50 protein-coding genes (1 of these 50 running past the window's edge) are annotated in these 57,671 nt (G+C 62.9%); 28 read left to right on the top strand and 22 right to left on the bottom strand.

Annotated features, from left to right (window positions below; translation table 11 throughout):
* Together hemF and aroE are read left to right on the top strand one after the other, a co-directional pair.
* Nucleotides 1-178 carry the final stretch of an oxygen-dependent coproporphyrinogen oxidase gene (hemF, locus tag FV139_RS08640; protein WP_148068045.1) on the top strand. It extends 731 nt beyond the left edge of the window, so 178 of the gene's 909 nt are visible here — the last part of the coding sequence; its start codon lies beyond the left edge, outside the window; the stop codon is at nt 176-178.
* A 14-nt stretch (nt 179-192) separates the two neighbouring features.
* Nucleotides 193-1,029 (top strand): shikimate dehydrogenase, encoded by an 837-nt coding sequence (gene aroE, locus FV139_RS08635; protein ID WP_148068044.1) that lies wholly within the window; start codon nt 193-195, stop codon nt 1,027-1,029.
* A 2-nt stretch (nt 1,030-1,031) separates the two neighbouring features.
* Here the strand turns inward: aroE and FV139_RS08630 are convergent, their stop codons facing one another.
* Nucleotides 1,032-1,589, bottom strand: coding sequence for a gamma carbonic anhydrase family protein (locus tag FV139_RS08630; RefSeq protein WP_148068043.1), 558 nt, complete (start codon nt 1,587-1,589; stop codon nt 1,032-1,034).
* A gap of 79 nt (nt 1,590-1,668) precedes the next feature.
* Between FV139_RS08630 and FV139_RS08625 the strand changes: the two genes are divergently transcribed.
* Nucleotides 1,669-1,962 (top strand): YheV family putative zinc ribbon protein, encoded by a 294-nt coding sequence (locus FV139_RS08625; RefSeq protein WP_148068042.1) that lies wholly within the window; start codon nt 1,669-1,671, stop codon nt 1,960-1,962.
* Here FV139_RS08625 and FV139_RS08620 read toward each other — a convergent pair.
* The gene (locus tag FV139_RS08620) at nt 1,956-3,281 is read right to left on the bottom strand and encodes an MATE family efflux transporter (RefSeq protein WP_148068041.1); all 1,326 of its coding nucleotides are present in this window, start codon (nt 3,279-3,281) and stop codon (nt 1,956-1,958) included. The genes FV139_RS08625 and FV139_RS08620 overlap by 7 nt on opposite strands.
* 329 nt (nt 3,282-3,610) lie before the next feature.
* Here FV139_RS08620 and coxB point away from each other — a divergent pair, with 329 nt between their 5' ends.
* Genes coxB through FV139_RS08600 form a run of 4 tightly spaced genes read left to right on the top strand, consistent with a single transcriptional unit; the run spans nt 3,611 to nt 7,948 of the window.
* Nucleotides 3,611-4,765, top strand: a complete 1,155-nt coding sequence (gene coxB, locus FV139_RS08615; RefSeq protein WP_148068040.1) for a cytochrome c oxidase subunit II — start codon at nt 3,611-3,613, stop codon at nt 4,763-4,765.
* 15 nt (nt 4,766-4,780) lie between these two features.
* Complete coding sequence (gene ctaD, locus FV139_RS08610) at nt 4,781-6,361, top strand: cytochrome c oxidase subunit I (RefSeq protein ID WP_148068039.1); 1,581 nt, start codon at nt 4,781-4,783, stop codon at nt 6,359-6,361.
* A 14-nt stretch (nt 6,362-6,375) separates the two neighbouring features.
* Nucleotides 6,376-6,936, top strand: coding sequence for a cytochrome c oxidase assembly protein (locus FV139_RS08605; RefSeq protein WP_148068038.1), 561 nt, complete (start codon nt 6,376-6,378; stop codon nt 6,934-6,936).
* A gap of 43 nt (nt 6,937-6,979) precedes the next feature.
* The gene (locus FV139_RS08600; protein ID WP_148068037.1) at nt 6,980-7,948 is read left to right on the top strand and encodes a cytochrome c oxidase subunit 3; all 969 of its coding nucleotides are present in this window, start codon (nt 6,980-6,982) and stop codon (nt 7,946-7,948) included.
* Here FV139_RS08600 and FV139_RS08595 read toward each other — a convergent pair whose 3' ends face one another.
* Entirely contained in the window at nt 7,949-8,251 is a 303-nt protein-coding gene (locus FV139_RS08595) for a DUF2909 domain-containing protein (RefSeq protein ID WP_213004072.1), read from the bottom strand.
* Nucleotides 8,252-8,321: 70 nt separating this feature from the next.
* On the opposite strand from FV139_RS08595, the gene FV139_RS08590 reads away from it, so the two are divergent.
* From FV139_RS08590 to FV139_RS08575, 4 genes are read left to right on the top strand one after another with little or no spacing between them, the layout of a single operon-like run.
* A complete protein-coding gene (locus tag FV139_RS08590) occupies nt 8,322-9,083 on the top strand; it encodes an SURF1 family protein (RefSeq protein ID WP_148068036.1) in 762 nt (253 codons plus the stop codon).
* 3 nt (nt 9,084-9,086) lie between these two features.
* Nucleotides 9,087-9,767, top strand: coding sequence for a hypothetical protein (locus FV139_RS08585; protein WP_148068035.1), 681 nt, complete (start codon nt 9,087-9,089; stop codon nt 9,765-9,767).
* A gap of 8 nt (nt 9,768-9,775) precedes the next feature.
* The gene (cyoE, locus tag FV139_RS08580) at nt 9,776-10,684 is read left to right on the top strand and encodes a heme o synthase (RefSeq protein ID WP_148068034.1); all 909 of its coding nucleotides are present in this window, start codon (nt 9,776-9,778) and stop codon (nt 10,682-10,684) included.
* Nucleotides 10,685-10,695: 11 nt separating this feature from the next.
* A complete protein-coding gene (locus tag FV139_RS08575) occupies nt 10,696-11,355 on the top strand; it encodes an SCO family protein (protein ID WP_148068033.1) in 660 nt (219 codons plus the stop codon).
* Between the two features lie 56 nt (nt 11,356-11,411).
* Here the strand turns inward: FV139_RS08575 and FV139_RS08570 are convergent, their stop codons facing one another.
* A complete protein-coding gene (locus FV139_RS08570; protein ID WP_148068032.1) occupies nt 11,412-11,693 on the bottom strand; it encodes a hypothetical protein in 282 nt (93 codons plus the stop codon).
* 396 nt (nt 11,694-12,089) lie between these two features.
* On the opposite strand from FV139_RS08570, the gene polA reads away from it, so the two are divergent.
* A complete protein-coding gene (polA, locus tag FV139_RS08565) occupies nt 12,090-14,807 on the top strand; it encodes a DNA polymerase I (protein WP_148068031.1) in 2,718 nt (905 codons plus the stop codon).
* A 597-nt stretch (nt 14,808-15,404) separates the two neighbouring features.
* Here the strand turns inward: polA and yihA are convergent.
* Nucleotides 15,405-16,067: a ribosome biogenesis GTP-binding protein YihA/YsxC gene (gene yihA, locus FV139_RS08560; protein WP_148068030.1), complete on the bottom strand. Its 663-nt coding sequence runs from the start codon at nt 16,065-16,067 to the stop codon at nt 15,405-15,407.
* Between the two features lie 129 nt (nt 16,068-16,196).
* On the opposite strand from yihA, the gene FV139_RS08555 reads away from it, so the two are divergent.
* The 3 genes from FV139_RS08555 (at nt 16,197) to FV139_RS08545 (ending at nt 18,049) form a co-directional block, all read left to right on the top strand.
* Nucleotides 16,197-16,505 carry a c-type cytochrome gene (locus FV139_RS08555; protein WP_148068029.1) on the top strand — a complete coding sequence of 103 codons (309 nt, stop codon included), beginning with the start codon at nt 16,197-16,199 and terminating at the stop codon, nt 16,503-16,505.
* A 38-nt stretch (nt 16,506-16,543) separates the two neighbouring features.
* Complete coding sequence (locus FV139_RS08550; protein WP_148068028.1) at nt 16,544-17,173, top strand: c-type cytochrome; 630 nt, start codon at nt 16,544-16,546, stop codon at nt 17,171-17,173.
* A 246-nt stretch (nt 17,174-17,419) separates the two neighbouring features.
* A complete protein-coding gene (locus FV139_RS08545) occupies nt 17,420-18,049 on the top strand; it encodes a thiol:disulfide interchange protein DsbA/DsbL (protein ID WP_148068027.1) in 630 nt (209 codons plus the stop codon).
* A gap of 72 nt (nt 18,050-18,121) precedes the next feature.
* Here the strand turns inward: FV139_RS08545 and FV139_RS08540 are convergent, their stop codons facing one another.
* Entirely contained in the window at nt 18,122-18,928 is an 807-nt protein-coding gene (locus tag FV139_RS08540) for a DODA-type extradiol aromatic ring-opening family dioxygenase (RefSeq protein WP_148068026.1), read from the bottom strand.
* Nucleotides 18,929-18,971: 43 nt separating this feature from the next.
* The gene (locus FV139_RS08535) at nt 18,972-19,463 is read right to left on the bottom strand and encodes a DoxX family protein (protein WP_148068025.1); all 492 of its coding nucleotides are present in this window, start codon (nt 19,461-19,463) and stop codon (nt 18,972-18,974) included.
* 138 nt (nt 19,464-19,601) lie between these two features.
* Here FV139_RS08535 and FV139_RS08530 point away from each other — a divergent pair, with 138 nt between their 5' ends.
* Nucleotides 19,602-20,501, top strand: coding sequence for a LysR family transcriptional regulator (locus FV139_RS08530; RefSeq protein WP_148068024.1), 900 nt, complete (start codon nt 19,602-19,604; stop codon nt 20,499-20,501).
* Nucleotides 20,502-20,524: 23 nt separating this feature from the next.
* On the opposite strand, the gene FV139_RS08525 is transcribed toward FV139_RS08530, so the two are convergent.
* The 6 genes from FV139_RS08525 to FV139_RS08500 form a co-directional block, all read right to left on the bottom strand.
* Entirely contained in the window at nt 20,525-27,322 is a 6,798-nt protein-coding gene (locus FV139_RS08525) for a DUF11 domain-containing protein (protein ID WP_187276457.1), read from the bottom strand.
* A 498-nt stretch (nt 27,323-27,820) separates the two neighbouring features.
* A complete protein-coding gene (locus FV139_RS08520) occupies nt 27,821-28,441 on the bottom strand; it encodes an NADPH-dependent FMN reductase (protein ID WP_148068022.1) in 621 nt (206 codons plus the stop codon).
* A 21-nt stretch (nt 28,442-28,462) separates the two neighbouring features.
* The gene (locus FV139_RS08515; RefSeq protein WP_148068021.1) at nt 28,463-29,470 is read right to left on the bottom strand and encodes a cysteine synthase A; all 1,008 of its coding nucleotides are present in this window, start codon (nt 29,468-29,470) and stop codon (nt 28,463-28,465) included.
* A gap of 57 nt (nt 29,471-29,527) precedes the next feature.
* Nucleotides 29,528-30,733, bottom strand: coding sequence for a multidrug effflux MFS transporter (locus FV139_RS08510; RefSeq protein WP_148068020.1), 1,206 nt, complete (start codon nt 30,731-30,733; stop codon nt 29,528-29,530).
* Nucleotides 30,734-30,787: 54 nt separating this feature from the next.
* Nucleotides 30,788-31,570 (bottom strand): SDR family NAD(P)-dependent oxidoreductase, encoded by a 783-nt coding sequence (locus FV139_RS08505; RefSeq protein ID WP_148068019.1) that lies wholly within the window; start codon nt 31,568-31,570, stop codon nt 30,788-30,790.
* Between the two features lie 149 nt (nt 31,571-31,719).
* Nucleotides 31,720-32,196: an Lrp/AsnC family transcriptional regulator gene (locus FV139_RS08500; RefSeq protein WP_148068018.1), complete on the bottom strand. Its 477-nt coding sequence runs from the start codon at nt 32,194-32,196 to the stop codon at nt 31,720-31,722.
* Nucleotides 32,197-32,478: 282 nt separating this feature from the next.
* Here FV139_RS08500 and leuA point away from each other — a divergent pair, with 282 nt between their 5' ends.
* Entirely contained in the window at nt 32,479-34,152 is a 1,674-nt protein-coding gene (leuA, locus tag FV139_RS08495; protein WP_148068017.1) for a 2-isopropylmalate synthase, read from the top strand.
* 18 nt (nt 34,153-34,170) lie between these two features.
* On the opposite strand, the gene FV139_RS08490 is transcribed toward leuA, so the two are convergent.
* Nucleotides 34,171-35,517, bottom strand: a complete 1,347-nt coding sequence (locus tag FV139_RS08490) for an alanine/glycine:cation symporter family protein (protein ID WP_148068016.1) — start codon at nt 35,515-35,517, stop codon at nt 34,171-34,173.
* Between the two features lie 139 nt (nt 35,518-35,656).
* On the opposite strand from FV139_RS08490, the gene FV139_RS08485 reads away from it, so the two are divergent.
* From FV139_RS08485 to FV139_RS08470, 4 genes are read left to right on the top strand one after another with little or no spacing between them, the layout of a single operon-like run.
* Nucleotides 35,657-36,391: a Frag1/DRAM/Sfk1 family protein gene (locus FV139_RS08485; protein ID WP_148068015.1), complete on the top strand. Its 735-nt coding sequence runs from the start codon at nt 35,657-35,659 to the stop codon at nt 36,389-36,391.
* 1 nt (nt 36,392) lies between these two features.
* Nucleotides 36,393-37,364 (top strand): pyridoxal-phosphate dependent enzyme, encoded by a 972-nt coding sequence (locus FV139_RS08480; RefSeq protein ID WP_148068014.1) that lies wholly within the window; start codon nt 36,393-36,395, stop codon nt 37,362-37,364.
* 9 nt (nt 37,365-37,373) lie between these two features.
* Nucleotides 37,374-37,817, top strand: a complete 444-nt coding sequence (locus tag FV139_RS08475) for a VOC family protein (RefSeq protein WP_148068013.1) — start codon at nt 37,374-37,376, stop codon at nt 37,815-37,817.
* 13 nt (nt 37,818-37,830) lie between these two features.
* Entirely contained in the window at nt 37,831-38,739 is a 909-nt protein-coding gene (locus tag FV139_RS08470) for a DUF6279 family lipoprotein (protein ID WP_148068012.1), read from the top strand.
* Nucleotides 38,740-38,743: 4 nt separating this feature from the next.
* Here the strand turns inward: FV139_RS08470 and ilvD are convergent, their stop codons facing one another.
* The 7 genes from ilvD to FV139_RS08435 all read right to left on the bottom strand — a co-directional run bounded on the left by ilvD (nt 38,744) and on the right by FV139_RS08435 (nt 47,083).
* Nucleotides 38,744-40,588 carry a dihydroxy-acid dehydratase gene (ilvD, locus tag FV139_RS08465; protein WP_148068011.1) on the bottom strand — a complete coding sequence of 615 codons (1,845 nt, stop codon included), beginning with the start codon at nt 40,586-40,588 and terminating at the stop codon, nt 38,744-38,746.
* Nucleotides 40,589-40,706: 118 nt separating this feature from the next.
* On the bottom strand, nt 40,707-41,240 hold the full coding sequence (thpR, locus tag FV139_RS08460; RefSeq protein ID WP_148068010.1) for an RNA 2',3'-cyclic phosphodiesterase: 534 nt from the start codon (nt 41,238-41,240) through the stop codon (nt 40,707-40,709).
* A 91-nt stretch (nt 41,241-41,331) separates the two neighbouring features.
* Entirely contained in the window at nt 41,332-41,889 is a 558-nt protein-coding gene (locus FV139_RS08455) for a DUF3833 domain-containing protein (RefSeq protein WP_148068009.1), read from the bottom strand.
* A gap of 85 nt (nt 41,890-41,974) precedes the next feature.
* Entirely contained in the window at nt 41,975-43,279 is a 1,305-nt protein-coding gene (argA, locus tag FV139_RS08450) for an amino-acid N-acetyltransferase (protein WP_148068008.1), read from the bottom strand.
* Nucleotides 43,280-43,396: 117 nt separating this feature from the next.
* The gene (gene argE / locus FV139_RS08445; RefSeq protein ID WP_148068007.1) at nt 43,397-44,548 is read right to left on the bottom strand and encodes an acetylornithine deacetylase; all 1,152 of its coding nucleotides are present in this window, start codon (nt 44,546-44,548) and stop codon (nt 43,397-43,399) included.
* A 563-nt stretch (nt 44,549-45,111) separates the two neighbouring features.
* Nucleotides 45,112-46,389, bottom strand: coding sequence for an inorganic phosphate transporter (locus FV139_RS08440; RefSeq protein ID WP_148068006.1), 1,278 nt, complete (start codon nt 46,387-46,389; stop codon nt 45,112-45,114).
* A 13-nt stretch (nt 46,390-46,402) separates the two neighbouring features.
* Nucleotides 46,403-47,083 (bottom strand): TIGR00153 family protein, encoded by a 681-nt coding sequence (locus FV139_RS08435; protein WP_148068005.1) that lies wholly within the window; start codon nt 47,081-47,083, stop codon nt 46,403-46,405.
* Nucleotides 47,084-47,227: 144 nt separating this feature from the next.
* On the opposite strand from FV139_RS08435, the gene FV139_RS08430 reads away from it, so the two are divergent.
* The 5 genes from FV139_RS08430 to FV139_RS08410 all read left to right on the top strand — a co-directional run bounded on the left by FV139_RS08430 (nt 47,228) and on the right by FV139_RS08410 (nt 54,299).
* Entirely contained in the window at nt 47,228-49,003 is a 1,776-nt protein-coding gene (locus FV139_RS08430) for a GspE/PulE family protein (protein ID WP_148068004.1), read from the top strand.
* A gap of 23 nt (nt 49,004-49,026) precedes the next feature.
* Nucleotides 49,027-51,945: a bifunctional [glutamate--ammonia ligase]-adenylyl-L-tyrosine phosphorylase/[glutamate--ammonia-ligase] adenylyltransferase gene (gene glnE / locus FV139_RS08425; RefSeq protein WP_235898598.1), complete on the top strand. Its 2,919-nt coding sequence runs from the start codon at nt 49,027-49,029 to the stop codon at nt 51,943-51,945.
* Nucleotides 51,946-52,147: 202 nt separating this feature from the next.
* Nucleotides 52,148-52,915: a lipopolysaccharide kinase InaA family protein gene (locus tag FV139_RS08420; RefSeq protein ID WP_187276456.1), complete on the top strand. Its 768-nt coding sequence runs from the start codon at nt 52,148-52,150 to the stop codon at nt 52,913-52,915.
* A 4-nt stretch (nt 52,916-52,919) separates the two neighbouring features.
* Nucleotides 52,920-53,771, top strand: coding sequence for an alpha/beta hydrolase (locus FV139_RS08415; RefSeq protein WP_148068002.1), 852 nt, complete (start codon nt 52,920-52,922; stop codon nt 53,769-53,771).
* Nucleotides 53,772-53,909: 138 nt separating this feature from the next.
* Complete coding sequence (locus FV139_RS08410; protein ID WP_148068001.1) at nt 53,910-54,299, top strand: VOC family protein; 390 nt, start codon at nt 53,910-53,912, stop codon at nt 54,297-54,299.
* On the opposite strand, the gene FV139_RS21225 is transcribed toward FV139_RS08410, so the two are convergent.
* Nucleotides 54,296-54,817: a lipopolysaccharide kinase InaA family protein gene (locus FV139_RS21225; RefSeq protein WP_268939939.1), complete on the bottom strand. Its 522-nt coding sequence runs from the start codon at nt 54,815-54,817 to the stop codon at nt 54,296-54,298. The two genes, FV139_RS08410 and FV139_RS21225, sit on opposite strands and share 4 nt — an antisense overlap.
* Before the next feature lie 479 nt (nt 54,818-55,296).
* On the opposite strand from FV139_RS21225, the gene rfbD reads away from it, so the two are divergent.
* Entirely contained in the window at nt 55,297-56,157 is an 861-nt protein-coding gene (rfbD, locus tag FV139_RS08400) for a dTDP-4-dehydrorhamnose reductase (RefSeq protein ID WP_328592275.1), read from the top strand.
* A gap of 51 nt (nt 56,158-56,208) precedes the next feature.
* A complete protein-coding gene (gene rfbB / locus FV139_RS08395; RefSeq protein ID WP_148067998.1) occupies nt 56,209-57,270 on the top strand; it encodes a dTDP-glucose 4,6-dehydratase in 1,062 nt (353 codons plus the stop codon).
* The last annotated feature ends 401 nt before the right edge of the window (nt 57,271-57,671 follow it).

Here is a 57,671-nt window from a genome sequence, read left to right as displayed (position 1 = left end):
GGTGTTTGACAGGGGAACACTGTTTGGTTTGCAATCCGACGGCCGCACCGAAGCTATTCTGATGTCGCTGCCACCCCTGGTGCGCTGGGAGTACAACTACCAGCCCGAGCCGGGTAGCCCGGAAGCGGAGTTGACCGAGTATTACCTGCAGTCACGAGACTGGCTGCAGCCGGCCTGAACCGGAAGAAGCAAATGAGTAACACCGACAAGTACGCCGTTTTCGGCAACCCCATCAAGCAGAGCAAGTCACCGGTCATTCACGCTGCGTTCGCCGAGCAGTGCGAACAGGACCTGCAGTACCGGGCGGTGCGGGTGGAACTGGATGCCTTCGAGCGCTCGGTGAAGAGTTTCTTTGACGGCGGCGGATGTGGTCTCAACGTCACCGTGCCGTTCAAGCAGCGGGCGTTCGAACTGGCCGACAAGTGCAGTATCCGTGCCCAGCGGGCCGGTGCCGTGAATACGCTACTGCTGGCCGAGGACGGTAGCCTGTTGGGCGACAACACTGACGGTGTCGGTCTGGTGCGCGACATGGTCGCCAATCTCGGCTGGTCCCTGCAGGGCCAGCGCATCCTGATTCTGGGTGCCGGGGGGGCGGTGCGCGGTGTGCTGGAGCCCCTGCTGCGCGAGAAACCCCGCTCGCTCACCATCGTCAATCGTACTGCCGACAAGGCCCGCGAGCTGGCCACAGAGTTCGGGGAGTTGGGCGCGATTGACGGCGGAGGCTACGAACTGCTCGCCGATCGCGAGTTCGATCTGGTCATCAATGCCACCAGCGCAAGTCTGCAGGGTGAGATGCCCGACCTGCCCGGCAGCCTGCTGACTGCCCGCAGCTGCTGCTATGACATGGTTTATGGCGCCGAGCCCACAGTCTTCATGCGCTGGGCGGCCCTGAACACCGCCTGGGCGGTAGCGGACGGCCTGGGCATGCTGGTGGAGCAGGCGGCGGAATCATTCTATCTCTGGCGCAAGGTGCGCCCCGCCACCGGTCCGGTGATCAACCAGCTCCGCAACAGCTTGGCCGCTGCCTGATCTCAGGCTTCCAGCTCTGCCAGGTGCTGCTCCTTGAGTTGTACATAGTTGTTCGCGCTGTAGCAGAAATAATCCCGCTCCCCATCTGACAGGGGGCGCATTTCCCGGGCCGGGCTGCCGGCGTAGAGATAGCCGCTGCGCAGCTGCTTGCCGGGGGTGACGAGGGCGCCTGCAGCAATGACGACTTCGTCCTCCACCACCGCGCCGTCCATGACGGTCGCACCCATCCCCACCAGTACCCGGTTACCTACGGTGCAGCCGTGTAGCGTGGCATTGTGGCCAATGGTGACGTCCTCGCCGATCAGCAGGGGCCAGCCTTCCGGGTTGTAGGGGCCGGAGTGAGTGATGTGCAGTACGCAGCCGTCCTGGATGCTGGTCCGGGCTCCTACCCGAATGCGGTGCATGTCGCCGCGCACCGATGCCTGGGGCCAGACGGAGACGTCATCCCCCAGCTCGACATCGCCCAGGACCACGGCGCTGGGGTCTATCAGCACGCGTTCTCCCAGCTTGGGCTGCTGGCCGCGAAAGCTGCGCAGGCTGGTTGTGGTGTAGTGTTTCATCGCGGTCTGCTCCGGCAAAACTGCTACAATAGCCCGCCTGAATTCACCCTGCCAGCTCCGCCCGCTCCGAGGTCCATCCATGTCCAACAGCCACCGTCGCCGATTCATTGCTGGAGCCGTGTGCCCGCGCTGTAGCGCCATGGACACCATTGTGGTCGATACCAGGACCGATCAGCGCGAATGTGTCAGTTGCGGTTTCAGCGAGGCGCGACCCGATGCCGGCCCCACCCGGTCCGATGCCGTGCCGCCGCAGGAACCCCGCACCCGGGTGAATCGTCCGGTCCGGCGCAGCGACGCCCCCACCGAGGCGGTGCGGCTGGTGGACCCGCGGCAGGACGACCGGGCTGACCCGGAGTCGGACAACCATCACTGAGCTTGCCGCCTTCCCCGTCCCCAGCGCCGGTACCAGGCTGGATAAAGGGTGGCCCCGCGGGCTGCGTTGAAGGCGACAAAAGCCAGCCACAGACCGTGATTGCCCCAACCGCGGGTAAGAAACCACAGAGGCAGGTAAACCAGCAGGGTGCTCAACAGCATGGATACCATCATCGGCCGAGTTTCGGCGGTACCGATAAATACCCCATCGAGCAGGTAGCTGGGACCGGCCGCCAGCGGCATCAGCAGCAGCCAGGGCCAGTGAGCAGTCATTGCAGCGCGCACCGCGGGCAGGCTGGTGAGCCACGCCGGTAAAACGCCCCAACCCGCCAGTAACATCAGGGTGAGCCCCACCGCGGTGAACCCGCACCAGCGGGCACAGCGCGCCACGGAAGCGCGAAAACCGGCGCTGTCGTCGGCCCCCAGCAACTGCCCCGACAGGCCCTCGGCAGCAAAGGCAAAGCCGTCGAGCGCGTGGGCGCAGAACATCAACAGCTGCAGCATCAGTGCGTTGGCCGCCAGAATGTCGGCGCCCAGTTTGTCGCCGGCGGCGGTGAAGAAAGCAAAGGCGGCGAGCAGGCAAATGGTGCGGATAAACAGGTGCCAGTTGCTACGCAGGAGTGCGCGGTAGCCTCCGACGCGCCGCAATTGCGCCCCCAACCTTCCCCAGGCCGGCGTCGGGTGAGCCCGCCACACCAGCCACAGGGCCAGTGCCAGGCCGCAGTATTCTGCGATGACGGTGGCGAGGGCCGCGCCATCACTGTTCATTCCCATGCCCAATACCAGCACGAAGTCGAGCAGGATGTTCAGGATGTTGGTGGTGACCACGATCAGCAGCGGCCGGCGGGTGTCCTGGCGGCCGATGCACCAGCCCACCACGGCGTAGGTGGTGAGAACCGCGGGTGCGCTGAACAGGCGGAGGCGGGCGTAACTCTCGGCCAGGGGCAGAATCTCCGGCGCCGGATTCATCAGTGCGAAGCCGACGCCGAGTAGCAGGGGGTGCAGGCAGATGATCAGGGCGGCAATCCCCAGTGCCAGTACGGTCGAGCGAGCCAGCACAACGACGCCCTCCTCCGTGTTTCCCGCCCCTTCGGCCCGGGCGACCAACCCCGTGGTGCCCATCCGCAGGAATCCGAAGCCCCAGTACAGGAAGGAAAGTAGCGCCCCGCCTATGGCCACCGCGCCGAGGTAAACATGACTGTCCAGGTGACCGAGAATGGCGGCGTCGGCAAGGCCCAACAGGGGGATAGAAATATTGGACAGCATTGCCGGTCCGGCAATTCCCCAGATTTTGCGGTCCAGTCGGGTCAGGATGGGCATATATGGTGGTCCGTGGGCCTCGCGAGACGCTCAGCGCACCCTCGCCCGGGGCTCGCGGCGGTGCTGTCTGCACCCTGAGGGGCTCGCACCGTGTAGGTTTTGCCGGATTGTTTGGTTATACTCGGGCGGTCTGCTCGCCGCGACAATTGGTCGCAGGGGCAGGCGTGTGTCAGCTGGTACGTTCATACGTTTCCTGATTAAACACTCTTTTTCATGACCGGTGGCCCGGTTTCGGCGGCTGCGGTATTGATTCAAGGGTGCCTTATCCGGGCGACGGGGCGGGCTGGCTGGGGGGACAATAACCGATATAAATAATGGAGACACGGTAAATGTTCTTGAGAGCGAAGCGGCTTGGTGCCCTGGCGCTTGGTCCCGTGCTGATGCTTGTCGGCCTGTTGTGCGCCGGAACCGCTGCCGCGGCTTCCAAGGTGAACGAAGTCAATATGTCACCGGGTGCCACCAGCGTGGGTCAGAGTATTTTTGACCTGCACATGACCATCTTCTGGATCTGCGTGATTATCGGCGTGCTGGTTTTCGGGGTAATGTTCTACTCCATCTACTACCACCGCAAATCCCGCGGCGTAACGCCAGCCACCTTCCACGAAAGCACCAAGGTCGAGATTGCCTGGACCGTTGTGCCCTTTTTCATCCTGGTTGCGATGGCCGTCCCCGCCACCTCCACTCTGCTGGAAATCTACGATTTCGAGGACGCCGAAATGGACGTCCTGATCACCGGGTACCAGTGGAAGTGGAAATACGAGTACCTGAACGAGACTGGCGACAACGTCCAGTTCTTCAGTAACCTTCGCACTCCCCAGGGTGAAATCTACAACACTGAGGAGAAAGGCGAGCACTACCTGCTGGAAGTGGATGAGCCCCTGGTGATCCCCGTGGATACCAAGGTGCGCTTCCTGGTCACCGCCAATGACGTGATCCACGCCTGGTGGGTGCCGGAACTTGCCGTCAAGAAAGATGCCATCCCCGGGTTTATCAACGAAACCTGGACTCACGCTACCGAAGAGGGCGTGTACCGCGGCCAGTGCGCCGAGCTCTGTGGTAAAGACCACGGCTTTATGCCCATCGTGGTGAACGTGGTGAGCAAGGAAGAATACGCCACCTGGATCGGCGAGAAGCAGGCCGAAGCGGCTGAAATCAAGAAGCTGATGGCCCAGTCCTTCACCCTGGATGAGCTGATGGAGCGCGGCAAGGGCGTTTACGACCGCTCCTGTGCGGCCTGTCACGGCGCCGGCGGCGAAGGCGGTCTCGGCAAGCCCATTGCCGGCAGCCCGATCGCCACCGGCGATCTGTCCGGCCACCTCGAGGTGGGTATCAACGGCGTACCCGGCACCGCAATGCAGGCCTTTGGCGGCCAGCTGAACGATGTCGATATGGCGGCCGTCATTACCTATCAACGCAACGCGTTCGGCAACAACATGGGTGACATGGTGCAGCCGATTGACGTGTTCAATCACAAGAAAGGCTAATTGGAGGAGATAACGATGGGAGATCATCATCACGGTCCTGCCAAGGGCCTTTCCCGGTGGCTCTTTACCACCAACCACAAAGACATCGGAACCATGTACCTGTGGTTCTCATTCGCCATGTTCATCCTGGGCGGATCTTTCGCCATGATCATCCGCGCCGAGCTGTTCCAGCCCGGCATGCAACTGGTTGACCCGCTGTTCTTCAACCAGATGACCACCCTGCACGGGCTGGTGATGGTATTCGGCGCGATCATGCCCTCCTTCGTGGGGCTGGCCAACTGGATGATCCCGATGATGATCGGGGCGCCGGACATGGCGCTGCCGCGGATGAACAACTGGAGCTTCTGGATTCTGCCGCCGGCCTTCCTGCTGCTGGCCAGCACCCTGTTCATGGAAGGCGGCGCTCCCCAGGCGGGTTGGACGTTCTACGCTCCCCTGTCCACCACCTACGCGCCGCCCTCGGTCACTATCTTCATCTTCTGTATCCACGTGCTGGGGATTTCCTCCATCATGGGCTCGATCAACATCATCGCCACGGTGATGAACCTGCGGGCCCCGGGTATGACCTACATGAAGATGCCGCTGTTCGTGTGGACCTGGCTGATTACCGCCTTCCTGCTGGTGGCGGTGATGCCGGTACTCGCCGGGGCGGTGACGATGATGCTGATGGACGTGCACTTCGGCACCAGTTTCTTCTCCGCCGCCGGCGGCGGTGACCCGGTGCTGTTCCAGCACGTGTTCTGGTTCTTCGGTCACCCGGAGGTGTACATCATCATCCTGCCGGCGTTCGGTGTGGTGTCGCAGATTATCCCGGCCTTCTCGCGCAAGCCGCTGTTTGGTTACGACTCCATGGTCTACGCCACCGCGTCCATCGCTTTCCTGTCGTTCATCGTGTGGGCTCACCACATGTACACGGTGGGTATGCCGATCGCCGGTGAGTTGTTCTTCATGTACGCCACCATGCTGATCGCGGTGCCCACCGGGGTGAAGGTGTTCAACTGGATCTCCACCATGTGGCGCGGCGCCCTGACCTTCGAAACCCCGATGCTGTTCTCCCTGGGTTTCCTGGTGCTGTTCACTATCGGCGGTTTCACCGGCCTGATGCTGTCCATCGCTCCCGCTGACTTCCAGTACCACGACAGCTACTTCGTGGTGGCTCACTTCCACTATGTGATGGTGGCCGGTGCGGTGTTCTCCATGACCGCGGCGGTGTACTACTGGCTGCCCAAGTGGTGTGGCCGTATGTACAACGAGACCATGGGCAAAACCCATTTCTGGATCTCTTTCATCGGCTTCAACCTGACCTTCTTCCCGCAGCACTTTGTGGGTCTGGCAGGTATGCCGCGGCGGATTCCGGATTACGCCCTGCAGTTCACGGACTTCAACATGATGTCCAGTATCGGCGCCTTCATCTACGGTTCCTCGCAGATCCTGTTCCTGTACAACGTGATCGCGACCATCGTGGCCGGCAAGCCCACCTCCGACGAAAAAGTCTGGGACGGCGCGGAAGGCCTGGAGTGGACGGTACCGACCCCGGCGCCCTACCACACCTTCGAGACGCCGCCGAAGATCGACCCGGTGCACGCACACTCCTGAGGAGATAGCAGGCTGTGATACGCATAAGTGCGAACCCCGCGATCGATACCGCCATCAAGCTGGTGGCGGTAGCGGCGTGCATGTTCGCCTTTGTGTTCGTGGTGATGGTGCCCCTGTACAACGTGCTCTGTGATGCCCTGGGCATCAACGGCAAGACGTCGGGGCAGGCCTACACCGCGGTGCAGTCCGGCGTGGATGAAGAGCGCACGGTCACCATCCAGTTTGTGGCGACCAACAACGAGGGCATGCCCTGGGAGTTCTCGCCCGGCAAGACGGTGATGAAAGTGCACCCGGGTGCCTCCAACGACACGGTGTTTTACGCCTTCAACCCCCTGCCGAAGGACATGGTGGCACAGGCGATTCCCAGTGTGTCGCCCAGCCGTGCCGCGGGGTATTTTCACAAAACCGAGTGCTTCTGTTTCAACCAGCAGCCTCTGGCGGGAGAGTCCAGCGCCGAAATGCCTCTGGTGTTTATCGTCGACCGGGATCTGCCGCGGGATATCCACACCATTACGCTCTCGTATACGATATTTGATGTGACTGATATGGCGGGGGCCGCAGTAGCGACCCGCTGAGATCACCGGTTGGGGCCGGTGTGAGTTCAATGGAGAACTAATAATGACTACAGAGACATCCACCACCGAGTACGAAAAGTACTACGTACCGGAGAAGAGCAAGCTGGCGGTGTTTGCCACCATCGGCCTGATTCTCAGCATTTTCGGGGCTTCGCACGGTCTGAACGAGATGACCTTCGGCGATGGTGAAGGTTCCTGGACCATCCTCTGGGTTGGCCTGTTGTTCTTTGCCGGAACCCTGTTCAGCTGGTTCCGCATTACCATCCGGGAAAATATCGCTGGCATGAACAGTGCCCAGCTCAAGAAGTCCTATGTGCTGGGGATGTTCTGGTTCATCTTTTCCGAGGTGATGTTCTTCTTTGCCTTCTTCGGCACCCTGTTTTACGTTCGCACCCTGGTCGGCCCCTGGTTGTCCGGCGAGGGCGAAGCCGGGCGCATGAACAGCCTGCTGTGGGAGGGCTTCCAGTACAGCTGGCCAATGGCCACCACCCCGCAGGAAGCCGTAGGCGGTGCCGGCAGCCAGTTGATTGCCAATAACGGCGAATTCCACAGCTACCACAAGAGCATGGCCTTTTCCGAGGCTTCAGCCTGGTACGCCTGGCTGCCTCTGTGGAACACCATCATCCTGCTGTCTTCCAGTGTTACCGTGCACATTGCCCACCTGGGCCTGCTGGATGGCAACAAGAAGAAATTCAATATCTGGCTGGGCCTGACGGTGCTGCTGGGCATCACCTTTGTCGGCCTGCAGGCGCTGGAATACTACGAGGCCTACGGTCACTACGGGCTGACCCTGAACTCCGGTATCTATGGTTCAACGTTCTTCATGCTCACCGGCTTCCACGGTTTCCACGTGATGATGGGCATGACGATGCTGTTGATCCAGTGGATTCGTTCGGTCAAGTACGGCCACTTTACTGCCGACGACCACTTCGGTTTCGAGGCGTCCAGCTGGTACTGGCACTTTGTGGACGTGGTGTGGGTGTTCCTGTTCCTGTTTGTTTACATTCTGTAATCAGTCTCTCGTGTCCCCGGATGCCGCCGGCTCCGGGGGCGCGGATTCAGATGCTGCCGGCGGCTGTTGGGCCGCGGCGGGCGCCGGGCCTGCATCCCAGGGGTTGCGGTGTCCCAGTTGCCCGGTGGCAACGCCGAAGACAATCAGGGTGGCGAGGCTTATCGCCAGTGCCAGCCGTACTCCCAGTGAGTGAAACAGCCGGCGTTTTCTGCGGTCACCCTGGTCCACCATCAGAAAATAAAAGCCGCTGCCCAGGCTTACTACCAGCGCCACCATCAGCAGCATAATCGCGATTTTCAGCAATGTTCCGTTCCTCTCAATTGGCCGTGCAGTATAAACCAGCCGCCACCTCACTGCTGGCGGGTGGCGCCTGATGGCGAGGCAGCCCCTGCGCCTGGATCTGGAGTGGCGCACCACGCTGTTTACGCTCGTGCTGTTGCCGGTGCTGGTCAGCCTGGGCTTCTGGCAACTGCAGCGGGCCGAGGAAAAGCGCGAACTGGCAGCGATGTTCGCCGAGCGCCAGGCCCAGGCCCCCGCGCCGCTGGAGCAGCTGTGGGGTCTGTCGCCCGACCAGCTGGCCTATCGGCCGGCACTGCTAACCGGCGAATTCGACCCGGATCACTACCTCCTGCTGGACAACCGGATACACCAGGGGCAGTTTGGCTACGAAGTTATCGCCCTGCTCCGCCTGCCGGATGGCGAGCGCGCGGTCTGGGTGAACCGCGGCTGGGTAGCGGGCGATCCGGCTCGCCGTTCCCTGCCCGGGGTCGTCCAGCCAGCGGGCACACAGCGAATTCACGGCGCCATCTATGTGGCGCCGGGCGAAGCCTATTTGCTGGGGGAGCAGCAACTGACGGGTGACTGGCCCATCGTTCTGCAATCCATGGAGGAAGAGGCGGCTGAGGTGCTGGGCCAGCGTCTGGGTGTCAGCCTTTTCCCCTGGACCGTGCGTATCGAGAGCACGGAACCGGCTGCGCTGATGGCCGACTGGCCGCTGGTCAATATCAGCCCGGCCAAGCATATCGGCTATGCGGTGCAGTGGTTCTGCATGGCGCTAGCCCTGTTGATACTGTTCGTCCTGCGCAGCTCCAACCTCTGGCAGTGGTTGCGCAGGCGCGAGCCAATGGAGAATTGATACGTGCAAAGTAGTGAGAGCAACCCGGAAGCAGGCGCCGGCAACAACAACAGCCGTCTTATCCTGCTGCTGATCGCCGGCTTGCCGGTGACCATGATCCTGGCGGCGACCTGGCTGTGGTTCTTTGTGGTCCGGGGAGACCTCGATATCGTGGGGGCACTGGGAACCGCCAATCGCGGCAGCCTGGTGCAGCCTCCCCGACAGCTGGCGGAAACCGGCCTGCTCACCCGGACGGGAGAGGAGTTCGAGTTTTTCGGTGAGGAGCCACAGTGGACCTTCGTCGTCGCCAACCCGGGCAATCGCTGTGACAGCGATTGTGAACACCTGCTTTACCTGACACGCCAGATACACCTGGCGCTGGGCAAGGAGTACAATCGCGTCCGCCGCTTCTATCTGGGTGATACCCCCCTGGCGGAGACCCGGCTGGCGGTGGAGCGCCTGAGTGACGACCACCCGCTGGCGGAGGACTTCCCCAGCTACATGGCACAGGAGCACGGCAAACTACTGCCCCTGCAGGGGAGCAGTGCAAACCTGCAGGCCCTGTTTCCGGAGCGCGCAGAGGCCCCGGATACCTGGTATCTGGTGGACCCGGCGGGCTGGATAATGATGTCCTATGACGACAGCGTCAGTTACAAGGATGTCATTGCCGACCTGAAATTCCTGCTGAAGAACTCCAGCAACTGACTTTTGATATGTCTCAAACCAGCGCAATAGCCACTCCCAAAGCCACCTGGCGGGACTACAAGGAGCTGACCAAGCCCAATGTGGTCCTGCTGATGATCCTGACCTCGGTGATCGGCATGTTCATGGCCGTGCCCGGCATGGTGCCCCTGCGGGTTCTTGTGTTGGGTAATCTCGGTATCGCCCTGTGCGCCGGTGCGGCGGCGGCGGTCAACCACCTCGTCGATCAGCGGGTTGACCAGCAGATGGCCCGGACCCGCAACCGGCCGGTGGCCAAGGGCCGGGTAAGCACTCGCGGTGCGGTGCTGTTCGCCACCCTGCTGGGCGGCGTCGGAATGGCCATCCTGATCATATGGATCAACCCGCTGACCGCCTGGCTGACGCTGGCTTCACTGGTGGGCTACGCCTTCGTTTATACGATGTTCCTGAAGCGGGCCACGCCCCAGAATATTGTGATTGGCGGCCTCGCCGGTGCGGCCCCTCCCCTGCTGGGCTGGACTGCGGTGACCGGTGAGATCCACGGTCACGCCCTGCTGCTGGTGCTGATCATCTTCGCCTGGACACCGCCGCATTTCTGGGCCCTGGCCATTCATCGCCGGGAGGAATACGCGGCGGTGGATATCCCCATGCTGCCGGTGACTCACGGCGTCAAATTCACCAAGGTACACATCCTGCTGTATACCCTGATGATGTTTGCCATCACCCTCCTCCCCTTCGTCACCCGGATGAGCGGCCCGCTGTATCTGCTCGGTGCGATCGTGCTCGGTGGCGGTTTCCTCTACTGGGCCATTGAGTTGCTGCGCGACCGCAACCCGAATGCGCCCATGGAAACCTTCAAATACTCAATTATTTACCTGATGGCCCTGTTTGTGGTGATGCTGGTAGACCACTACCTCTTTCCCGTTGCCACCCTCGCCTGAGTGAGAGACTTATGACCGATACCCGGCGCCGCCAGCGGCGCGGCATTCTCTGGACCGTCATCGTGGTGGTGGCTTTCATGGCGGTCGTGGTGGCGGGCTTTGTGCACCGTATCGGCCTGCCCAGGGTGATGACCGAAGCAGAAATGAAGGCCAACGGCGCCTGGATGTTTGAAACGCCCCGGGACATAGGCGAGTTTTCGCTGCTGGATCACCAGGGCCGTGCGTTTACTCCCGAACGGCTGGAAGGTCGCTGGTCACTGATCTTCTTCGGGTTTACCTACTGCCCGGATATCTGCCCCACCACCATGAGTTTCCTCAGTGATTTTGTGTCGGCGCTGGAGGGGACGGAGGCGGAAGACACCCAGGTGGTGATGGTGACGGTCGATCCGGCGCGGGACACGCCAGAGCAGTTAGCCCAGTACGTGCCCTACTTCAACCCGGAATTCGTCGGTGTGACCGGGGAATTTCTGGACATTCACCGCTTTGCAACGGCGTTGAACACCCCCTTCCGGAAGGTGCCCGGAGAGGGGGAGAACTACCAGGTTGATCACAGTGCCAATGTAGTGTTGATCAACCCCCGTGGCGATTACCACGGCTTCTTCAAAGCGCCCCTTGACCTCGCCAAGATGAAAGTCACCTATCGCTCGGCCCGCTACCTCTGGGATCGCTAAGACGAGTAAGGTACGCCCGGCGGGCGCGCCATTACGCGCGCTGAATCAGCGGCTGATCAGTTGCTGACCAGCAGGACTTCTGCGGGGCGCGGAATATCGCCGTCCCGATTGAAGCGTTGCTCGAGAACGCGATCGAGATCCCGGGCAACAAGTTCCATATTGACCTTGAGTTCCGCGACCTTTTCCTGGCTTGCGGCTTCATTTTCTGCAGCAGGCTGCAGCGCCTCCCCGTGGCCGGCGGCGGTCGCCGCGCGCACCAACACCCGGTCAACCGACTGGGCATTCGCCAGCGGTGCCAGAACCAATGTTACAAGTACTAAAACAGAACGTATTTTCATGATGTCATCCTCTAAAGTGTTACCTTTCTCTGTGTTCGGTAACACATTTGTTACTGTGCTGCGTATTGTGGCGTTATTTTGCGGTGTTTCAAGTATTGGCCCCAAATTTGTGCAAATTCACTAAAGCACATAACCGACTGATTTTATTTATAATTCAGTTTTATTGATCATAAAGTTCTGTTTTGGATAACAAAAATTTCATGTTTTGGGCAGTTTTGGTGCATGGGTAACACCTTGTCGCCGGCGGTTTCGTGCCGGCGCCGTCGCCATCGAACGCGGGCCCTGACGTGGTATTCTTGTTCGCTGTGGGCTTTACTTGGGCTTCAATCCCTTCGGGGAATAGCGCTGAAGTCGCACCCCGGACCAGCCTGAAAACCGTCGATATCGAGACTTTCTATGCCAAGCAGTAACATCCCTCCCCTCGTTCTGGTGGACGGGTCCTCTTACCTGTACCGGGCTTTTCACGCCCTGCCGCCGCTCACTAATTCCAAAGGGGAATCTACTGGCGCGGTGAAGGGCGTGATCAGCATGATCAAGCGCCTGATGAAGGATTACCCCCAGAGTCCGGTAGCGGTGGTGTTCGATGCCAAGGGCAAAACCTTCCGGGATGAGCTGTTTGCCGAGTACAAGGCGCAGCGCCCGCCAATGCCCGACGAGCTGCGGGAGCAGGTGGAGCCTATTCACTCGCTGGTGCGCGCTCTCGGTCTGCCGCTGCTCTGTGTTGAAGGGGTCGAGGCAGATGATGTCATCGGGACGCTGGCGCGACAGGCCAGCGCACAGGGCAGGGCGGTGATCATTTCCACCGGCGACAAGGACATGGCGCAGCTGGTCGATGCCAATACCACCCTGGTCAACACCATGACCGATACGGTGATGGACGTGGCCGGGGTGGGCGACAAGTTTGGCATACCCCCGGAGCTGATCATCGATTTTCTGGCCCTGATGGGTGACAAAGTCGACAACATTCCCGGCGTTCCCGGCGTGGGGGAGAAAACGGCACTGGCCCTGCTGCAGGGGCTGGGCGGCCTGGAAGCGATCTACGCCAACCTCGACAAGGTGTCAGGCCTGGGATTCCGGGGCTCCAAGTCCATGGGTGCCAAACTGGAGGCCGAGCGCGACAAGGCCTTCCTGTCGTACGAGCTGGCCACGATCAAAACCGACGTCGCCCTCGACGAGAAACCCGAGGACCTGAGTAACGGTCCGCCGGACAAGGACGCGCTGCTGGAGTGGTATACGCGGCTGGAGTTCAAGGCCTGGCTGGACGAGTTGCTGGGGGAGGGCGAGGTGGTCCAGGCCGAAGCGCTGGAAACGCACTATGTGACCGTTACCGAGCAGGCAGACCTGGACACCTGGCTGGAACGGCTGGCCGCGGCAGAGCTGTTCGCCTTCGACACCGAGACCACCAGCCTCAATTACATGGAAGCCCGGATTGTCGGCTTGTCTTTCGCTGTCACCGCCGGGGAGGCTGCCTATGTGCCCCTGGCCCACGATTACCCCGGTGCACCCGACCAGTTGGACAGGGACGCTGTGCTGGCGCAGTTCAAGCCGCTGCTGGAGGATGACGCCCGGGCCAAGGTCGGGCAGAACCTGAAATATGATGCCAGCGTGCTGGCCAATCACGGTATCACTCTGCGCGGCATCCGTTTCGATACGATGCTGGAATCCTATGTGCTGGATTCAGTGGCCACCCGTCATGATATGGACAGCCTGGCGCTCAAATACCTGGGCCACAAGACCATCCATTTCGAGGATATCGCCGGCAAGGGGGCCAAGCAGCTGACCTTCAACCAGATTCCGCTGGAGCAGGCGGGGCCCTATGCGGCAGAAGATGCCGACATCACCCTGCGCCTGCACCAACAGCTGTGGCCGAAGCTGGAGGCCGAATCCGGGCCCGCCAGTGTATTCCGCGACATCGAGCTGCCCCTGGTGCCGGTCCTGTCCCGCATCGAGCGCCAGGGGGCGCTGTTGTCCCGCGAGATGCTACAGCAACAGAGCGCCGATCTGGGCAAGCGGTTGCAGGCCCTCGAAGCGCAGGCCCATGACCTGGCGGGGCAGCCGTTCAACCTTGGCTCGCCCAAGCAGCTGGGGGAAATCCTGTTTGAAAAGCTCGAACTGCCTGTTATCCGCAAGACGCCGAAGGGCGCGCCGTCCACCGCGGAAGAAGTGCTGGTGGAACTGGCGCTGGACTACCCGCTGCCCAAGGTGCTGCTGGAGTACCGCAGTCTGAGCAAACTGAAGTCGACCTATACCGACAAGCTGCCGGAGATGATCAACCCGGTCACCGGGCGGGTGCACACGTCCTACCACCAGGCGGTCGCCGCCACCGGCCGGCTGTCCTCTTCCGATCCCAACCTGCAGAACATACCGATCCGCACGGAGGAGGGCCGGCGGGTTCGCCAGGCCTTCATCGCGCCGAAGGGTTACCGCATCGTGGCGGCGGACTATTCCCAGATCGAGCTGCGCATCATGGCTCACCTGTCCGGGGACGAGGGATTGTTGAGTGCCTTCCGCGATGGTCTCGATGTGCACCGGGCCACCGCTGCTGAAGTATTCGGTACGCCACTGGAATCGGTCACTGCGGAGCAGCGTCGCAAGGCCAAGGCGATCAACTTCGGCCTGATCTACGGCATGTCCGCCTTCGGCCTGGCGCGCCAGCTCCATCTGGGCCGCAACGAGGCGCAGGACTATATCGACCTGTACTTCGAGCGCTACCCCGGGGTCCAGCGCTACATGGACAGTACCCGCGAGCTGGCCCACGAGAAGGGCTATGTAGAAACCCTGTTTGGTCGCCGTCTGTACCTGCCGGAGATCAATGCCCGCAACAAGATGCGGGTGCAGGCAGCTGAGCGGACGGCTATCAATGCACCGATGCAGGGCACAGCCGCAGACATCATCAAGAAGGCGATGCTGTCGGTGGATGCCTGGTTGCAGGAGGAGGGCGCCGATGCCCGGTTGATCATGCAGGTCCACGATGAACTGGTGCTCGAAGTGGGTGCGAATTTGGTAGAGGCCGTCAGCGACAGGATCTGTGAACTGATGTCGGGCGCTGCCCAGCTCGAAGTGCCGCTGCTGGTGGAGGCCGGGGTGGGCGATAACTGGGATGAGGCGCACTGACGGGACGCCCCCGGGGAAAAATTTTTTGCTGCCGGCGGAACTAAGTCGTTTGCTCCCAGTCTCATTAATCGTAGCTTGCTGCTACACGCTCCGGCGGTCACTCTCCATGGGCCGCCACCAGAGCAAAGTCTCTTCCCCAGAGACCCAAGCTGCCCGGTCGCCTACCCCCCTATAGGCACCGGGCTTTTTTTATACGCCCCTTACTCCTGCGAACATTGCGTCAGCGTGAGGCACGCTGTAGGCCGGGCGTATGCTGGGTGTACGCCTCTATGGACACGCTAACAGCATGACATCCATGTCGCGCTCGACAGCGGCCGTCCATGGCCGCTGACGGTCCATAGTGGCGCACCCCCAGCACACGCCCTACATTGGCACCAGGTTCCAATGAGTCAGATTCGAAGTGGTGGGATCAAAAAGAGCACCAGTGGAGCGCGTGCGGCACCCGGGGCTTTTCCGGGACCTTCAGCGGCCCGGACGGCCGCTGAGGAGCCCCCATGGACGGGTTAACGGCGTGTCCCGGAAAAGCCCCGGGTGCCGCAGGCGCGGGTTCTAGGCTCAAAACTCTGAAACCGAACTACTAATGACCAGCCAACCGCTCTAAACCGACTCAATCTCCTCCTCGTCATACACCGAGTCATCCGTCAGCCACCCATCCAGCACCCTGATCAGCTCCTTGTGCCCCGTATGCTTGAGCGCGGAGAAAAGCTGGACGCTGACCAGGTCCTGGTGTGGTTTCAAATCCTTGCGCACCTGCAGCAGCGTATTTCCGGCAGGGCCCTTTTTCAGCTTGTCGGCCTTGGTCAGCAGAATATGTACCGGCATCTGGGCGGCCAGCGCCCAGCCGAGCATCTGCCGGTCGAAGGGCTGCAGCGGGTGGCGCACATCCATCAGCAGGATCAGGCCGCGGAGGCTCTGGCGCTGGGCCAGGTAGGCCTCGAGCTGTTTGGTCCACTCCAGCTTGATCTTCTGCGGTACCTTGGCGAAGCCGTAGCCCGGCAGGTCGACCAGGCGCTGCTCCGGGCTCAGGGAGAAGAAGTTGATGAGCTGGGTGCGGCCGGGGGTTTTGGAGGTGCGTGCGAGCTTGGTATTGGCCGTCAAACTATTGATTGCGCTTGATTTTCCCGCATTGGAGCGGCCGGCAAAGGCGACTTCCCAGCCGCTGTCCTCGGGGCACTGGCTGAATTTACCTGCGCTGGTGAGAAACTCGGCCTTGCGGTAGTCCGGGGCCGATGGGGCGGTCGGAGTGGGGGCGTCGGACATGGAGGGAACCTGCCTTTTTCTGCAGTAGATAACTCGTATATAATGCCACAGCTTTTTATGCCGGTTTCCCGGCAGGCGTGTTATTTGGCCCCGGGAAATGCAAAACCATTCGATGTACCGAGGTGGGAAATGAAGAAACTGATTGCTGCTGCCGCTGCTGTTGTCACCACGGCGACCTTCTCCGCGCTGGTTCAGGCCGAAGTGCCGATGGACAAGTACAACAAGAGCTGCGCCATCTGTCACGCCGCGGGCACCGCGGGTGCGCCGAAAACCCACGACGTCGCCGCCTGGAAGCCGCGTCTCGAGAAGGGTGATGCGAAGATGCTGGAGTCGATCCACAACGGCTTCAACGCGATGCCTCCGAAAGGCATGTGCTTCGATTGCAACGATGAGGACTACAAGGCCCTGATCGACTTCATGTCCACAGCGGCCAAGTAAGCCGACGATTTTTCAGCACGCCCAGACCTGGAAGAATGATGAAAAAAACCGTAGCTATTATCGGCCTGATGATGGGTCTGAGTCAGGCGGCGATTGCCGCTACCCCCGCAGGTAACGCAGACGCTGGCAAGGACCTGGTAGTGGCCTGTGGCGCCTGTCATGGTGCCGATGGCAACAGCCCTGCCCCCAGCTTCCCCAAACTGGCCCAGCAGAACGAGCGGTACCTGTTCAAACAGTTGCAGGACATTCGCGACGGAGCCCGCCCGGTGCCGACCATGGCCGGCCAGCTGGATGGTAAATCGGACCAGCAACTGGCGGATATGGCGGCTTACTTTGCCGCCCAGCCCCGCAGCGGCAGCCAGACCAACCCGGATCTGCTGGCCCTGGGGGCAAAAGTGTACCGTTCCGGTGTGGCTGAACGCGGTGTGCCGGCGTGCATGGCATGCCACTCTCCCAACGGCAAGGGCAACGCCCCGGCAGGGTTCCCCTCACTGGCGGGGCAGCATGCCGATTACATCGCGAGCCAGTTGCAGATGTACCGCAAGGGCTACGAGGATGAGACCGGTCGTACCAACGACGGTGACACGCGCATCATGCGCACCACGGCTTTCGGCCTCAGCGACAAGGAGATCGAAGCGGTGTCGAGTTACGCGGCAGGCCTGAAATAGGCCGGTAACCCGAGCGCACGCGACAGAGGCGGCCAAGGCCGCCTTTTTTATGCCCAGGGAAGGGCAGTATGCCGCGAGAGGGCAGGAAGCCCGTAGCGGCGAATGCCCAGGAAGGGCCGGGCCGCGTTCGGCAGTATGCCGCGAGAGGGCAAGACGCCCGAAGCGGCGAGCTTCAAAATTTTGCCCAGTGCTGAACAATCCCGTTAAATAGCGGTCTTACGCTGGAGCACAACTCAGGAGAAAAACATGCTGAAACACCTGGTACTGGCCTTTGCGATGTTAGCCCTGGCGCCGCTTGCTGCGCAGGCGCAGGATTTCAAGGAGGGTGAGGATTACGACCTGATCACCCCCCCCATCCGGACCACAACCGGCGATAAAGTCGAGGTAGTGGAATTTTTCTGGTATGGCTGTGGCCACTGCTACAGCTTCGAACCGCTGATCGGTCAGTGGAAGAAAGGCCTGGCGGAGGATGTCCAGTTTGTGGGTTCGCCTGCGGTGTGGAACAAGCCCATGGAGTTGCATGCCAAGGCCTTTTATACCGCGGAAGTCCTCGGTGTGGGCGAAGCCATGCACCCGGTGCTGTTTCAGGCGATGAATGTTGATCGCAAGCGCCTGCAGTCCGACAAGGAGATCAAGGCCCTGTTCACCGCCAATGGGGTATCCGCAGAAGACTTTGACAAGGCCTACAACTCCTTTGGCGTGAACAGCCAGGTGCGTCAGGCCAACAGCCGGGCACGCGCTGCGAAAATCACCGGCACCCCGGAGATGATGGTCAACGGCAAGTACCGAATTTCCACCCGCAAGGCTGGCAGCCAGGCCAACATGCTCAAGGTTGCTGACTTCCTCATCGAGAAGGAACGGGCGGCAGGCGAGTAACGCACTCCCCTCCGGGACAACCCGAGAGCAACTCCCGATGAGGGGGTTGCTCTTTTTTTTTGCCCGGCTGCTTTAGCGGCCGACCCAGTGATAGAAGCCCGAGCGGGTATCCATGATGTCGGCACTGATATGGCCATTGCTGGGTTTGCCCGCCATGCCATAGCAGACGTGCAGGGGCAGGAGGTGTTCCTCCCGGGGGTGACAGTAGCGTGCATGGGGTGCCTGCTCCCAGTCGACCAGCCGCTGTCGGCGTTCTGCCTCGGCTATGTTTCGGCTGGCGCAGGTGTTGAGCAGCCACTCCTCAAACGCTTCGTTGCGCGCGCGCTTGCCGGCGGCGGATGTGTCCAGCAGGGCGCGCAGGTTGTGAAAGGAAAACCCTGAACCCAGCACCAGCAGCCGACCGTGTTCCAGCGTCGCGAGGGCCTCACCCATGGCCAGGTGCGATTCAGCCTCCAGGCTGGACAGCAGGGACAGCTGGACTACCGGAATGTCGGCTTCCGGGTACATGATCTTCAGCGGCACGAAGGCGCCGTGGTCGAGGCCTCGGGTGCTGTCCGTTCGGGAGCGGATGCCCGCTTGCTGCAGGGCGACTGCTATCTTGCCCGCCAGCACTGGCTCCCCCGGACAGGGGTAGGTGATTGCATAGGATTCCGGTGGAAAGCCGTAGTAATCGTAGATAAGCGCGGGCTGTGGATGGGAGGTGACGGTAGCTACGCCGGCTTCCCAGTGGGCGCTGATCACCAGAAGGGCGTCTGGCCGGGGCAACTGGCCGGCCAGGGCCCGCAGGTGCTGGACCATCTCGCGGTGGCCGGGGTCTCCCAGCAGCGGCAGGGGGCCGCCGCCGTGGGAGATGTAAAGGATGTCCCTGTGTACACTCATCGGAAGTTCTCCGGTTAATAACCCTTGCGCGCTGTCAGTGGATTCAGGCTCTGGCCTGGGCGAGGTCGGCCACAGTTATCCGCCGGTCGCGGTTTGCCAGGCGCGATAGCAGGTTGTCCAGCGCAAAATGTCCGGCACCCTGAATGGCCAGGGACACACTGACCGCAAGCAGGGTCAGGGCATATTCGTAGCCATTGTTGGTCAAAAACAGTCCGCCCTGCCAGTGGGCGCTGAAAATCGCCACCAGCATGGTGAAAGCGGTGACGATGGCCGCCGGCCGGGTCAACAGACCGAGCAGCAGCGCGAGGCCGCCAAAGAATTCGGCGCTGCCCGCGAGCAGGGCCATCAGGTAGCCGGGCTCCAGGCCAATGCTGGCCATCCACTGGCCTGTCCCTTCCAGGCCGTAGCCGCCAAAGGCGCCGAACAGTTTCTGCGCGCCGTGGGCGGCAAGGACAATGCCTGTCGGTACGCGCAGTGCCAGGGCGGCGAAGCCGCCGTCAGAGTGCAGTAGTTTTTGAGCGATGTTGGTGTTCATTTTGCGTCTCCTCGGATGTGTGATCTGGTTGCCCTGCTCATTGCAGGGGATGGAGCTACTTTACTATCGCTAAAAACATCCAATAAGATGCCTTCCATTGCATAACTATCAACACATTGTTGATAAAAGGGGCAGGCAATGGATCGTATCGACGCCATGCGGGCGTTTGTGACCGTCAACGCCGAAGGCAGCTTTACCCGCGCCGCCGAACGTCTCGACACCTCGCCGCAACTGGTCAGCAAGTATGTGTCGAAGCTCGAGGATCACCTGGGCGTGCGACTGCTCAACCGCACCACCCGCAAGGTGCACCTCACCGAAGCCGGTGAGCGCTACCTGCAGCGGGCGAAGCAGGTGCTGGATGATATTGACGACATGGAAAACCAGCTGGGCGATTTGCAGTCCGGCGCCCGTGGCCTGTTGCGGATCAGCGCGCCGGTGTCCTTCGCCACCGGACACATGGGCAAGTTGCTCCACGACTTTCAGCGCGCCCATCCCGCGGTGGGTATTGACCTGCAGTTGAACGACCGCAAGGTGGATATCGTGGAAGAGGGCTTTGATGTCGCGCTGAGAATAGGGCAGTTGAAGAGCTCGTCACTCATCGCCCGCCGGATCGCGCCGGTTCGTCTGGTCAGCTGTGCCTCTCCCGACTATCTGGCGACCCACGGTACTCCCGCCAGGCCGGAAGATCTCGCTGGCCACCGCTACCTGCGTTACAGCCTGGCGGAGACTGTAGGTGGCCGATTTCTGGAAGACGGCCTGCGCGGGGGTGAGTCTACTTTGGTCGGCAATAATGGCGATGTGCTGGCACAGGCGGCCATCGCAGGGGCGGGCATCGTCGTGCAGCCTACCTTTATTGTCGGCCGCGCCATTGCCGAGGGGCGCCTGCGGGTCGTACTGGCAGACTTCGAGCCGGAGCCCCTCGGTCTGTACGCCGTCTATGCCCACCGCCAGCTGCTGGCGAGCAAGGTGCGCTGTTTTATCGATTTTCTCGACGGCTACTTCGGCGATCCGCCCACCTGGGACGAATGGTCCCGCTGATACGTCGTTTTACCGATTGCTGCTTACCGGAGATGTCGTCTCCCACTCTTCAGTTGCGGTGCAGCAAGAGCCAATAGAGCCAGCGCTAGCAGAATTACCAGCGCCGGGCTCATGACCGGTACTGGCGTTGGTGCCGGCGTTGGTGCGGCTACGGAGCTGACCCGTACACTGGCCTGCCCGGATATGGGCTGGGCCAGTCCATCGGTGGCGGTGACGCTGGTCGTCAGTAGCGTACCTCCCGCGAGTCCGGCATCCACATTCACCAGCAAGCTGATCGAAGCCTGTGGCCCGGGCGGAATGGCTCCCAGAGCCCAGAGTACAGTGTTGGTGGCGCTGTCGTAGACGCCGCCGCCGGTAGTGCCGGCGAAGGTGGTGCCCGCCGGCAGGGTCGCGGTTATCTGCGTGCCGGCGCTGCTCTGGTTGCCGATATTGCTGTAGGTGATGAGGAAGGCCACCTGGCCGCCCGCATCCACCGTGCCGGGTCCGCCACTCACGGCGAGATCCAGTTCAACATGGCTGCGCACCACGGTGCTGCCGCTGGCGGAAACGGGTTGCGCATTGTTGCCGCTGGCGGAGGCTGTGTTGAGCAGAAGGGAGCCATCCGCCAGGCCCAGATCGGCCTGGGCCTGCAGCGTTACGCTGCCGCTGGCTCCAGGCGCGATATCGCCGAGGATCCAGCGCACCGTGCCACCGCTCTCAGTTCCGCCATTGCTGGCAGAGACAAAACTGGTGCCGGATGGCAAAACGTCCTCCAGTGTTACTGCCAGGGCGGTGGTGTTGCCGGTGTTCGCGTATTGCAGGGAATAGCTGAGCGTGGCACCCGCTTCGACGCTGTTGGGCGCCACCTTGCTCAGGGTCAGCACCGGTGCGCTCTGCACTGGCAGGATCAGGTTATCCGATACCGTGGCGGCATTCTGGGCGGTGACATCCACCGAGTTGAGGAAGGGGCTGCCATTGGCCAGGCCCAGCGGGGCCTGCAGGTTATAGGTGAACTGCAGCGCTGTACCGGCATCCAGGGTCGGCAGGGTCCAGCTGATCTGGCTGCTGGCCGCGTTGTAGGTACCGGCAGGGGTGATGGCGGAAGGCGTGGACCCGGCCGGGAGGCGATCGACCACCACGACATTCTGCGCCTGGTCCGAGCCGGTGTTGCTCACGTCGATCACATAGCTGGCGCTGCCGCCGGCGGCGATGTTGGCCTGGGGTGAGGACTTGTTGACGGTGAGGATCGGGGCGCTGGTCACGGTGACGCTGGCCGTCGCGGTCTGCGGCGTCGCATTATCCGCACCGATGGCCGCAGCGTTGGCGATGGTCGTTCCATCGGGTAGCGGGCTCAGTACCTCCAGCGTCGCCTGCACCGAACCACTGGTGACTGGCGCCACATTACCCAGGTTCCAGATAACCGCATTGTTGCCGGCATCGTATTGCCCGCCGGCAGTGGCGGAGACGAACCGGGTATTCGGTGGCACCGTGTCGACCAGTACCGTGCCGGTGGCTGCGGCCGGGCCGCCGTTTTCATACACCAGGGTATAGGTCACCTGGCTGCCTGCAGCCACCAGTGGGGCAGACACCTGTTTACCCATGGTCAGTTCCGGCTGGCTGGTCACGGTCACATCGACGGGGCCAATGCTCTGGGGTTGGGTCAGGTCGCTGTCGATCGTTGCTGTATTGTGCAGCACCGTGCCGTCGGGCAGTGGTGTGTTGGCGTTCACAATCACCGTGAGGGACCCGGAAGCATTTGCGGGAACGGTCCCGAGATTCCAGGTCACCACGCCACCACTGTGGGTGCCGCCACCGGTGTTGGAAACGTAGGTCGCATCGGTGGGCAGGTGGTCCTCGATGACCACATTGGTGGCTTGATCCGTGCCGGTGTTGGCGTAGTCGATGGTGTAGGTTACCGCTAGCCCGGCGCCCACCTGCTGGCGGTCGGCTCGCTTGATAATGGTCAGTACCGGACTGCTGGTCACGGTGGTATTGGCCGGTCCGGCACCCAGGGGTTTGGTCTGCGCGCTGTTGACGCTGGCGTTGGCGCTGAGCAGGGTGCCATTGGCCAGTGGCGAATTGATGGTGAGTTCTACCAGGAACAAGCCGGTCGCACCGGCAGGAATGGAGTTGGGTGCCCAGCTAACGATGCCGCCCGACAGCGTGCCGCCGCCGGTCGCATTAACAAAGCCGGTATTGGGCGGCAGGGTGAACTGTAACCGGGGGCTGTTGGCGGCATCAGAACCGATGTTCCGGTACTGCAGCCGGTACAGCAGGGTGGCACCGGGGTTGGCGCTGGCCTTGTCGACAGTAAGGTCCAGGGTGAAGCGCGGGGCGCTGCTGACGACGGCGTCCGCCGAGGCGCTTTGCGGGCCCACGAGGTCACTGCGGATAGTGGCGCTGTTGTGCAGGGGTGTGCCGTTGGCCAGGGGTGAGTTCGCCTGGCCGGTCAGAATCACCGAACCGGAAGCCCCGGCGGCGAGACTGGCGAAGTTCCAGCTCACCGTACCGTTGGCGAAGGTGCCGCTATTGCTGGCCGAGATGAAGTTTACCGAGGCCGGCAGGGCATCCTCGATCACCACGTTGGTGGCGGCGTCGGTACCGGTATTGCGATAGTCGAGGGTGTAGACCAGTTGGCCACCGGCGGTGACGATGGGTTTGTCCACACTCTTTACGATGCTGAGCTGGGGCGCGCTGTTGACGGTGGTGGTACTGGCAGCAGTGGTTCCCTGAGCGTTGCCGGCGGTCAGGCTGGCATTGTTATTGAGGAGCGTGCCATTGGCGATGGGTGAGTCTACTTGTACGGTCAGGGTCACGCTGCCGGGACTGCCCACGTCCAGGCTGCCAAAGGCCCAGTTCACCACCCCGCTGTTGTGGGTGCCGCCGCCGCTGGCGCTGACGAAGGTGACGCCGGCGGGCAGCGTGTCCTGCAGCACGACACCGGAGGCATTGGCGGTTCCAATATTGGCGTAGTTCAGGGTGTACACCAGCTGTTGCCCGGCATTGGCAATCGTGGCGGATACCGTCTTGCTCAGGTCCAGTACTGGCGAGCTGGAGATGGTAACGGTGCCCTGGTTCGGGGGGCTGCTGACCGGTGGCGCATTACTGCCGCTGATCGTGGCGAAGTTGTAAATCTGGAGGCCATTGGGCAGGGGGGCATTGACCTCGGCTGTGACGATGACCGAGCCGCCGTCGTTGGCGTCGACCGTGCCGATATCCCAGCGCACAGTGCCACTGGCGGGATTGAAGACGGCACCGCTGTCGGCGCTGATAAAGGTCAGCTCGGGAGGCAGGTTGTCGGTGAGGGTCAGGTTGCTGGCGGTGTCAGTGCCGATGTTTTCATAGGTCAGGGTGTAGCTCACCCGTTGCCCGGGTGTGACCTGGCTGACGCTGGCTGCCTTGCTGATGGTCAGTGCCGGCGCGCTGTTGATGGTGACATTGGCCGGAGCAACCGGGCTGGCAACCGCGTTGGTCTCAATGCTGTCGATGGAGGCGCTGTTGTGAATGACGGTGCCATTGGGAATGGGCGAGTTCACCGTGGCGCTCAAGGTCACCGTATTGCTGGAATTGGCCGGCAGGTCCGGCAGATTCCAGATCACCAGCCCACTGCCGTTATGATTGCCGCCGCCGGTAGAACCGCTAAAGCTCAGTTCGGGGGGCAACTGGTCACTCAGCACCACCCCGGTGGCGATGTCGGTGCCCGTATTGCGGTAGGTGATGGTGTAGGTCAGGTTGTCGCCGGGCTGGGCATTGCTGCGGGAGACGGTTTTGTCCACCTGCAATACCGGGGCACTGCTCACCGTGACCGTGGCCGTGGCGCTGGTGCTGCTACTGGCAGACAACAATTGCGCGAGATTGATGAGGTCGGTGTTGTTGGGCAGCGGCGAGGCCACCTGGGCGGTCACCGTGACCTGGCCGCTGATCCAGGGTGGCAGGTCGCCCAGGTTCCAGTTCACGTTCTGGCCGGAGATAAGGCCGCCATTACTGGCGGACTGGGGAACCAGTCCCGGCGGAAGTGTGTCGCTGAGGGTGGCGTTTTGCGCATTGCCCGTGCCGGCGTTGACGTAACTCATGGTGAAGGTCACCGACTGCCCGGGCACTACGGTCGTGGCGGACGCCGTCTTGGTGAGTTGCAGGGCCGGGTTAGCGGACACGATGACCTGTGACGGCGTCGAGTCGGCGGTCAATGGCGGCGTCTGGTCGCTTTGAACGCTGACACTGTTGCGCAGTTTGTCCCCGTTGGCTGCCGCGAGTTCGACGGCGGTAACCAGGGTCAGGGAAGTCGTCTTGCCGGCCGCCAGTACCGGTATAGTCCACTCAACCCTGCCGTTGTTGTGCTGGCCGATGCTTGAGATATAGCGGACGAGCGCAGGCAACTGGTCCTCCACCACCACGTTGGTGGCCTGGTCGGTGCCGGTGTTGGTGATGTCAATGCGGTAGGTGAGGGTGTCCCCAGGAACCGCAGTGGTCTTGGAGACAGTCTTGTTGATGGTCAGCGCGGGCGCGCTGCTCACCGCCACAGTCACGGGATTGGCGGGTACGGTACCCGTGTCCACACTGCTGATGTTGGCGAAGTTGATGAGGTCGGTGCCGTCGGCGAGGGGGCTGTTCACCTGGACAGTGACGGTCTCCGAGCCAATGGCTCCCGCTGCCACGTCGCCTAGGTTCCAACTGACGGTCCCGTTGCTGTGGCTGCCATTGCTTGAGGCGCTGACAAAGGTGACATCCGGGGGCAGGAAGTCTTCCAGCACGGCCGCGGTGGCGGTATCGGTCCCGCTGTTTACGTACTGGATGGTGTAGGTGATGGAGTCTCCGGGCTTCGCGCTGGTGCGGGAAGCCTGCTTGGTCAGGTCGAAACGCGCTTCGCTGGCAATGGTGGTAGTGACGCTGTCCTTGATGGCCGACAGGCCAAATGCGCGAAGTAGCGCATTGTTTTGCAGCACGGTGCCGTCGACCGCTGGCGAGTCGACGGTGGCGGTGAAGGTAACGCTGCCAGTGGCCCCAGCGGGTACGCTGCCGACATTCCAGATCAGGGTATTGCCCACCACGGTTGCACCAAAGGTCTGGTCGAGGGTGATACCCGCGGGAATGGTATCCTCTATCACCACGTTGGTTGCCGGAACAGTACCGTTGTTGCTGAAGTCGATACGGTAGATGAGTTGATCGCCGGGCTGGGCGAGACTGGCAGAGACACTTTTATCCAGGCTCATCAGGGGGCTGCCCACCACCCGGACCTGTGCCGTGGTCGCTACCCCACCACCATTGGTGCTGCTGATGGCGGCCGTGTTATTGAGGAAAGTGCCGACGGGCGTACCGGCGTCAATTTCAACAACCACGTCGAACGAGCCGCTGGCTCCTCGCGCCAGTGTGCCGATATTCCAGCTCAGGGTGTCACCGGTTACTGATGGGCTGCCGGTGGCGGAAATCAGGTTGGTATTCGGGTGTAGCAGGTCCTCCAGCGTCACACCCGTTGCGTCGCCGGTACCGGTGTTGCTGAAACTGATGGTGTAGGTAACGGTGTCGCCCGGGTTGGCGGAGGTGACCGAGGGGGTTTTCGTGATGTTCAGCACCGGCGCACTGCGTACTGTGACGGCGTTCAGGGCATTCGCGGTGAGCGGCGTTGAGGGGCTGGTCATTACCACCGCATTTTCAATGCGGTCGCCATCCTGCACGCTGGAATCTACAGTGTAATTGACTTGGACGTTACGTTTATCGCCCGGGGGCAGTGCACCGATGACATCGAATGTTACGGTCTGGGCGTTCAGGTCAATATCCGGCTGGGTGCCGTTGTTCACCACGGAGTCGGGAATCAACTCATCGGGATAGGAATCCACGATTTCCACATTGTTCGCGTCGGCTGTGCCGATATTCTCGTAGGTAATCGTATAGGTAACTAGATCGCCGGGTTCGACTACCGCTCTGGACGAGGTCTTGGTCACACGCAGGATGGGAGCGGCATCTACGGTGACCGACCACAGGCTGGTGGCGACCAGGGCGCCGGTCTGGATGTCTGCCAGGTTGTCGAGTACGGTGCCGGCAACAGCGCCGGCGTCGACTTCCACGGTAAGCGTTTCGTTCCCGGTGGCGCCTGCGGATACCGTGCCGAGATCCCAGGTGATAGTACTGCCTGAAAGACTGCCGTTGCCGGATGCCGAAACGAAATTCAGTCCGGCGGGCAGCACGTCGGTGAGCGTCACATTGGCGGCGTCGAGGCTGCCGCTGTTTTCATAGCTTAGTGTGTAGGTGAACTGCTGACCCGGCAGCACATTGCCCAGCGGCCCGGTCTTGCTGAGAAGCAGCACGGGGGAGTTGATCAGGGTACTCGCTGTCGGTGAGTCCACCGGACTGGTCTGGTCGCTGTCGATGGTGGCGAAATTGCTCAGAGTGGTGCCATCGCTGACCCCCGGGTCCACGTTCACCGTGAAGACCACGGAGCCGCTGCTGCCGCCGGGCACGCTGCCCAATTGCCAGCTGACGGTGCCGCCACTTTCGCTGCCGCTCTGGGTTGCGCTGGCAAAGCTGGTGCCGGCGGGGAGGCTGTCGCTGATCACCACATTACTTGCCGGCTGGTTGCCGGTGTTGCGGTAGGTGAGGGTATAGGTGAGCTGGCTGCCGGGTGTTGCTGCCAACCGGTCGACGGACTTGTCGATATCCAGGTTTGCCGGCACGACAGGCGTACCCTGTATCGTCGCGGTGCCGACCCTTGCATTGTTCTGGCAGTTGCCTCCCGCGGGGCTACCATCGATGGCGAAAGACCATCCGAGCAAATCGCCCGTGGAAGCGCCGCCATCCACCACTACATCTACCCAGAATACGGTGGGCGCCGGGTTAGGTGTGGTCAAATTGGCCGGGAGGTTGCTCCAGGTGATAATACCGAAGGGGTTTAAACTCGGGTTGGATGGGGATGAGGAAAGTGTCGGGCTGGCTGAAAGCGGGCTTGTAGACAGCACCTGGCTATTGGGAGGAACCTCCATAATGATGGAGGCGCCGCGGCAATTTTCGGTGGTGAAAAAGTTGAATTCCGCTGAAAGGCGCACAGTGCTGCCAGGTGCAATCCCCCCGGTATTCGCGGGAATGGGCGTAGCTTGAGTCGTGATTATGGCGGCGTTGGCGAAGGTGGGGAGCAGCGCTGTCAGCAGCAACAGCAGTGCGCAGGACAGCCAGAGTCGGACCCAAAAGATGTAGTGGTGGTTGCTGGTATCTGGTGCTCGCACGTTTTGTTCCCCATCACTGAAAGGTTTGGGGGCGCGTGTGACGCCAACGCCCCCAACAGCCTAATCTTATAGGCTCGGTATAACAGCGTCACCTTTCCACAGGTGGGAAATGTGCTGTAAGCAGCCTTACATCCCGCTGCTGTAGGTGCTGAGTGTTGCCTTGCCACTGGCCCGAATCCCCCTGAACGCCAGCGCATACTCCCGCAACAATTCAAGGCAGTAGGTCAGCCGCGCCTCAAAATACTCCTGGGCGCTGGCCTTGTTGTCCTCGGGATTGTCGTTGAACACCGTATCGACGTAGCGAATGATGAGGTGTTCTGGCAGGTAGCAGATACGGCTGTTTTTGTAGCTGCTGGTGCGCAGTTCGGCAATCGGGAAGGAGCCGCCGTCCGCCACGGAGGTCGTCACGATCAGCGCGGGCTTATGGGAGATCTCTTCGCCGGCGGTCCACATCAGGAAGAAGTTTTTCAGTTTGGCGGGCACCATGCCGTGCCACTCGGGTGAAACAACGATGAATCCGTCGCAGCTGTGCAGTTGTTCACGCAGGGGGTTCAGATGCCCCTGCCACTCGGCATTTTCGCTGTCCCATACGCCTTCGTCCCAGAACGGCAGATCGGAGTGGGCCAGGTCCAGCAGCCAGGTTTCCTCACAGACTGACTGATCCTTGAGGGCGCGTTCAATGTAGCGGGCCACCTTGCCGCTCTGGGAATTCGGGCGGTGGCTGCCGCAGATGATGCCGAGTTTCATGTTTTGTCCTTGTTTACAGCGTCAGATATCGAGCCAGGCCGGGATGGGCAGGTCCTTGTTCTGGAGGAATACGGGATTGAAGAGCTTGCTCTGGTAGCGGTTGCCGTAGTCACAGAGGATGGTGACGATGGTATGCCCGGGTCCCAGTTCCTCGGCCAGCTTGACGGCGCCGGCGATATTGATCGCCGATGAGCCTCCCAGGCAGAGACCCTCGTGCTGTAGCAGGTCGTACAGGTAGGGCAGGGACTCGCGGTCGCTCAGCGTCCAGGCGTGGTCAACCTGCGCCTCGGCAATGTTGCCGGTCACGTGGTTGATGCCAATCCCCTCGACGATGGAACTGCCCTCGCTGGGTGCCAGTTCGCCGCCGCTGAAGTAGCTGGTCAGTGAGGCGCCGCAGGGGTCGGCCAGGCCGATTCGTACCTTCGGGTTGTGTGCCTTGAGCGCCTGGGAGACACCCGCGAGGGTGCCACCGGTGCCGACTGCGCAGATGAAGCCGTCGACCTTGCCATCCGTCTGGCGCCAGATCTCTTCGCCGGTGGTGTCGCGATGGATGTGCATGTTGGCAAGATTGTCGAACTGCCGCGCCCAGATGACGCCATTGGCTTCCTTGGCGGCGTAGTCCTGCGCCAGCCGCTCGGCGGTGTGGATATAGTGGCCGGGGTCGGCGTAGGACGCTGCAGGCACCAGATGGAGATCGGCCCCCAGTAGTTCCAGGGTGTCGATTTTCTCCTTGCTCTGGGTCATCGGCATGACCACCGTGCTTTTATAACCCAGGGCATTGGCCAGCAGGGTGAGTCCGATGCCGGTGTTGCCGGCGGTGCCCTCCACAATCCGCCCGCCGGGTTTGAGCTCGCCAGCGGCCTCCGCAGCGCGAATGATGCCGAGGGCGGTGCGGTCTTTCACTGAACCGCCCGGATTCAGGAATTCGGCTTTGCCCAGGATGGTACAGCCAGTTCGCTCCGACACCTGCCGCAGGTGCAGCAGGGGGGTGTTGCCAATAAGCTGGGTGACGTCTGCGGCGCTTTGCAAAGGCCTGTTCTCCGCGGTTTGCTGGGTGGCACAGTATGCCACAGCACCGGGGAGGGGTCAGTTGCTGGCCAGCCTGCGGCTGGCGCGGTAGATGATGGCGAGGGCCGTCAGGCTGAGCGCGGTCATTAGCCAGACCATCGGCGCCGGAGACTGATCCATCAACGAACCCACGCTGCCGCTGGCGATGGCGGAAACCCCCATCTGGATAAACCCCAGCAGGGCCGATGCGGTGCCCGCCATGTGAGCGTAGGGCTGCAGCGCCAGGTTCATGGCGTGGGGCAGCACCAGACCCATGGCGACGGCGAACAGCATCATCGGCAACATCAGCGGATAGATGCTGGTGGGCCAGAGACTGGAGCCGCCCAGCATGACCAGGCAGGAAAACGCGCTCAGCAGGGCGCCCAGCAGAACCACCTGATTCGACTCATAGTGGGCTGACAGGCGCGCGCTGGTGGCGCTGCCGACGAAGTAGCCGAATACGCTGGTAAGGAATATGAAACCGAAATACTCCAGTGGCACCCCCAGCATTTCGATGTAAACGAAACCCGAGGCGGAGAGGTAACAGAGCAGGGCGGCGTAGACCAGCGAACTGCCCAGGGCGACCGACATAAACAGGGGCGCGCGCAACAGGGTGAGAAAATTACGGCCGATGGTGACCGGGTGCAGGCTCTGTCGATGGGGCACGGTTTCCGGCAGCAGGGTGTGGATGAGCACGCTCATCGTCACGCCGTAAACCGCCAGAAACACAAAAATGCTGCGCCAGGGCCAAACCAGCATCATCAGGCTGCCAAAGCCGGGGGCAATGGCCGGCGCCAGCGCCATCAGCATGGCGATGAGGGACAGGGCTTTCGCCGCCCGCCGCGGGCCGAACAGGTCGCGGGTTACGGCGCGGGCCAGGGTCGGGCCGACACAGGCGCCGATGCCCTGCAGGAAGCGCAGCAGAATCAGCTGCTCGACGTTCTCGGCCAGGCTGCAGCCTATGCAGGCCAGCACAAATATGGCCATGCCCCCCTGCAGTACCGGCTTGCGCCCGAAGCGATCCGCCAGCGGGCCGCAGGCCAGGTGAAATACGGCGAAACCCGCGAGATAGGCGCTCAGGGTCAGCTGAATGTCGCCGGTAGTGGACCCCAGGGTGTCGCGCATGGCCGGCATCGCCGGCAGGTACATGTCCACGCTCAGCGGGCCCAGTGACACCAAAGTCGCCAGCAGGACCAGCATCCAGCGGGATTCGGGGTTCAGGTATTGTCGCTTGGATACAGGCATGGGGCGGCGATGCTACCACGCGCGATGGTGCCAGGTCCGTGACAAAAGTCGGGATTACCTGTTTTCGAACCCCATGACGGTCTTCCACCACAGCTTCGGCGCCAGTGCGTGCCAGAGCATCAGGAAGCGGGCTTCACCGGGGTAGATAATGTCTTTGTCTTTCGCCACACCCTTGTCGATGGCATCGACAATCTTCTCCGGGTCTGACAGCCTGCCACTCTGCTTGGCGTTGCGCAGGCTGCCGGGACTGTCGGTATTGATGCTTTGCTCGATTAGCGGTGTATTGACCGCGGGAGGGCAGACCAGGTGGGCCCGCACACCGCTGTCGCGTATCTCGTTCTGCAGCACTTCCATGTAGGTGTTCACCGCCGATTTGGTCGCGCAGTAGGCGCCCATGTGGGGCACCAGGGCGTGGCCGGCGATGGAGCCGAAGGCGATGATGCGGCCGGATTTGCGCGCCAGCATTCCCTCCAGTACTGCGCGCACCATGTAGGTGGTGCCGAAGTAATTGATGCGAAACAGACGTTCCATGTCGTCGTGGGTGTGGTCAACAAGCTGGTGGGCCGGCATCAAAGCGGCAGCGTGGACCAGCAGGTCGACGCCGCCCAGCTCACTTTCCACCCGGGCGATTTTGGCCTCTACATCGTTGCGGTCGCCGATGTCGCAGTGCAGCGGGGTGATCTGTGGGGACTGCTGCGCGGTGTTCTCAAGGCCCTGCTCGTTGACGTCGAAAATGGCGACCCTGGCGCCCCGGTCCGCCAGCCGCAGGGCGATAATCCGTCCCATACCACTGGCTCCCCCGGTGACGATGGCCACCTTGCCCGCTACATCCTTCATCGTGCCCCCTTGCTCTTATGGTCTCTGGGCCGGCCCCGGGCCGGATGTTGTCCCGGAATACTGCGGTGCCTCTGGCCGCCGAACAAGGTTTGATCCGGCCAGTGAAATTGGCGGAAGTGCGCCGGGCTGGCAGGCTGATTGGCTGCGGGTCAGTTCTCGAGATGATCCAGTGGCAGGGTGGTACGTTGCAGTACCCGGCGCAATTCGAAGCTGGAGTGAACGCCGGTGACGCCGGGTATGCGGGTGAGCTTGCCCAGCAGGAAGCGCTCATAATATTCCATGTCGGCCACCACGGCCTTGAGCAGGTAGTCCGCACTCTGCCCGGTGACGACCGAGCACTCGACGACTTCGGGGTAAGTACTTACTTCTCTCTCAAAGGCTTCAAACCGGTCCGGAGTGTGCCGATCCATGCTGATTCCTATATAGGCGGTAAGCTTGAGCCCGAGCCGCGACTGGTCCAGCAGGGTCACGTGGCCCAGGATCAGGCCGGATTCCTCCAGCCGTTTCACCCGGCGGGCGCAGGGGGTGGGCGACAGGCCGACCTTGTCCGCCAGCTCCAGGTTGGTGATACGGGCGTCCCGCTGCATGATGTCGAGAATGCGGCGGTCGGTGCGATCAAAGGCCATGGCTTAGCTCCATTTCGCATTGATTCAGTTGTTGATGGTGATTATATTCAATTAAATGCGTTTTATTAGAGATAAATCGCTTAAAAACTTCCTTAGCTGTCAATATTTGCAGTAATTCACTACGCTTGCCCCATTACACTATGCGCTCGGCTGATTCATCACCTGCTGTAGTCGCGCCGCCCGGGTTACCGCCCCGTCGGCCAACGTGCAACGCCTCATAAGGGCCGGCTCCGCAGGAGCGCAACAGGTGAACAGCCTCCCTATAACGCCAGGAATCCGGTCATGACCCGTTTCGATCACCGCAAGTACAAAGTCTTCCAGCCCATCAAGATGGCCTCTCGCCGCTGGCCTGATCGCCAGATTGAAAAAGCGCCCCTGTGGTGTTCGGTGGACCTGCGCGATGGCAACCAGGCCCTGATCGAGCCCATGACCGGGCGGCAGAAGTCCAAGCTGTGGGACCAGCTGGTCAAGGTGGGCTTCAAGGAGATCGAGGTCGGTTTTCCCTCTGCGTCCAGCCATGACTACAACTTTGTCCGCGAGCTGATCGACAACAACCGGATTCCAGACGATGTCACCGTGCAGGTACTGACCCAGGCCCGGCCGGACCTGATTGAGAAAACCTTCGAGGCCCTCAAGGGCGCAAGACGCGCCGTGGTCCACGTGTACAACTCCACATCAACCGTGCAGCGTGAACAGGTTTTCGGCCTGGACCGCCAGGGCATCGTCGACATCGCCGTGCGCGGGGCGAAGCTGGTGCAGGAGTGCGCCGCCAGGTACCCGGAAACCGAGTGGGTTTTCGAGTACTCCCCGGAGAGCTTTACCGGCACCGAGCTGGATTTCGCGGTGGAGATTTGCGACGCCGTCACCGAGGTCTGGCAGCCCACGCCGGAAAAGCCGGTGATTATCAATCTGCCCGCCACGGTGGAGATGAGTACACCCAACGTCTACGCCGACCAGATCGAGTGGTTCTGCGACCGGGTGGCGCGCCGTGACAGCATCCTGATTTCCCTGCACACCCACAATGACCGCGGCTGTGCTGTAGCAGCCGCCGAGCTGGGCGTGATGGCCGGTGCCGACCGGGTCGAAGGCACCCTGATGGGCAATGGCGAGCGCACCGGCAACATGGACGTTGTTACCATGGCCATGAACCTCTACAGCCAGGGGGTGGACCCCAAGCTGCAACTGGGCCACATGGACGAGATCATCCAGACGGTGAAAGAGTGCACCCAGTTGCCGGTACACCCGCGCCACCCCTGGGCCGGCGAACTGGTTTTCACGGCCTTCTCCGGCAGCCACCAGGATGCGATCAAGAAGTGCCTGGCCCGGCGCGACGAGAACGAACCCTGGGACGTGGCCTACCTGCCCATCGATCCCCAGGATATCGGCCGCTCCTACCAGGAAGTGATCCGCATCAATTCCCAGTCCGGCAAGGGCGGCATCGCCTACGTGCTGGAGCGGGATTACGGCTACGAGCTGCCGCGCTGGCTGCAGATCGACTTCTCCGCCACGGTGCAGGCCTTTGCCGAGGAGCGGGAAACCGAGGTCTCCGGCGAGGAGATTTTCGCCCTGTTCCAGCAGACCTACCTGCAGGAAGACGGCGAGTACCACCTGGGTGACTACCAGGTGAACCGGGCGGACAACACCGATCAGTTACAGGCCGAACTGCAGCAGGGCAGTAGCAGCCATACCCTCAAGGGCTCCGGTAATGGCGTGGTGGCATCCTTTGTGGACGCGATGAGCCGGTTTATCGGCAAGCAGATCGTGCTGGTGGAGTATTCCGAGCATGCCCTCAGCCAGAGTGCCGACGCCGAGGCGGTCTGCTATATCCAGCTCAATATCGACGGCGAACGCTACTGCGGCGTGGGCCGCAGCCACGACATCATCCAGGCTTCCCTGGACGGGATTCTCGGCGCCATCAACCGGTCGGCAAAGCAGGCGGCGCACGCCGCCGCCTGATCGCAACTCCGCCGCCGCTCAATAGGGGTGGCGGTGGAAGTAATCCCTGGCGGCTGCGATGACCTTGGGCGACAGCATGATGGTGGCCACCATGGTGGGAATGGCCATCAGCCCATAGGAGCCGGAGATCAGGTTGAATACCACGTCGATGCTCACCGTCGCCCCGAAAATGACGGTACCCACGAAGAACCAGCGGTAGTGGTGCTGGATGCCGGCACCGAACAGAAACCCGAAGCACTTGGCCCCGTAGTACCACATGGTGAACATGGTGGTGCTGGACAGGATCAGGGTGATGGCAAAGAGTGCGACCACGCCGAGGTTGCCGAAGTTCTCGCGAAAGGCGTTGGCCGTCAGGTTGATGCCGGACAGGCCCTGGGGGTCCTGCCAGGTGCCTGCCAGCAGGATGATCAGGGCGGTGCAGGTACACACGACCAGAGTATCCAGTACCGGGCCCATCATGGCGACCAGGCCTTCCCGGATCGGCTCAGAGGTACGCGCGGCGCCGTGGGCCATCACCTCGGTACCCACCCCCGCTTCATTGGAGAAAGCCCCGCGGCTGACGCCCACCAGGATCACACCCAGAAGCCCGCCCCCCACCGCCTGGGGATTGAACGCATCGCGGAAGATGGCGGCCAGCATGGCCGGTACCTCGCTGGCGTGCATGACAAGCATCACCAGGGTCAGGCAGAGGTAAACGATGACCATGCTCGGTAGCAGCGCGACCGCCACCCGGGCCACCCGCTGCAGGCCGCCAAAAATGACGATGCCCACCAGCACCGCCATGACGCAGCCGATGCCGAACCCGGTCAACATCGGGTCGGCCTCGGGGAACACCTGTTCCCGGATCAAGGCGGTCAACTGGTTGGCCTGGAAAATCGGCAGAGTGCCTACCAGGCCCGCCACGGCAAACAGGATCGCCAGGGGGTAGAACGCCTTCGGCAGCGCCTCGCGGATGATGTACATGGGCCCGCCCTGCAGCCGGCCGAGGCTGTCCGGGCCGCGGTACATGACCCCCAGGGTACAGGTGAAGAACTTGGTGGCTACACCGACCAATGCCGATATCCACATCCAGAAAACCGCTCCCGGGCCACCGGCAACGATAGCCAGGGCGACGCCGGAGATATTACCCAGCCCCATGGTCCCCGACAGCGCAGCGGCAAGGGCCTGCCCGTGGCTGAGTTCGCCGGGCTCATCCGGGGTGTCGTGCCTGCCCAGCATGATGCCGAGGGCATGGCCAAAGTGACGGTAGGGCAGGAAGCGCGAGTAGATTGCGAAAAAAATCCCACCGCCGAGCAACAGCACGACCAGCGGTGTACTCCAGACGGCATTGGCAAAGCGAACGGAAAGATCCTGCAGTAAATCCATTAGGGCCCCGGGTGTCAGGTTGGTTCAATGCCGGTGCGCGAGGCGGACTGTGCGGGCCCGGATGCAGTCGACAGTGCGTAGTGGCCGAGCTTAGCACAGGCCGGGCGGCATACCTTGAACCGACTGCTAGACTGGGGCTATGAATCCACGGCCCGTGGCATTGTGGGCGGCGCTGCTGCCGTTTTTCGCGGTGCACCTCACCTACCTGCTGGCCGCCAGTTTCGGCCTGGTGGATTGGTGCATGCCCTACATCGACAGCTGTACCTCCATCAGTGCAACCGGTCGCGAGCCCCCCGCGAGTTATCTGTTTCGCGCTCTCATGTTGCCGGCAGCTCCCCTGCTGTTTTTCTACTGGTGGCTGAATCACGCCTGGCTGGGCGCCTTGTTGCCCGCGTCCCGGCTGCGTCACTGGATGCTCATGCTGGCCGCCCTGGCGAGCCTGGGGCTGGTTGCCTACGTCACCGTACTGGGGGAAGCCGGGCAGCTCTGGCAGCGACAGCGGCGTATTGGCGTGGTGTTGTTTTTTTCGTTTACCTACCTGGCCCAGTTGCTGCTGGTGGCACAGCTTCGGCGCCTGCAACCGCTGGCGCCGGAGTTGCGTAGGCTGGTGGCAAGCATGTTGGGCCTGTGCCTGCTGTTGCTCGGCCTGGGCCTGCTCACTGTGCTGTGGGACCTCGTGGACGGTGAGGGCTATGACGCGGTCGAGGACGCCTTCGAGTGGAACCTCAGCCTGCTGCTACAGACCAACATTCTGCTGGGCTATTGCCTGTGGCGTCGAAGCGGCTGGCAACTCGCCGTGAATTCAGGCCCGGGAGGCTTGGCAGGGCCCGCCAGGGAAACGGATAATCCGGCTGCCAACCACAGGAAACCCTGATATGAATCGCCGTGAATCAAATTCCGCAACCACTGCGCCTACCCTCGCCGACATCGAAGCTGCCGCCGCGCGAATAGCCGGTTATGTTCACCGGACCCCGGTGCTGACCAGCCACCGGTTGGACGAGTGGTGCACGGCAACGCTGGCCTTCAAGTGCGAGAACCTGCAGAAAGTGGGCGCGTTCAAGGCGCGGGGCGCGAGCAATGCGGTGCTGGGCCTTGATGACGCAGCGGCATCCCGGGGGGTAGCGACCCACTCTTCCGGTAACCACGGCGCCGCCCTGGCGATGGCCGCGCAGCGTCGGGGGATTCCCGCGCACATCGTGATGCCGGCCAACGCACCGGCGGTGAAAAAGGCGGCGGTAGAAAGCTACGGGGCGTTTATCATCGAATGCGAGCCGACCCTGGTTGCGCGGGAGGAAACCCTGGTCCGGGTCGTCTCGGAGACTGGCGCGGAGGTGGTTCACCCCTACGACGACGCCCGCGTCATCGCCGGCCAGGGCACGGTGGCACTGGAACTGCTGGAGCAGGTGCCTGAGTTGGATGTCGTGGTGGTACCGGTGGGCGGAGGTGGCCTGCTGGCCGGTGTGGCCACTGCCGTCAAGGCCCTGAAACCCTCGGTTGAGGTCGTCGCTGCTGAGCCCGCGGGTGCCGATGATGCCTTCCGTTCCTTCGGGCTGGGGGAGCGTCAGCCCCAGACCAATCCGCAAACCATCGCCGACGGCCTGCGGACCAGTCTGGGTGAGCTCAACTTCCCGATCATCCAGCGCTGTGTCGACACCATTGTCACCGTGGAGGAAGAGAGTATCGTTAAGGCCATGCGCCTGCAGTGGACCCGGCTGAAAACCGTGGTCGAGCCATCGGGCGCTGTCAGTTTTGCCGCGCTGCTGGAGCACCCGGAGCGTTTCCGTGATCGCCGTGTGGGCGTGGTGATCAGCGGCGGCAACGTCGACCTCGACCACTTACCCTGGTGACCTGGTGAAATGAAGAGCCAAGCCCTGTTCCACCTGGCCCTGCCAGTGGATGACCTCGCCGCCGCCGCGCGCTTCTATGGTGAAGTGCTCGGCTGCTCCCGCGGTCGCGAGTCCTCGCGCTGGATCGACTGGGATTTCTGGGGTCATCAACTGGTGACACACCTTGTTGGCCCTGGCGAAGTGCCCGCGGCAGCCACCAACCCGGTGGACGGCGAAGCCGTTCCCGCCTCCCATTTCGGTGTCATCCTGCCCTGGGAGCAGGTGGAGGCCCTGGAAGCCAGGCTGAAGGATCACCTCGTGCCCTTTGTGATCGAACCTACCGTGCGCTTTGCCGGACGGCAGGGGGAGCAAAGAACCTTCTTCGTGCGTGACCCCGCCGGCAACCATCTTGAATTCAAGGCCTTCCGCAACCTCGACATGCTGTTCGCTACCGATGGCCTCGACTATCCCTGAAGTGCTTTGGAGAGTGCGCTGGAGAGTGCGCTGGTGGAGCTGTTGGCGGCGCCGGCTGCCAGCGCTGTTCATCGCTCTGCTGGTAACCGGCTGCAGCAGTACCACTTTCCTCTACAACCGGCTCGATTTCCTGGTTCCCTGGTACGTGGATGATTATGTCGAGCTGGACCGGGGCCAGGAGCAGGTGCTGGACGAGCTGCTGGAGCCATTTCTCGAATGGCACCGGGAGGAGGAGCTGCCGCGCTACGTGACCCTGCTGCACGATGCCGAGGCCATGCTGGATAGTGATGGCCTGACCCTTGGGGAAATCCGGGAGCTGACCCGCGGGATGGAGCTGGCGGGGGATCGGGTGCAGACCCGCTCCCTCGACTGGCTGCTGGCCATGGGTGAGCAACTCAGTGACGAGCAGGTTGCTGAATTCATTACCAACCTCGAAGAGAAGCAGGCGGAGCTCGAGGAAAAGTACCTCGAACGCGATCAGGAGGAATACCGGGAGGACGCCTACGATCGCCTGCTGGATAACCTGGATGATTATTTAGGCAGGCTGGACCGCAAACAGAAGGAAACTCTGCGCACTGCTGTTGCCGGACTCGACCGATCCGACGAGCTGTGGCTGGCCGAACGCCAGGCCTGGACCGACCGGTTAAAGGCTTTGTTACAACGGGAACCTGGCTGGCAGGATGCGGTACGGGTGGCTGTTGCATCGCGCTGGGACAGTGCCAGCCCGGAGTACCGGGTGATGTACGAGCAGAACGTCAGCGTGATTCAGGGCGCGGTGATGGAAGTAGTGAACACGCGCAGCAAGCAGCAGGACCGTCACCTGCGGCGCAAGGTCCACAATCTCAGAGAGGATTTCCTGGCGCTCAGCCGGGAGGGGCGGTCAACGGAACAGGGCGCGCCCGCGGTTACTGGCGCGCCCTGAGCCTTCAGTCCAGCAGAGACAGATCCCGTACCGCGCCCTTGTCGGCGCTGGTGGCCATTTTCGCGTAGACCTTGAGAGCGGCGCTGACCTTGCGCGGCCTCGGCTTCGCGGGTTGCCAGGCTGCATCGCCCCTGGCTTCCATGGCGGCGCGACGGGAGGCCAGTTGTTCATCGCTCAGGCGCACGTTGATGCTGCGCCCGGGGATGTCGATGTCGATCAAGTCGCCGTGCTCCACCAGGCCGATGGCGCCACCGGCGGCGGCCTCCGGCGAGGCGTGGCCAATCGACAGGCCCGAGGTGCCGCCGGAGAAGCGGCCGTCGGTGAGCAGGGCGCAGGCCTTGCCCAGACCCTTCGATTTCAGGTAACTGGTGGGGTAGAGCATTTCCTGCATCCCGGGGCCGCCGCGGGGGCCTTCGTAGCGAATGATCACCACGTCGCCCGCCTTGACCTTGCCGTCGAGGATGTCGGCCACCGCGTCTTCCTGGCTTTCACACACGTAGGCGCTGCCCGAGAACTTGAGGATGGACTCGTCCACCCCGGAGGTCTTCACCACACAGCCGTCTTCAGCGATGTTGCCGGTCAGTACCGCCAGGCCCCCTTCCAGCGAGAAGGCGTGGTCGAGGGAACGGATGCAGCCGCCGGCGCGGTCGCTGTCCAGCGAGGGCCAGCGGGTGCTCTGGGAGAAGGCCGTCTGGGTCGGGATGCCAGCGGGTCCGGCCTTGTAGAACTCGTGAACGGCGGGATCGTCCGTGCGCACGATATCCCACTGGTCCAGGGCGTCGGCAATGGTCGGGCTGTGCACGGTGGAGCAGTTGCGGTGCAGCAACCCGGCCCGGTCCAGCTCGCCGAGGATACCCATGATGCCGCCGGCGCGGTGCACGTCTTCCATATGGTACTGGGGCGTGTTGGGCGCCACCTTGCACAGTTGCGGTACCTTGCGCGACAGGCGGTCGATGTCGGTCATGGTGAAATCCAGCTCGGCCTCCTGGGCTGCCGCCAGCAGGTGCAGGATGGTGTTGGTGGACCCGCCCATGGCAATGTCCAGGCTCATGGCATTTTCGAAAGCCTCGAAGCTGCCGATGTTGCGCGGCAGCACGGACTCGTCGCCCTCGCCGTAGTAGCGCTGGCACAACTCCACCGCCAGTTGGCCGGCGCGGTGGAACAGGCGTTCGCGGTCCGCGTGGGTGGCCAGGGTGGAGCCGTTGCCGGGCAGTGACAGGCCCAGCGCCTCGGTCAGGCAGTTCATCGAGTTGGCGGTGAACATGCCCGAGCAGGAACCGCAGGTAGGACAGGCGGAACGTTCGTATTCCTCTACTTTTTCATCGGAGGCTTCACTGTCGGCGGCGATGACCATCGCGTCGACCAGGTCCAGCTTGTGCTCGGACAGTTTGGTCTTGCCCGCTTCCATCGGCCCGCCGGAAACGAAGACCGCCGGGATGTTGAGGCGCATGGCGGCATTCAGCATCCCGGGGGTGATCTTGTCGCAGTTGGAGATGCACACCATGGCGTCGGCGCAGTGGGCATTCACCATGTACTCCACCGAATCGGCGATCAGGTCACGGGAGGGCAGGCTGTAAAGCATGCCGTCGTGACCCATGGCGATGCCGTCGTCCACGGCGATGGTGTTGAATTCCTTGGCCACGCCGCCGGCCTTCTCGATTTCCCGCGCCACCAGTTGCCCCAGATCCTTCAGGTGCACATGGCCGGGCACGAACTGGGTGAAGGAGTTGACCACGGCAATGATGGGCTTCTTGAAGTCCTCATCCTTCATGCCGGTGGCGCGCCACAGGGCGCGGGCACCGGCCATATTGCGGCCGGCGGTGGAGGTTTTGGAGCGATAGTCGGGCATGGGGCACACCTGCGCACCCAGTGGGTTGCGCGTTCAATGATCGTAAAAAGGGCACGAAGAATACCAAAAATGTCGCGGGCACCGAAATGGGCTGTTGCCTGCCTCAACATCCGTGATGTCAGGCAGATGACGCCAGCGGCCAGGCAGTGAGCACATGGTAGGCCACCCCCCCGCGCAAGCGCCGGGATTCAAACAGCGCTATTTCCCGCTGCTGCAGGCGAATGTCCGGAGCCTGCGCCGGCAGGGGGGGCGCCTTGTCACAGCGGCGAAACAGGGTCACGTGGGGCTGGAAGCGCTGCTTTTCCCGCCGGGCCCCGGCACTGGCCAGGAGTTGTCGCAGTTTGCCCACCTGGACGTCCAGGGTGGTCGGCCACTGGCGTGGTCCCAGCCAGTAGATACCGTTTCCCGGCCAGTAACCGGTCTGGTTCAGGGCGAGTGTGGCCGCGGATACTGAATTCTCGCCCAGCCACGCATCCACCCGGCCGCACAACTCATCGATAACCGCGATGTCGAGTTCACCACCGAAGGCGAGAGTAAGATGCAGATTGGCCACCGGCACCGGTCGACCACCCGGGCCAAACTGCCGGTCTCGCCAGTTACTGATGGCCAGCGCGGTTTGCTGGTCGGGCTCGATGCCAAAAAATACTCTCATAGGGCTCCTGGGGCCGCTGGCAAAGCAGTTGTCCTGGTCTGTTTATGCAGCATGGCCTGTCTGGTGACAAACTGGCAAACAGGGTATCGCGTTAACCGGGGCGGCGCTCGATTACCAGCAGGATCCTGCCCACGGTGAGGCCAAACTTCTTCATGGTGGATTCGTTAATGACGACGTCGGGCGAGACCCGGTACATGCGATCGTCAATGCGCAGGTCGAGAGTGGAGTCGTTGTAGGGAATCCGCAGCACGTAGTCCAGGAACAGGGCGTTGCCCGCCTGTCGGGCCTCTCCGACGCCAACGACATCCCCCGCGGTGCCGTGGTAGAGCAGGTAGCCGTCGGCGTCACGCCCCTGTGGTGTCAGCGTCCACACCCGCCGCTGTGCCTCGCCATCGTCAAACAGGAAGTCTTCCTCAAGCGTGCCCACGCCATCGCGCCAGTAGGCGACTATTTCGGCATTGAAGGTGCGGATAACCTCGCCGCGCCAGTCCTTCACCACTCCGTGGGCGGACAGCCGGCCGTCAAAGAATTGCTCCAGGGTGAGTGCCGGGGTATCCCCGGCGTGCTTGCCGAGGTCAGCCGAGGAACAGCCCACCAGCAATAGCCCATAGATAAAGGCGACGGTGAACCCGATTGTCTTGCGTCCCATGCCGGTCTCTCCTCCTGAGTAAAGGCTGCAGGGTAGATACGCGGCGGACAGGCAACGGGATGACCCGCTGCCCGGGGTGTGAATGCTAGAGAGTCTTGAAGAAGACCTTCGAGTTGCGCTGCAGGTTGTACAGGTTCTGCTTTTGCGCTGGCAATTCGTCGCGTCCGCTCTCCTTGAAACCCTGCTCGATAAACCAGTGGGCGGTCTGGGTCGTCAGCACGAAGACCCGCTCCAGCCCCTGCTGGCGCGCTTCCTGCTCCAGCCCCCGCAACAGGCGCGCGCCGCGGTGGCCACCGCGGTAGTCCGGGTGCGACACGATACAGGCAAGCTCACCACAGCCATCTTCCGGGTAGGGGTAGAGGGCGGCGCAGGCCAGGATGCGACCGTCCCGTTCCAGCAGCCGGAAATGGCTGATCTCAGTCTCCAGCAGTTCGCGCGAACGCTTCAGCAGGATACCCTGCTGTTCCAGTGGCTCGATCAGTTCCAGGATGCCGCCCACATCGTCGATGGAGGCCCAGCGTGACTGCTCGTAGTCATCGGTGGCGACCAGGGTGCCACTGCCGTCGTGGGTGAACAGCTCCTCCAGCATGGCGCAGTCGTCCTGGTAGCTGATCACCTGGCAGCGCTCGACGCCTGCCAGGCAGGCCCGGCGGGCGGTGTCCGCCAGGCGGGTTTGTTCGTCGTTGGCAAACTGCAGGTCGGGCATCTGGCCCACGGCGATCTGGCGTAGCAGCTCGCCACTATCACTCTCCAGGCCCTCTGCGGCGCCGAACAGCAGCAGCTTGTCGGCGCCGATAGCGGCGGCACAGTGCACCGCGATGTCCTCCAGGGCGAGGTTGAAGATTTCCCCGGTGGGGGAGTAGCCCAGTGGCGACAGTAACACGATGGACCCCGCCGCCAACTGCTCGCGGATGCCGGCCACGTCGACCCGCCGCACCCGGCCGGTGTGGTGAAAGTCGATGCCGTCCAGCACCCCGATGGGCCGGGCGGTGACGAAATTGCCCGAGCACACGCGGATACTGCTGCCCTGCATGGGTGAGTTGGGCAGGCCCATGGACAGCAGGGCCTCAATTTGGGCACGCAGGGAGCCGGCGGCATCGGTGACCAACGGCATGGCTTCGCTGTCGGTGATGCGCATACCGGCGTGAAAGCGGCGCTCCAGCCCGGCCCGTTCCAGACGCTCGTCGATCTGGGGCCGGTCGCCGTGCACCAGCACCAGGCGCACGCCGAGGCTGTTGAGCAGCGCGATGTCGTGGATGATATTGGCGAAATTCGGGTGCTGGGCGGCCTCGCCACTCAACATCAGCACGAAGGTCTTGCCCCTGTGCGCGTTGATGTAGGGTGCGGTATTCCTGAACCAGCGTATGTGTTCCCGGCCCGTTGTGCTCACCTGTGTGGCCCGTTGTTGTCAGTACAAGGGGGCTAAGGGTACCGAATGGTCGGGTTCGGCACTAATGGCAATAATGCACAGGCCGGCACCGGGGGTCCTGCAGACAGCCGTGAGCGGTTACAGGCAGTAGTGGGCGATGCATTGTTCCAGCAGGGCGATGCAGGGCCGCAGCTGTTCCAGTTCCAGGTATTCGTCCGGCTGGTGAGCCCGGTCGATGGAGCCCGGCCCCATGATGATGGTCTCCATACCCAACTGTTGCAGGAACGGCGCTTCCGTGGCGAAGGCGACCGCCTGGGCGCCGTGCCCGGTGAGGCGTTCGGCGACACGCACCAGCTCGCTGTTGCCGGCCTGTTCGAAGGGCGGTACCGGTTCCACCAGGGGCGCCAGTTCGATGCTGAGCTCGCGCCGCGCGGCGATGCCCGCCAGCAGCTCGTTCAATTCTTCCCGCACCGCCCGATAGTCTCCACTGGGGGTCATGCGCAGGTCGATGTGCAGCTCGCTGCGTCCGCAGATCCGGTTGGGGCTGTCGCCCCCGTGGATGCAGCCGAGGTTCAGCGTGGGAAAGGCGACCTCGAAGGCGGGATTGGAAAAGCGCTGGCCGAGGGTGTCGCGGAAGGCCATCAGCTCACCCATGACCTCGTGCATGGCGTCCATGGCGCTGTTACCCAGCGCGGGGTTGGAGGAGTGGCCGGCGCGCCCGGTAATGCGAATGGCCTCCATCATGATGCCCTTGTGCATGCGCACGGGGACCAGCCCGGTGGGTTCGCCGATTATCGCCGCCCGCGCCTTCGGCCAGCCGGCGGCCGCCAGCGCCCTGGCGCCATTCATCGAGCTCTCTTCATCGGCGGTGGCGAGGATGATCAGCGGTTCCCTGAGGGGCTTGTGCAAAAAGCTGCGCGCGGCGGCCATGGCCAGCGGAAAGAAACCCTTCATGTCGGTGCTGCCCAGGCCGTACAGGCGCTGGTCGCGCTCGGTCAGTTTGAGGGGGTCGCTGCGCCAGCGGCCCTGGTCGAAGGGTACGGTATCGGTGTGCCCGGCCAGCACCAGGCCCCCGGGGCCGCTACCGAGAGTGGCGACGAGGTTGGCTTTGCTGCCGTCCTCACTGACATCGATGATTTCGGTGGCAAAGCCCATGGCGCCAAGCCATTCGGCGAGTTGCTCGACAACGGCGCGATTGCCCTGGTCCCAGTCGGGGTCGGTGGAACTGACGGACGCGGTGCCCACGAGGGTGGTGAGTTCGCGGATGACCTGTTGTTCGATGGTGGGCATGGGGGGGTGGCCGGGGTGGGAGTCAGGGCACGTTAGCCGGGAGCTGCTGTTGGCGTCAAGCGTGTTGCGTGTGCGTCGGGTAGCTCTCGGTGATTGCTGGATTGGTGCCCCGGGCCATAGGTGCCGCTAGCCCGCATCGTCCGACGGGGACCGCTTGTCCGGACACGCTGCAAGTACATCCATGTACGCTTCTAATCGGCATCCATGCCTCATAGAGTCCGGCCAAGCGGTCCCCGCCAGACGACGCTGCATCGAGCGAAGTCATGGGTTGCGAGTGGTGTCTGGGAAGAAGGGTTTTTGGAAGTGCCCACACGGTCGTTGAACGGACTTGGAAGAACTCTGAAACAGCCGTTGTCGCCAACTCAGCAGCGGACGGCTGGTAGCCCCCGACCGGACTCTATGAGGCAGGACGCAGAATAGAAGCGTACATGGACGTATTCACAGCGTGTCCGGGCGGGGGCTACCAGCTGGCCGATGCGGGCTTAGTGGCACCCACATCAGAGCTGAAGACGGCGGTTCCGGTTGAACCAGCGCAGATTCGGGGGAAGCACTGAGCCTCAGGCTCAGATAAACATCCCCCGGAACATAAAGAAGAACATGATCGCCAGTCCCGCACCCGCCGGCAGGGTGATGATCCAGGACAGGAAGATCTGGCCGATCGTCCGCAGGTTCAGGGCGCCGATACCGCGGGCGAAGCCCACGCCGAGCACTGCGCCTACCAGAGTGTGGGTGGTGGAGATCGGCAGGCCGGTGGCGGAGGCGACGACCACCGTGGCGGCGGCGCCCAGCTCCGCGGCGAAACCGCGGCTGGGGGTGAGTTCGGTGATCTTGCGGCCGATGGTGGCAATCACCTTCCAGCCGTAAGTCGCCAGACCCACCACGATGCCGAAAGCACCCACCAGCAGAATCCACCAGGGCAGAGCGGCTTTTGATGCGATCTCACCGCCGGACTGGATAGTGCTGGCAATAGCGGCCAGGGGGCCCACCGCGTTGGCCACGTCATTGGAGCCGTGGGCGAAGGCCATGGAACAGGCGGTGAACACCATCAGGATGGCAAACACCCGCTCCACATTGGCGAAGCGGTGCTGCTGGTTGGGCAGCTCCTTGATTCGCCGCAGCAGCAGGGCGCCGACGCCTGCCACTACCAGGCCGACCACTGCCGATACCGGGATCGCATTGGCGAACTTGCTACCCAGGCCCAGGTCGATCTCAACGCCCAGGTGTTTCAGGCCCTTGAGCAGGGTCACCATGGAGATCATGAAGCCCACCATCCACATATAGATGGGGATGTAGCGCTTGGCCCGATGGAAGGGGTCATCAGTGTCGAGAATGAGGGTCTTCACGCTCATGAACAGGCCGAAGGAGATCGTTCCTGCGAGCACCGGCGAGACCACCCAGCTGGCGACGATGGTGCCGACCTTGTCCCAGTGAATGGCGTCCACCGAGATACCCACCGAGGCGAAGCCAACGATGGCGCCGACGATGGAGTGGGTGGTGGAAACCGGCCAGCCCTTGAGGCTGGCGATCAGCAGCCAGGTGCCGGCGGCGAGCAGGGCCGAGAGCATGCCGAAGACCATGAGTTCTGGCGAGTCGGCCATCGACTCCGGGTCGATGATGCCCTTGCGGATGGTCGAGGTGACCTCGCCACCGGCCAGGTAGGCACCCAGGAATTCGAAGATCATGGCCACGAAGATGGCCTGGGTGATGGTCAGGGCCTTGGAGCCGACCGAGGTGCCCATGGCGTTGGCGACGTCGTTGGCGCCAATGCCCCAGGCCATGAAAAACCCGACGCAGCAGGCGATGATCAGCAGCGTGCTGCCGTAGTTAGCAATAATTTCCATGGAACTGCCTGTCTTATTTTGCCATCAGGATCTGCAGCCGATGGCCGACGCGCTCAGCGGCGTCGGCCATGGCGGCCAGCAGTTCGATTACCTTGTAGTAGAACATGACGTCAACCGGCGGCAGGTTGGCTTCCATCTTGAACAGCTTGCCACGCAGAGCCTCTGACTGTTTGTCGGTGCGCCCCTCGAGCTTGTCGAGAATCTTGATGAGACCCTCGACCCGCTTGACCTCCCGGCCACTGAAGCCCACCTCGAGTAACTGGTCCAGTTCATGGATGGCCACCAGGGCCTGGGCGGTGGTGTCGGCGCAGGTTGCCACCAGCTCTGCGACGGGCAGTTGCAGCGCGTCGGGGAATTGCATCTGGCGGCCGAGCATCAGGCCGGCGACGTCCTTGGCGATATTGGCCACATGGTCCTGCACGGTCACCAGCTCCAGCAGGTCCGAGCGGGGCACCGGCAGGAACAGGCTCTTGGGCAAATGGCGGCGGACGGAGCGCTTGAGCCTGTCGGCATCCCGTTCGGCAATGGAAATTTCCTTGAAGGTGGCCTGGGCTGTCGTCCAGTTGCCCTGGGCGCTGGCGTCGAAGAACATGGGCAGGAGTTGTGCGGCCTCGTTGGCGGCCTGCATGTGCTCCTGGATGGGGCCAATCGGCGAACGGCCAAAAAGGCTCCCAAGGGGGGTGGATCCCGGCATGAGTTTGCTCCCTGGAGATTCGCGCGCAGTATAGGGCCTGAGGCCGGCGATGTCACAGGCTGTGGCGCACTGCCCGGGGAGGCCGTTCCCGGAGGCGGCTGTGTTAGCATCTGGCCAGCGATCGCGGTCACGCAAGGGTAGTGCATGTCAGTACAGATGAGCGAACAGATGAACGAGGCGCCCCTGACCCTGCCCTGGGTGGTCAAGGCCCTGCACAGCGATGGCCGCCTGAGCGATGCGGAGCTGTCGAGGCTGGGCAAGGCCAGCATGCGGGCGGTGCATCCGCTGGTGTTCCTGGCGGAGCAGAATCTCGAGGACGCCGCCCGCCCGGGGCGTCGCCTGGAGATGGACAATCTCCTGCACTGGCTGGCGGCCCGTTCCAACCAGAGTGTGTATCGTATCGACCCCCTGAAAATCAATGTTACCGCCGTGGCCGAGGTGATGTCGAAAGCTTTTGCCCAGCGCCATCGCATCCTGGCGGTCGAGGTAAACCCCGATGAAGTGGTGATCGCCAGCGCCGAGCCGTTTATCAGCGCGTGGGAGAAAAACCTGGAGCACGTGCTGCGCAAGCCGATCCGCCGGGTGCTGGCGGATCCGCGGGATATCACCCGCCACACCGCCGAGTTCTACACCATGGCCGGTTCGGTGCGCGGCGCCCACGGCCGCAGTGCGCCGGACAGCGCCGCCGGCATCACTAACCTGGAGCAGATGCTCGACCTGGGCTCCATGAAGGAAGTGGACGCCAACGACCAGCACGTGGTGAGTATTGTTGACTGGCTGCTGCAGTACGCCTTCGAGCAGCGCGCCTCGGATATCCACATCGAGCCCCGGCGCAAGGTGGGCAACGTGCGCTTTCGCATCGACGGCGTCCTGCACAGTGTCTACGAACTGCCCCAGCAGGTATCGGCGGCCGTTACCAGCCGGATCAAGATTCTCGGCCGGATGGACGTGGCGGAAAAGCGCCGTCCCCAGGACGGGCGTTTGAAAACCCGCACCCCGGAGGGCAACGAGGTGGAACTGCGCCTCGCCACCCTGCCCACTGCCTTTGGCGAAAAGCTGGTGATGCGGATTTTTGACCCGGACGTACTGCAGAAATCCTTCGAGCAGCTGGGGCTGGCGGACGAAGACCTGCGCAACTGGAACGAGATGACCGAATCCGGCAACGGCATCGTACTGGTCACCGGGCCCACGGGCTCCGGTAAAACCACCACCCTCTATTCCACCCTGCGCAAACTGGCCACCTCGGAGGTCAACGTGTGCACCATCGAGGACCCCATCGAAATGGTGGAGGGGGCCTTCAACCAGATGCAGGTGAACCACGGCATCGGTCTCGACTTTTCCTCCGGGGTTCGCGCCCTGATGCGGCAGGATCCCGACATCATCATGGTAGGGGAGATTCGCGACCTGGAGACCGCCAGTATGGCGGTGCAGGCGGCGCTCACCGGCCACCTCGTGTTGTCGACCCTGCACACCAATGACTCGCCCAACTCCATATCCCGCCTGCTGGAGCTGGGGGTGCCGGCGTACCTGATCAAGGCGACGGTGCGGGGGGTGATGTCCCAGCGCCTGGTGCGCATCCTGTGCTCCGAATGCAAGCAGTTCGAGCCCACCGACCCGGACGCCTGGCAGCAACTGGTGGCGCCCTACACCGTGGCCATGCCGGAGCAGGTGGCGCGCCCGGTGGGCTGTCGCGCCTGCCGCGATACCGGCTACATGGGGCGTCAGGGTATCTATGAAGTGCTGGTGAATACCCCGGCCATCCAGCAACTGATCACCCCCAGCATGGAGGCGTCCCAGGTCCGTCGCACCGCCATGGGAGAAGGCATGCAGACCCTGCGCCTGAGCGGGGCGGGCCGGGTGGCCCGGGGCCAGACCACCATCGAAGAGGTGATGCGGGTGGCGCCCGTACTGGATGCCTGAGCCAATGCCCGCCGGAGATTGACGTGGCCGAGACCTTCCCCGACCCCCTCGCCGACCCCTGCTCCGAGCCATTGCCCCCGCCGCTGGCGGCACTGGCGGAAACCCGTCGAGCGCGCCTGGCGGAGCGCTGGACGCCGGACCAGCAGCAGCGCTGGGAGGCGGCCTGGGCCAGTTACTCCCAACCGGCGCAACTCGACCACATGCTGGCATGCAGTCCCTTTGTGGCCGACCTGCTGCAGCGCGACCCGGAGCCCATGCTGGCCCTGCTGGCCAGCGGGGAATTGCAACGCAGCCTGGCGATCGGCGAGGCGGAGCAACAGCTCGCCGGCATACTGCAGCACGGCGATGCAGAGCTGCTGCCAGAGCTGCGCCGATTTCGCGCCAGGCACATGCTGCGTATCGTGTGGCGGGATTTCTGTCGCCTGGCGCCCACCCTGGAAACCACCCGCGATACCTCCCTGCTGGCGGAGGCCAGCATTCGCTGCGCCCTGAGCCACTGCGAGGCGGAGCTGGCCCCCCGCTTTGGCCGGCCGCTGGGCCGCCACAGCGGAGAGGTCCAGGAACTGGTGGTGCTGGCCATGGGCAAGCTGGGGGCGCGGGAGCTCAACGTCTCTTCGGATATCGATCTCATCTTTACCTATCCCGAGGCGGGGGAGACCGATGGCGACAAGTCCATCAGCAACGAGCAGTACTTCACCAAGCTCGGGCAGGCCCTGATCCGGGCCCTCGACGCGGTGACCGCGGAAGGCTTCGTATTCCGGGTGGATATGCGTCTGCGCCCCTACGGTGACAGCGGCGGCCTGGTCCACAACTTCAGCGCCCTGGAGGACTACTACCAGGAACAGGGGCGGGACTGGGAGCGCTACGCCCTGATCAAGGCCAGGGCCGTCACCGGTTGCGCCGACCGGGTGGCAGAGCTGGAGCGCATGTTGCGCCCCTTCGTGTATCGCCGCTATGTGGATTTCGGGGTGATCGACAGCCTGCGCGGCATGAAGCAGATGATCAGTTCGGAAGTGCGCCGCCGGGGCCTGGAGAGCGACGTCAAACTGGGGCATGGCGGTATCCGCGAGGTGGAGTTCATCGCCCAGTGTTTCCAGCTGATTCGCGGTGGCCGTGACCTCGGCCTGCAGCAGCGGGAACTGCTGCCGGTATTGGCGGAGTGCGCCGAGCTTGGCTGCCTTCCGCAGAGCGCGGTGGATGAACTGCGCGCAGCTTACCTGTTCCTGCGTGACTCTGAGCACGCCATCCAGGGCTACCGCGACCAGCAGAGCCAGGCTCTGCCCACGGAGCCCGGGCACCAGGCCGCCATGGCGCGGGTCATGGGCTTCGCCGACTGGCCTGGCTATCTCGAAAGGATTGACGCACATCGCCAGCGGGTGGCTGCCCACTTCCGCGACCTGATTGCGGAACCCGGGGAGAGTCAGGAGGAAGAGACCGATGACCTGCCCCTGTGGGGCGAAGACCTGTCAGCGGAGAGTCTGCAGGCCCTGGGTTATCGCGATCCGCAGGAATCAGTGGCACCACTGCTCGCCCTGCGTGACAGCAAGCGGGTACTGGCGCTGCAGGTCCAGGGTCGGGAGCGGCTGGAGGAGTTTATGCCCCAGTTGCTGCGCGCCTGCGCCGAGGCGGAGGATCCCGATCTCGCCCTGGCCCGGGTGTTGCCGCTGGTCACGGCGGTACTGCGCCGTAGTGCCTACCTGGCCCTGCTGCTGGAAAACCCGGCAGCCCTCGACGAGCTGGTCATGCTGTGCGCGGCCAGCCCATGGATCGCCCAGTTAATGGCCGAGCACCCGGTATTGCTGGATGAGCTGCTGGACCGTGCCAGCCTGTATACCGCGCCGGACAAGGCCCTGCTGCAGGACGAGTTGCGCCAGCAGGTGGCCCGCTTGCCGCTGGATGACCTGGAGGCGCAGATGGAAGCCCTGCGCTACTTCAAGGCTTCCCACACCCTGCGGGTGGCAGCCAGTGAACTGACCGGCCGCCTGCCCCTGATGAAAGTCTCCGACAAGCTTACCTGGCTGGCCGAGGTGATTCTCGAGCAGGTGCTGGCAGTCGCCTGGCACAACCTCACCGCGAAATACGGGGAGCCCTCCAGGGAGGGAGGTGGCTCCGGCTTCGCCGTGTTCGGCTATGGCAAGCTCGGCGGCATTGAACTGAGTTACTCCTCAGATCTCGACCTGGTATTCATCTACGACTCCGGAGCCAGGGGGGTGACCGCCGGCCCCCGCAGTATCGACAACTCGGTGTTCTACACCCGGCTGGGCCAGCGCATGATCCACATCCTGGAGACCCGCATGTCCCTGGGCCAGCTCTACGAGGTCGATATGCGCCTGCGGCCCTCCGGGGACTCGGGCATGCTGGTGGCTTCCACTGCGGGCTTCGCCGGTTACCAACGGGACTCTGCCTGGACCTGGGAGCACCAGGCCCTGGTACGGGCGCGTCTGGTGGCGGGTGACGAGTCGGTGGGTGAGGCTGTGTACGGGGTGCGCGAGGAAATCCTGCGGCGGGACCGGGATGCCGTCGACCTGGCCCGGGAAGTAGTGCAGATGCGTCGCCGGATGCGCGAACACCTGCTGCCCTCCGCTGCTGCCGCGAAGGGGGAATTCCACCTGAAGCAGGGTGTTGGCGGCATCGTCGATATCGAATTCATGGTGCAGTACGCGGTTCTGGCGTGGTCCCGCCGGGTGCCGGCGCTGACCCAGTGGTCGGACAATATCCGCATCCTCGAGACCCTGGGCCGTGAGGGCTTGTTCGAGCAGGGCGAGTGCGAAGCGCTCACCGAGGCCTACCTGGCCTACCGCTCTGCCGCCCACCAACTCGCCCTGCAACAGCAAGCGGACATCGTGCCGGCTGTGGACTACGGCGAGCACCGTGCCGCGGTTACCGGCAAGTGGGAGCAACTGTTTGCATCCTGCGAGGGCGACGCGGCGGGGCAGGGCTGATCCCGCTGGGACGCCGTCGCTCGGGGTGCAGCCACGCGGGATAACATCGGCTGGTCAAAATCCGTGCCGGGTTGTATTTTTCAGTAATGGACACCGGCCTCTCACATTGCGACCCGCTGCGCAGCCTGCGCTTCTCTCTGTGCTGCCCTCTGTGCTGCCCCGCGACCTGGGGCTCGCAGCGAGCTGCCCGGGAGGCCTGCCAGTGAGTATCCAGACGCTGCGCGACGGTCCCCTCTGCGAGGCCCTCGGCGGCGAACTGGCCGGCAGCGACAACACCCTCGCCTGGCTGCGCGATCGCGGCCAGCTGCTCAAGCGTGAACCCCGCAGTGTGGTCGTACTGGCCGAGATCGGGGGGCAGGCATGCTATCTCAAATTGTTTCTCAGCAATTCCCGTTGGCAGGGCCTGTGGGTCCGCTTCAGTGTGGGGCGTGCGGTGCGCGGGTTCGACTCCGCGCGGCAGTTGCGCGACGCCGGCGTTCCAGTACCGGAGCCACTGGGCTGCCTGCGGGTCAGTGAAGGTGCCCTGCTGGCAACATCGGCCGTCGCCGGTGCCGATCTCAAATCCCTGTGGACCGGCGATCCCGGCCACGCCATGGACTGGTTTTCCATCATGCAACGCAGCGCCCAGAGCGTGGCTGCACTGCACCGGGCGGGCTTCGCCCATGGCGATTGCAAGTGGGCAAACCTGGTGCTGGAGGGCGACCACTGCGTGCTGGTCGATCTCGACGGCGTGACGCGCGCCTCGCCAGCCAGCAAACGCCAGGCCGCTGATATCGCCCGCTTCACTCTCAGCGCCGAGGCGCTGTCGCTGCCGGTAGAATATTTCGACGCCTTTATCGAAACCTATTGTCTGGAGACCGGGCGTAGCTGGTCGGAGGTAACAGAGGCCGTCATTACGCCGCTGATCAGCCTGCGCAAACGCCATGCCCGTAAATACGGCCGACGCGGCCACGAACTGTTGGGGAGATAACAGCATGACGCAAGCGGAAGCGAGCCCGGAAGTAACGCCGGAAGAGGGACACCTGTCCGGTGGTATCTACTACCGGCACTGGCACGCGGTGGGCGAACCCCGGGCGGTCATCCTGATGGTACACGGGTTGGGGGAACACAGCGGCCGCTACCAGGGCTTCGCGGATTTTTTCTGCCCCAGGGGCTACGCGGTGGTGGCGCCGGACCATGTGGGTCACGGGCAGTCACCGGGCCACCGGGTGTACGTGGAACGCTTTGCTGATTTCCTCGAACCGCTGGAGGAGTTGCGACAGCGCATCGGGGAGTGGTACCCGCAGGTTCCCTGTGTCCTGGTGGGGCACAGCATGGGCGGCCTGATAGTCGCCCGCTATCTGCTCGACCATCAGCAGGACTTTATGGCGGCGGCCCTGTCTGGCGCCGCTCTCGGGGTCGACCCAAAGCCCGCAGCGCCACTGCTCTGGATCAACGCGCTGCTGTCCCGGCTGTTCCCGAAGATGGGGCTGATGCAACTGGACGCCACCGAGGTCTGCAGGGATCCGGAGGTGGTGCGGCGCTACATCGAAGATCCACTGGTTCACGACGGCAAGGTGACCGCACGGCTGGTCAGTGAGCTGTTCAGCACCATGGCGGAGGTCGAGGCGCGGCGCCCGGAGATTACCCTGCCCATTATGGTGATGCATGGCGAGGGGGATGTGATGACCTCGCCCTCCGGTTCCCTGAATTTTGTCGAGGGAGTCGCCTCCGGGGACAAAACCCTGCGACTGTATCCCGGCCTTTTCCACGAGATATTCAACGAGCCCGAGCGCCTGGAAGTGCTGGGAGAACTGGAGAGCTGGCTGTCCCCGCGGGTTAGCTGAGCATCCATCCCGTACGGGACGCATAGGCCGCATAACGTGTCTGGGCGCAGCCGTTGATGGAGTGCGCCGACCTGAAAACAGCCCTTGATCGGGCCTTGCCGGATCGACGCACAGACACAGCCTGAAGGAGGTGATGTCATGCATAAAAGCAAACTCGCTGGCTTCATTATCGACTGCCAGTCCGATGACCTGCCTGCCGCCGCAGCGTTCTGGAGCCAGGCCCTGGGCATGGCAACCCATGACTTTTCCGGCGAGGAAGGCGAAAAGTACATCAAGCTCCTGGACCCGGAAGGGGAATTGCAGATCGAGGTACAGAAGGTCCAGCATCCCAGCAGAGTTCACCTGGATATCGAAACCGACGATATTGTCGCCGAAGTAGAACGCCTGGAGCGGCTGGGCGCGAAGAAGGTGGGGGACGTTCGTACCTGGTGCGTGATGGAGGCGCCTACCGGGCAGCGGTTCTGTGTGATCCGCAAGGCGTCTGCCAGTTTCGAGACGAAGGCCAACGCGTGGCCCGACCCGGCCTAGGGAGCCTTGCCGGTTTCCTGCAGGGCGCGGATGGCCCGCTGGTAGGCCTCCATCGCGAGAATTCGCGCTTCGCTGTGGCCCAGCTCCGGGTGCTGGCGTCGCCAGGACAGGAAAAAACGCCAGCGGTCGGAGCGGGTGAGGTCCTCGGGCAGTAGCATGTTCAACTGCATCAGGTTTTTCAGCAGCAGTTTGCCCGGTGGTGGCTGGCGCCTGAGGTTGCCCTCGTTATCGAGGAGGGCAAAGCGGAACTGGCCGCCCTTGTAGGTTGCCAGCACATTGTGCGGCTGCAGGTCGCCATGAATGAAGCCTGAGGCGTGTAGACGCCCAATGCAGGTGCCCAATTCCCGCAACAGGTTGCGGCGCAATAGCAGGGTAGCGGGGTCGCGCCCGGTGAGCCCGTGACGCAACCAGTGGGTGATACTGTCGCCGGCCATGGCGGAGGTAAACAGATACTCCCGGCCCTGCGGCAGCCGGCCCCACGCGAGGCTGGTGGGAGCAGTGAACCCGGCGTGATTCAGCGCGTTGGAGTGCCGGCGGGCGCGCGTCCCGCGGCTGCCACGCAGCAGGTCCTGCAGCCGCCCTATGGGCGAGCGCGGCAGGAATTCCTGGTAGCTCTCGCCGCGTTCGGCGTTGCGTGCAACGCGCGTGAAAGGCGAGCTGACGACCAGCTCCCAACCTTCCGGTACCTGGTCACTACACAGTTGAAGGGCTACGGCGTGATAGTCGTTGTCTTGTGTGGTGGTAACGGAAATGTTGGCGTTCCCCTGCGGATTGCCTTGTTATTCTACGCACCGCGATCATTCCCGTCTGCCCTCGTAATGGCGGTGAAATTGCGTTGTCGCGGTTAATGGCCTGTGCAGGGGCGACCCGATCGCCTGGACGCGCGACTGGCGAGCGCTCGCTCACTGGGGTAGGCTTGCGCCGCAGTTACAGTAACGGCGGGCCGAGTGTGACGGGCTCGTGGAACAGGAATCCCGGGAGCGAAATGCAGAGAGTAGTGATAACAGGGGCAGGCGGGCAGCTCGGCAGTGAGCTCGTGGCCAGCGCCCCGGATGTGGAGTTGCTGGCGCTCGGGCGAGACGCACTGGATATCGCCGATGCGGCCGCGGTGCGCCAGCGTATTGTCGGCCTGCGGCCCGATCTGGTGATCAACGCCGCCGCCTACACCGCGGTGGATCGCGCGGAGAGTGAGCCGGAGCTGGCCCGGGCGATCAACAGCGACGCCCCCGGATACCTCGCCGGGGCCTGCGCCGAGGCCAATGCCCGCCTGATCCATGTCTCGACCGATTTTGTCTTCGACGGCGCTGCCAGCATGCCGTACCTGCCGGACGACAAGACCGACCCCCTCGGCGTCTACGGCGCCAGCAAGCTGGCCGGCGAACGGGCGGTGCAGCATGAATTGCCCTCGGCGCTGATCGTGCGCACCGGCTGGGTGTACTCACGCTTCGGCGGCAACTTCGTTAAAACCATGCTGCGCCTGATGGCCGAACGCAACTCCCTGAATGTGGTGTGTGACCAGGTGGGTACGCCGACCTGGGCCGCGGGTCTGGCCGATGCCATCTGGGGCTTTTCGCAACGACCACAGTTGCACGGAATCTACCACTGGAGCGATGCCGGCGTTTGCAGCTGGTACGATTTTGCCGTGGCGATTGCCGAGGAGGGATTGAGCCGTGGTTTGCTGCCGCATCCCGTCGACGTGCAGCCGATCCCGGCAGCGGACTATCCGACACCGGCCAGGCGTCCCGCCTACAGCGTGCTGGACAAATCCGGAAGCTGGCGCGACCTGGAGACCCGTGGCGATCACTGGCGCGTGCAACTGCGCCGGATGCTCGATGAACTGGTCGCGCAGTCCAACTGAGGGCAGCCCCACTGAAGGCAGCCCCACTCACTCATATTCAAGGAACAGACCATGGCCAAATCCCTGCTGGTGACCGGCGCGGCCGGATTCATAGGCGCCAACTTCGTTCACCACTGGGCCGCTGCCCACCCCGAAGATACTCTCGTCGCCTATGACGCCCTGACCTACGCTGGCAACCGCGCCAACCTGGAGGGGCTCGAGGGCCGGGCAAACTTCCACTTCGTGCACGGTGATATTTGCGACCAGGCCCAGGTGGAGCGGTCGATGCGCGAACACGCGGTGGATACCGTGGTTCACTTTGCGGCGGAAAGCCACGTGGATCGCTCCATCACCGGCCCCGGCGCGTTCATCCAGACCAACGTGATCGGTACCCACAGTCTGCTGGAAGCGGCCCGTTCTATCTGGCTGTCAGGCAGCGGCAACGAGCACCGCTTCCACCATGTCTCCACCGACGAGGTCTACGGATCGCTGAGCCCGGACGCGCCCGCGTTCCACGAGGAGCAGAAGTACGAGCCCAATTCACCCTACTCCGCCAGCAAGGCGGCGTCGGATCACCTGGTTCGCGCCTGGCATCACACCTATGGCCTGCAGGTCACCACCAGCAACTGCTCGAACAACTACGGGCCGTTCCACTTTCCCGAGAAGCTGATCCCCCTCTGCCTCACCAACATCCTGCGCGGCCTGCCGCTGCCGGTGTACGGCGACGGCAGCAATATCCGCGACTGGCTCTATGTGCAGGATCACTGCCGTGGCATCGAAGGCGTGCTGAAGCGCGGGGTGGTGGGTGAAACCTACAATATCGGCGGCAACAACGAGTGGAATAATCTGGATATCGTCCAGCTGCTCTGTGACCGCCTGGATGCGCGCTTTGCCGCCAACCCCGAGCTGGCTCGGCGTTTTCCCGATTCACCGGCAGCTCGCGGTGAATCACGCAGCCTGATCACCTTTGTCGAAGACCGGGCGGGTCACGACTGGCGCTATGCGATCGACGCCACCAAGATCAATGGTGAACTGGACTTTGCGCCGGTGGAGACCTTTGAAACCGGGATCGAGAAGACGCTGGACTGGTATCTGGCCAATGAGCCGTGGTGGCGGCCGCTGTTGGTGACTTGATTTGGGGGTACCTGAGTGCCTGGAAATTACTCCACAGCCCGGTGCCCAATGTTTCGGGAGATTCATTGGCAGGCACTCTGTAGCTCCGGGCGTGGTCTGGGCGTACGCCTTTCCGGACACGCTACAAGCACATCCATGTGCGCTCGGCAACGGCCGTCCCTGGCCGTTGACGGTCCGGAAAGGCGCACCCCCAGCCCACACCCTGCTTCAGCGCGTGGTTCATATCCTTCAGATACGAAGTTGAGAAGTTGCCGATACCTCGGGGGAAGTGCGTGTGGTGCGCGGGGCCCTTCCGGGACCTTCAGCGGCATGGATGCCGCTGAGGAGCCCCCATGGATGATGAGATGGTCTCCTCCCCCACCTTTATCGGCGTCGCGATGCGCCAAAATAGATATGTCGAT

The organism is Parahaliea maris (genome assembly GCF_008064665.1).
Taxonomy (GTDB): Bacteria; Pseudomonadota; Gammaproteobacteria; order Pseudomonadales; family Halieaceae; genus Parahaliea; species Parahaliea maris.
The sequence above is the reverse complement of the archived record's forward strand: the minus strand, read 5'-3'. Positions and strand labels throughout refer to the sequence as shown.

Excerpts from the sequence above, each read along its gene's own strand:
- aroE (WP_148068044.1), top strand. The coding sequence starts at position 193 with ATGAGTAACACCGACAAGTACGCCGTTTTCGGCAACCCCATCAAGCAG.
- FV139_RS08630 (WP_148068043.1), bottom strand. The coding sequence starts at position 1,589 with ATGAAACACTACACCACAACCAGCCTGCGCAGCTTTCGCGGCCAGCAG.
- FV139_RS08625 (WP_148068042.1), top strand. The coding sequence starts at position 1,669 with ATGTCCAACAGCCACCGTCGCCGATTCATTGCTGGAGCCGTGTGCCCG.
- FV139_RS08620 (WP_148068041.1), bottom strand. The coding sequence starts at position 3,281 with ATGCCCATCCTGACCCGACTGGACCGCAAAATCTGGGGAATTGCCGGA.
- coxB (WP_148068040.1), top strand. The coding sequence starts at position 3,611 with ATGTTCTTGAGAGCGAAGCGGCTTGGTGCCCTGGCGCTTGGTCCCGTG.
- ctaD (WP_148068039.1), top strand. The coding sequence starts at position 4,781 with ATGGGAGATCATCATCACGGTCCTGCCAAGGGCCTTTCCCGGTGGCTC.
- FV139_RS08600 (WP_148068037.1), top strand. The coding sequence starts at position 6,980 with ATGACTACAGAGACATCCACCACCGAGTACGAAAAGTACTACGTACCG.
- FV139_RS08590 (WP_148068036.1), top strand. The coding sequence starts at position 8,322 with ATGGCGAGGCAGCCCCTGCGCCTGGATCTGGAGTGGCGCACCACGCTG.
- cyoE (WP_148068034.1), top strand. The coding sequence starts at position 9,776 with ATGTCTCAAACCAGCGCAATAGCCACTCCCAAAGCCACCTGGCGGGAC.
- FV139_RS08575 (WP_148068033.1), top strand. The coding sequence starts at position 10,696 with ATGACCGATACCCGGCGCCGCCAGCGGCGCGGCATTCTCTGGACCGTC.
- FV139_RS08570 (WP_148068032.1), bottom strand. The coding sequence starts at position 11,693 with ATGAAAATACGTTCTGTTTTAGTACTTGTAACATTGGTTCTGGCACCG.
- polA (WP_148068031.1), top strand. The coding sequence starts at position 12,090 with ATGCCAAGCAGTAACATCCCTCCCCTCGTTCTGGTGGACGGGTCCTCT.
- yihA (WP_148068030.1), bottom strand. The coding sequence starts at position 16,067 with ATGTCCGACGCCCCCACTCCGACCGCCCCATCGGCCCCGGACTACCGC.
- FV139_RS08555 (WP_148068029.1), top strand. The coding sequence starts at position 16,197 with ATGAAGAAACTGATTGCTGCTGCCGCTGCTGTTGTCACCACGGCGACC.
- FV139_RS08550 (WP_148068028.1), top strand. The coding sequence starts at position 16,544 with ATGAAAAAAACCGTAGCTATTATCGGCCTGATGATGGGTCTGAGTCAG.
- FV139_RS08545 (WP_148068027.1), top strand. The coding sequence starts at position 17,420 with ATGCTGAAACACCTGGTACTGGCCTTTGCGATGTTAGCCCTGGCGCCG.
- FV139_RS08540 (WP_148068026.1), bottom strand. The coding sequence starts at position 18,928 with ATGAGTGTACACAGGGACATCCTTTACATCTCCCACGGCGGCGGCCCC.
- FV139_RS08535 (WP_148068025.1), bottom strand. The coding sequence starts at position 19,463 with ATGAACACCAACATCGCTCAAAAACTACTGCACTCTGACGGCGGCTTC.
- FV139_RS08530 (WP_148068024.1), top strand. The coding sequence starts at position 19,602 with ATGGATCGTATCGACGCCATGCGGGCGTTTGTGACCGTCAACGCCGAA.
- FV139_RS08520 (WP_148068022.1), bottom strand. The coding sequence starts at position 28,441 with ATGAAACTCGGCATCATCTGCGGCAGCCACCGCCCGAATTCCCAGAGC.
- FV139_RS08510 (WP_148068020.1), bottom strand. The coding sequence starts at position 30,733 with ATGCCTGTATCCAAGCGACAATACCTGAACCCCGAATCCCGCTGGATG.
- FV139_RS08505 (WP_148068019.1), bottom strand. The coding sequence starts at position 31,570 with ATGAAGGATGTAGCGGGCAAGGTGGCCATCGTCACCGGGGGAGCCAGT.
- FV139_RS08500 (WP_148068018.1), bottom strand. The coding sequence starts at position 32,196 with ATGGCCTTTGATCGCACCGACCGCCGCATTCTCGACATCATGCAGCGG.
- leuA (WP_148068017.1), top strand. The coding sequence starts at position 32,479 with ATGACCCGTTTCGATCACCGCAAGTACAAAGTCTTCCAGCCCATCAAG.
- FV139_RS08490 (WP_148068016.1), bottom strand. The coding sequence starts at position 35,517 with ATGGATTTACTGCAGGATCTTTCCGTTCGCTTTGCCAATGCCGTCTGG.
- FV139_RS08485 (WP_148068015.1), top strand. The coding sequence starts at position 35,657 with ATGAATCCACGGCCCGTGGCATTGTGGGCGGCGCTGCTGCCGTTTTTC.
- FV139_RS08480 (WP_148068014.1), top strand. The coding sequence starts at position 36,393 with ATGAATCGCCGTGAATCAAATTCCGCAACCACTGCGCCTACCCTCGCC.
- FV139_RS08475 (WP_148068013.1), top strand. The coding sequence starts at position 37,374 with ATGAAGAGCCAAGCCCTGTTCCACCTGGCCCTGCCAGTGGATGACCTC.
- ilvD (WP_148068011.1), bottom strand. The coding sequence starts at position 40,588 with ATGCCCGACTATCGCTCCAAAACCTCCACCGCCGGCCGCAATATGGCC.
- thpR (WP_148068010.1), bottom strand. The coding sequence starts at position 41,240 with ATGAGAGTATTTTTTGGCATCGAGCCCGACCAGCAAACCGCGCTGGCC.
- FV139_RS08455 (WP_148068009.1), bottom strand. The coding sequence starts at position 41,889 with ATGGGACGCAAGACAATCGGGTTCACCGTCGCCTTTATCTATGGGCTA.
- argE (WP_148068007.1), bottom strand. The coding sequence starts at position 44,548 with ATGCCCACCATCGAACAACAGGTCATCCGCGAACTCACCACCCTCGTG.
- FV139_RS08440 (WP_148068006.1), bottom strand. The coding sequence starts at position 46,389 with ATGGAAATTATTGCTAACTACGGCAGCACGCTGCTGATCATCGCCTGC.
- FV139_RS08435 (WP_148068005.1), bottom strand. The coding sequence starts at position 47,083 with ATGCCGGGATCCACCCCCCTTGGGAGCCTTTTTGGCCGTTCGCCGATT.
- FV139_RS08430 (WP_148068004.1), top strand. The coding sequence starts at position 47,228 with ATGTCAGTACAGATGAGCGAACAGATGAACGAGGCGCCCCTGACCCTG.
- FV139_RS08415 (WP_148068002.1), top strand. The coding sequence starts at position 52,920 with ATGACGCAAGCGGAAGCGAGCCCGGAAGTAACGCCGGAAGAGGGACAC.
- FV139_RS08410 (WP_148068001.1), top strand. The coding sequence starts at position 53,910 with ATGCATAAAAGCAAACTCGCTGGCTTCATTATCGACTGCCAGTCCGAT.
- rfbB (WP_148067998.1), top strand. The coding sequence starts at position 56,209 with ATGGCCAAATCCCTGCTGGTGACCGGCGCGGCCGGATTCATAGGCGCC.